Source organism: Polaribacter sp. IC073 (assembly GCF_007997075.1).
Lineage (GTDB): Bacteria > Bacteroidota > Bacteroidia > Flavobacteriales > Flavobacteriaceae > Polaribacter.
In genome coordinates this window covers 403,700-461,370 of the sequence record NZ_VORS01000002.1, presented here as the reverse complement: position 1 = coordinate 461,370, position 57,671 = coordinate 403,700, and the positions used below count along the sequence as shown (strand labels likewise).

Annotated in this window: 51 protein-coding genes and 1 pseudogene (2 of these 52 running past the window's edge); 19 read left to right on the top strand and 33 right to left on the bottom strand. The window is 30.8% G+C overall.

Going from position 1 to position 57,671, the window contains the following annotated elements; translation table 11 throughout:
* The 5 genes in view from ES045_RS04885 to tpx are tightly spaced (at most 60 nt apart) and all read right to left on the bottom strand, a layout consistent with a single transcriptional unit that may run on beyond the window.
* Nucleotides 1-1,426, bottom strand: the 5' portion of a protein-coding gene (locus ES045_RS04885; protein ID WP_147113252.1) for an LptF/LptG family permease. 23 nt of this gene lie to the left of the window's left edge; 1,426 of the gene's 1,449 nt are visible here — the first part of the coding sequence; its start codon is at nucleotides 1,424-1,426; its stop codon lies beyond the left edge, outside the window.
* A gap of 60 nt (nucleotides 1,427-1,486) precedes the next feature.
* A complete protein-coding gene (locus ES045_RS04880) occupies nucleotides 1,487-2,143 on the bottom strand; it encodes a LolA family protein (RefSeq protein WP_147113249.1) in 657 nt (218 codons plus the stop codon).
* A 34-nt stretch (nucleotides 2,144-2,177) separates the two neighbouring features.
* Complete coding sequence (locus tag ES045_RS04875) at nucleotides 2,178-4,652, bottom strand: DNA translocase FtsK (protein ID WP_147113245.1); 2,475 nt, start codon at nucleotides 4,650-4,652, stop codon at nucleotides 2,178-2,180.
* 34 nt (nucleotides 4,653-4,686) lie between these two features.
* A complete protein-coding gene (locus ES045_RS04870; RefSeq protein ID WP_147113242.1) occupies nucleotides 4,687-5,067 on the bottom strand; it encodes a diacylglycerol kinase family protein in 381 nt (126 codons plus the stop codon).
* A gap of 4 nt (nucleotides 5,068-5,071) precedes the next feature.
* Entirely contained in the window at nucleotides 5,072-5,569 is a 498-nt protein-coding gene (gene tpx / locus ES045_RS04865) for a thiol peroxidase (RefSeq protein WP_147113240.1), read from the bottom strand.
* 127 nt (nucleotides 5,570-5,696) lie between these two features.
* Between tpx and ES045_RS04860 the strand changes: the two genes are divergently transcribed.
* Both ES045_RS04860 and ES045_RS04855 read left to right on the top strand, forming a co-directional pair.
* Nucleotides 5,697-7,100, top strand: a complete 1,404-nt coding sequence (locus tag ES045_RS04860; RefSeq protein ID WP_147113237.1) for an MATE family efflux transporter — start codon at nucleotides 5,697-5,699, stop codon at nucleotides 7,098-7,100.
* Nucleotides 7,101-7,142: 42 nt separating this feature from the next.
* The gene (locus ES045_RS04855) at nucleotides 7,143-7,367 is read left to right on the top strand and encodes a hypothetical protein (protein WP_147113234.1); all 225 of its coding nucleotides are present in this window, start codon (nucleotides 7,143-7,145) and stop codon (nucleotides 7,365-7,367) included.
* A gap of 77 nt (nucleotides 7,368-7,444) precedes the next feature.
* Here the strand turns inward: ES045_RS04855 and ES045_RS04850 are convergent, their stop codons facing one another.
* The 4 genes from ES045_RS04850 to ES045_RS04835 all read right to left on the bottom strand — a co-directional run bounded on the left by ES045_RS04850 (nucleotide 7,445) and on the right by ES045_RS04835 (nucleotide 11,062).
* Nucleotides 7,445-7,963, bottom strand: a complete 519-nt coding sequence (locus tag ES045_RS04850; RefSeq protein WP_147113231.1) for an OmpH family outer membrane protein — start codon at nucleotides 7,961-7,963, stop codon at nucleotides 7,445-7,447.
* An 83-nt stretch (nucleotides 7,964-8,046) separates the two neighbouring features.
* Complete coding sequence (locus ES045_RS04845; protein ID WP_147113228.1) at nucleotides 8,047-9,321, bottom strand: DUF2254 domain-containing protein; 1,275 nt, start codon at nucleotides 9,319-9,321, stop codon at nucleotides 8,047-8,049.
* Between the two features lies 1 nt (nucleotide 9,322).
* A complete protein-coding gene (gene miaA, locus ES045_RS04840; protein ID WP_147113226.1) occupies nucleotides 9,323-10,237 on the bottom strand; it encodes a tRNA (adenosine(37)-N6)-dimethylallyltransferase MiaA in 915 nt (304 codons plus the stop codon).
* The gene (locus ES045_RS04835; RefSeq protein WP_147113224.1) at nucleotides 10,238-11,062 is read right to left on the bottom strand and encodes an ion transporter; all 825 of its coding nucleotides are present in this window, start codon (nucleotides 11,060-11,062) and stop codon (nucleotides 10,238-10,240) included.
* A 190-nt stretch (nucleotides 11,063-11,252) separates the two neighbouring features.
* Between ES045_RS04835 and ES045_RS16720 the strand changes: the two genes are divergently transcribed.
* The 4 genes and pseudogenes from ES045_RS16720 to ES045_RS04815 all read left to right on the top strand — a co-directional run bounded on the left by ES045_RS16720 (nucleotide 11,253) and on the right by ES045_RS04815 (nucleotide 16,177).
* Nucleotides 11,253-11,909 (top strand): DUF4331 family protein, encoded by a 657-nt coding sequence (locus ES045_RS16720; protein ID WP_147113222.1) that lies wholly within the window; start codon nucleotides 11,253-11,255, stop codon nucleotides 11,907-11,909.
* 26 nt (nucleotides 11,910-11,935) lie between these two features.
* A complete protein-coding gene (locus tag ES045_RS16715; protein ID WP_147113221.1) occupies nucleotides 11,936-12,493 on the top strand; it encodes a DUF4331 family protein in 558 nt (185 codons plus the stop codon).
* A gap of 133 nt (nucleotides 12,494-12,626) precedes the next feature.
* Nucleotides 12,627-13,922, top strand: a complete 1,296-nt coding sequence (locus tag ES045_RS04820; RefSeq protein WP_147113219.1) for a tetratricopeptide repeat protein — start codon at nucleotides 12,627-12,629, stop codon at nucleotides 13,920-13,922.
* Between the two features lie 29 nt (nucleotides 13,923-13,951).
* Nucleotides 13,952-16,177 (top strand): annotated as a pseudogene (locus ES045_RS04815) (TonB-dependent receptor plug domain-containing protein).
* Nucleotides 16,178-16,417: 240 nt separating this feature from the next.
* Here ES045_RS04815 and ES045_RS16780 read toward each other — a convergent pair.
* The 3 genes from ES045_RS16780 to meaB all read right to left on the bottom strand — a co-directional run bounded on the left by ES045_RS16780 (nucleotide 16,418) and on the right by meaB (nucleotide 18,615).
* A complete protein-coding gene (locus ES045_RS16780) occupies nucleotides 16,418-16,675 on the bottom strand; it encodes a hypothetical protein (protein ID WP_317131297.1) in 258 nt (85 codons plus the stop codon).
* 250 nt (nucleotides 16,676-16,925) lie between these two features.
* On the bottom strand, nucleotides 16,926-17,435 hold the full coding sequence (locus ES045_RS04805) for a DUF3124 domain-containing protein (protein WP_147113216.1): 510 nt from the start codon (nucleotides 17,433-17,435) through the stop codon (nucleotides 16,926-16,928).
* Nucleotides 17,436-17,547: 112 nt separating this feature from the next.
* The gene (gene meaB / locus ES045_RS04800) at nucleotides 17,548-18,615 is read right to left on the bottom strand and encodes a methylmalonyl Co-A mutase-associated GTPase MeaB (RefSeq protein WP_147113214.1); all 1,068 of its coding nucleotides are present in this window, start codon (nucleotides 18,613-18,615) and stop codon (nucleotides 17,548-17,550) included.
* A gap of 185 nt (nucleotides 18,616-18,800) precedes the next feature.
* Between meaB and ES045_RS16575 the strand changes: the two genes are divergently transcribed.
* The 8 genes from ES045_RS16575 (at nucleotide 18,801) to ES045_RS04765 (ending at nucleotide 24,303) form a co-directional block, all read left to right on the top strand.
* Nucleotides 18,801-18,926 carry a sigma factor gene (locus tag ES045_RS16575; protein ID WP_223267184.1) on the top strand — a complete coding sequence of 42 codons (126 nt, stop codon included), beginning with the start codon at nucleotides 18,801-18,803 and terminating at the stop codon, nucleotides 18,924-18,926.
* A 630-nt stretch (nucleotides 18,927-19,556) separates the two neighbouring features.
* Nucleotides 19,557-19,862 carry a hypothetical protein gene (locus ES045_RS04790; RefSeq protein ID WP_147113212.1) on the top strand — a complete coding sequence of 102 codons (306 nt, stop codon included), beginning with the start codon at nucleotides 19,557-19,559 and terminating at the stop codon, nucleotides 19,860-19,862.
* A 100-nt stretch (nucleotides 19,863-19,962) separates the two neighbouring features.
* Nucleotides 19,963-20,139 (top strand): hypothetical protein, encoded by a 177-nt coding sequence (locus ES045_RS16330; RefSeq protein WP_189663032.1) that lies wholly within the window; start codon nucleotides 19,963-19,965, stop codon nucleotides 20,137-20,139.
* A 253-nt stretch (nucleotides 20,140-20,392) separates the two neighbouring features.
* The gene (locus tag ES045_RS04785) at nucleotides 20,393-20,665 is read left to right on the top strand and encodes a hypothetical protein (RefSeq protein ID WP_147113210.1); all 273 of its coding nucleotides are present in this window, start codon (nucleotides 20,393-20,395) and stop codon (nucleotides 20,663-20,665) included.
* Between the two features lie 427 nt (nucleotides 20,666-21,092).
* Nucleotides 21,093-22,571, top strand: a complete 1,479-nt coding sequence (gene cysS, locus ES045_RS04780; protein WP_147113208.1) for a cysteine--tRNA ligase — start codon at nucleotides 21,093-21,095, stop codon at nucleotides 22,569-22,571.
* 111 nt (nucleotides 22,572-22,682) lie between these two features.
* Nucleotides 22,683-22,916 (top strand): membrane protein insertion efficiency factor YidD, encoded by a 234-nt coding sequence (gene yidD / locus ES045_RS04775; RefSeq protein WP_147113203.1) that lies wholly within the window; start codon nucleotides 22,683-22,685, stop codon nucleotides 22,914-22,916.
* Nucleotides 22,917-23,151: 235 nt separating this feature from the next.
* Nucleotides 23,152-23,985 (top strand): prolipoprotein diacylglyceryl transferase, encoded by an 834-nt coding sequence (gene lgt / locus ES045_RS04770; RefSeq protein ID WP_147113198.1) that lies wholly within the window; start codon nucleotides 23,152-23,154, stop codon nucleotides 23,983-23,985.
* Nucleotides 23,986-23,991: 6 nt separating this feature from the next.
* Nucleotides 23,992-24,303 carry a DUF6787 family protein gene (locus tag ES045_RS04765; RefSeq protein ID WP_147113193.1) on the top strand — a complete coding sequence of 104 codons (312 nt, stop codon included), beginning with the start codon at nucleotides 23,992-23,994 and terminating at the stop codon, nucleotides 24,301-24,303.
* On the opposite strand, the gene ES045_RS04760 is transcribed toward ES045_RS04765, so the two are convergent.
* Nucleotides 24,300-24,566, bottom strand: coding sequence for a hypothetical protein (locus ES045_RS04760; protein ID WP_147113188.1), 267 nt, complete (start codon nucleotides 24,564-24,566; stop codon nucleotides 24,300-24,302). The genes ES045_RS04765 and ES045_RS04760 overlap by 4 nt on opposite strands.
* A gap of 82 nt (nucleotides 24,567-24,648) precedes the next feature.
* On the opposite strand from ES045_RS04760, the gene ES045_RS04755 reads away from it, so the two are divergent.
* Nucleotides 24,649-25,278, top strand: a complete 630-nt coding sequence (locus ES045_RS04755; protein WP_147113183.1) for an NUDIX hydrolase — start codon at nucleotides 24,649-24,651, stop codon at nucleotides 25,276-25,278.
* A gap of 57 nt (nucleotides 25,279-25,335) precedes the next feature.
* Entirely contained in the window at nucleotides 25,336-26,154 is an 819-nt protein-coding gene (locus tag ES045_RS04750; protein ID WP_147113180.1) for a lysophospholipid acyltransferase family protein, read from the top strand.
* Here the strand turns inward: ES045_RS04750 and ES045_RS04745 are convergent.
* The 3 genes from ES045_RS04745 to ES045_RS04735 all read right to left on the bottom strand — a co-directional run bounded on the left by ES045_RS04745 (nucleotide 26,151) and on the right by ES045_RS04735 (nucleotide 30,794).
* A complete protein-coding gene (locus ES045_RS04745; protein ID WP_223267183.1) occupies nucleotides 26,151-26,693 on the bottom strand; it encodes a hypothetical protein in 543 nt (180 codons plus the stop codon). The genes ES045_RS04750 and ES045_RS04745 overlap by 4 nt on opposite strands.
* Before the next feature lie 76 nt (nucleotides 26,694-26,769).
* Nucleotides 26,770-27,759, bottom strand: a complete 990-nt coding sequence (locus ES045_RS04740; RefSeq protein WP_147113174.1) for an aldo/keto reductase — start codon at nucleotides 27,757-27,759, stop codon at nucleotides 26,770-26,772.
* 137 nt (nucleotides 27,760-27,896) lie between these two features.
* Nucleotides 27,897-30,794, bottom strand: coding sequence for an FAD-binding and (Fe-S)-binding domain-containing protein (locus ES045_RS04735; RefSeq protein ID WP_147113171.1), 2,898 nt, complete (start codon nucleotides 30,792-30,794; stop codon nucleotides 27,897-27,899).
* Nucleotides 30,795-31,101: 307 nt separating this feature from the next.
* On the opposite strand from ES045_RS04735, the gene ES045_RS04730 reads away from it, so the two are divergent.
* The gene (locus ES045_RS04730; protein ID WP_147113168.1) at nucleotides 31,102-32,169 is read left to right on the top strand and encodes a methyltransferase; all 1,068 of its coding nucleotides are present in this window, start codon (nucleotides 31,102-31,104) and stop codon (nucleotides 32,167-32,169) included.
* A gap of 123 nt (nucleotides 32,170-32,292) precedes the next feature.
* Here the strand turns inward: ES045_RS04730 and ES045_RS04725 are convergent, their stop codons facing one another.
* The 8 genes from ES045_RS04725 to ES045_RS04690 form a co-directional block, all read right to left on the bottom strand.
* Nucleotides 32,293-35,946, bottom strand: a complete 3,654-nt coding sequence (locus tag ES045_RS04725) for an AAA family ATPase (protein ID WP_147113165.1) — start codon at nucleotides 35,944-35,946, stop codon at nucleotides 32,293-32,295.
* Nucleotides 35,947-35,958: 12 nt separating this feature from the next.
* Nucleotides 35,959-37,161, bottom strand: a complete 1,203-nt coding sequence (gene sbcD, locus ES045_RS04720; protein ID WP_147113163.1) for an exonuclease subunit SbcD — start codon at nucleotides 37,159-37,161, stop codon at nucleotides 35,959-35,961.
* A 188-nt stretch (nucleotides 37,162-37,349) separates the two neighbouring features.
* Nucleotides 37,350-39,557 carry an endonuclease MutS2 gene (locus ES045_RS04715; protein ID WP_147113160.1) on the bottom strand — a complete coding sequence of 736 codons (2,208 nt, stop codon included), beginning with the start codon at nucleotides 39,555-39,557 and terminating at the stop codon, nucleotides 37,350-37,352.
* Between the two features lie 269 nt (nucleotides 39,558-39,826).
* The gene (locus ES045_RS04710) at nucleotides 39,827-44,890 is read right to left on the bottom strand and encodes a thrombospondin type 3 repeat-containing protein (RefSeq protein ID WP_147113155.1); all 5,064 of its coding nucleotides are present in this window, start codon (nucleotides 44,888-44,890) and stop codon (nucleotides 39,827-39,829) included.
* Between the two features lie 232 nt (nucleotides 44,891-45,122).
* Nucleotides 45,123-45,761: a type II CAAX prenyl endopeptidase Rce1 family protein gene (locus ES045_RS04705; RefSeq protein WP_189663031.1), complete on the bottom strand. Its 639-nt coding sequence runs from the start codon at nucleotides 45,759-45,761 to the stop codon at nucleotides 45,123-45,125.
* A gap of 350 nt (nucleotides 45,762-46,111) precedes the next feature.
* Nucleotides 46,112-46,702 (bottom strand): hypothetical protein, encoded by a 591-nt coding sequence (locus ES045_RS04700; RefSeq protein ID WP_147113149.1) that lies wholly within the window; start codon nucleotides 46,700-46,702, stop codon nucleotides 46,112-46,114.
* Nucleotides 46,703-47,455: 753 nt separating this feature from the next.
* Nucleotides 47,456-48,127, bottom strand: coding sequence for a putative metal-binding motif-containing protein (locus ES045_RS04695; protein WP_147113146.1), 672 nt, complete (start codon nucleotides 48,125-48,127; stop codon nucleotides 47,456-47,458).
* 9 nt (nucleotides 48,128-48,136) lie between these two features.
* Nucleotides 48,137-48,886, bottom strand: a complete 750-nt coding sequence (locus ES045_RS04690; protein WP_147113143.1) for a prolipoprotein diacylglyceryl transferase — start codon at nucleotides 48,884-48,886, stop codon at nucleotides 48,137-48,139.
* A 395-nt stretch (nucleotides 48,887-49,281) separates the two neighbouring features.
* Here ES045_RS04690 and ES045_RS04685 point away from each other — a divergent pair, with 395 nt between their 5' ends.
* The gene (locus ES045_RS04685) at nucleotides 49,282-49,944 is read left to right on the top strand and encodes a uracil-DNA glycosylase (RefSeq protein ID WP_147113140.1); all 663 of its coding nucleotides are present in this window, start codon (nucleotides 49,282-49,284) and stop codon (nucleotides 49,942-49,944) included.
* A 140-nt stretch (nucleotides 49,945-50,084) separates the two neighbouring features.
* Here the strand turns inward: ES045_RS04685 and ES045_RS16325 are convergent, their stop codons facing one another.
* The 9 genes from ES045_RS16325 to rlmD all read right to left on the bottom strand — a co-directional run bounded on the left by ES045_RS16325 (nucleotide 50,085) and on the right by rlmD (nucleotide 56,561).
* Nucleotides 50,085-50,225: a hypothetical protein gene (locus ES045_RS16325; protein WP_189663030.1), complete on the bottom strand. Its 141-nt coding sequence runs from the start codon at nucleotides 50,223-50,225 to the stop codon at nucleotides 50,085-50,087.
* A gap of 19 nt (nucleotides 50,226-50,244) precedes the next feature.
* Nucleotides 50,245-51,105, bottom strand: a complete 861-nt coding sequence (locus tag ES045_RS04680) for a substrate-binding domain-containing protein (protein WP_147113137.1) — start codon at nucleotides 51,103-51,105, stop codon at nucleotides 50,245-50,247.
* Nucleotides 51,106-51,975, bottom strand: a complete 870-nt coding sequence (locus ES045_RS04675) for a nucleoside phosphorylase (RefSeq protein WP_147113134.1) — start codon at nucleotides 51,973-51,975, stop codon at nucleotides 51,106-51,108.
* Nucleotides 51,976-51,984: 9 nt separating this feature from the next.
* Nucleotides 51,985-52,308, bottom strand: coding sequence for a translation initiation factor (locus ES045_RS04670; RefSeq protein ID WP_147113131.1), 324 nt, complete (start codon nucleotides 52,306-52,308; stop codon nucleotides 51,985-51,987).
* Between the two features lie 71 nt (nucleotides 52,309-52,379).
* Nucleotides 52,380-53,327: an isopenicillin N synthase family dioxygenase gene (locus tag ES045_RS04665; protein WP_147113128.1), complete on the bottom strand. Its 948-nt coding sequence runs from the start codon at nucleotides 53,325-53,327 to the stop codon at nucleotides 52,380-52,382.
* Between the two features lie 67 nt (nucleotides 53,328-53,394).
* Nucleotides 53,395-54,114 (bottom strand): DUF6048 family protein, encoded by a 720-nt coding sequence (locus tag ES045_RS04660; RefSeq protein ID WP_147113125.1) that lies wholly within the window; start codon nucleotides 54,112-54,114, stop codon nucleotides 53,395-53,397.
* Nucleotides 54,095-54,583 (bottom strand): DUF6452 family protein, encoded by a 489-nt coding sequence (locus tag ES045_RS04655; RefSeq protein WP_147113122.1) that lies wholly within the window; start codon nucleotides 54,581-54,583, stop codon nucleotides 54,095-54,097. The genes ES045_RS04660 and ES045_RS04655 overlap by 20 nt, the downstream gene beginning before the upstream one ends.
* 35 nt (nucleotides 54,584-54,618) lie before the next feature.
* Nucleotides 54,619-54,924, bottom strand: coding sequence for a 4a-hydroxytetrahydrobiopterin dehydratase (locus ES045_RS04650; RefSeq protein WP_147113119.1), 306 nt, complete (start codon nucleotides 54,922-54,924; stop codon nucleotides 54,619-54,621).
* A gap of 182 nt (nucleotides 54,925-55,106) precedes the next feature.
* Entirely contained in the window at nucleotides 55,107-56,561 is a 1,455-nt protein-coding gene (rlmD, locus tag ES045_RS04645) for a 23S rRNA (uracil(1939)-C(5))-methyltransferase RlmD (RefSeq protein WP_147113116.1), read from the bottom strand.
* Between the two features lie 333 nt (nucleotides 56,562-56,894).
* On the opposite strand from rlmD, the gene rocD reads away from it, so the two are divergent.
* Nucleotides 56,895-57,671: the 5' portion of an ornithine--oxo-acid transaminase gene (gene rocD, locus ES045_RS04640; RefSeq protein ID WP_147113114.1), read on the top strand. 498 nt of this gene lie beyond the right edge of the window; the window shows 777 of its 1,275 coding nt (coding positions 1-777); the start codon lies at nucleotides 56,895-56,897; the stop codon falls past the right edge of the window.

Below are 57,671 nucleotides of genomic sequence, written 5' to 3'. Positions count from 1 at the left end.
ATTTTAGAAATAAATTTTTAATTGGATTTAAAATCACGTCAATGTTAAAGAGTCCTTTGTCTTTGGTTGCTCTTCTTGTTAAGAAAATTCCGAAAGGAATCATAACAAGAGCAGAGATCCAAGAACCCAATAAAGAAGAAATTGAACTTTCTTCAGCTAAATTTTTACCCATAGTATTTCCGAAGAAATACAGCACGTAAATAGCTATTGCCATGATCATTGGCAAGCCAAAACCACCTTTTCTAATTATTGAACCCAACGGAGCACCAATAAAAAATAAAATTAGGCAAGAGAATGATAGGGCAATTCTACCATAATATTCAGAATCGAAAAAGTTTAAGGTCTTTCTTTTCCATTTAATATTTTTTATGTTGTTTTTTATATTTGTAAGCGCACTATTCATCTTGGTCTTAGAACCGTTTAAAATACTGATTTTATCTTTTAGAGTAAAATTTTCAAGAATACTCGTTGAATCTATATTTTGTGCTTTTATAGAATCCGCGTATTTGTATAATTGTTTCGATTTAGAGATCGACGAAATACTATTGGCTCGAGATAGCAACAAATCGTTATAAGATGTCTTTAAAAGGGGTATGGTGTCATTTAGTTGCTCTAATTGAAGCATCTTATAATTATTCTTAAAGTTTTCGTTGTCTAGAGACCCATCACCAACAATATCAGAAATATCAATATTAAACTCATATTCTTTAAACTTTGCCTGTGAAGCGGGCATTTTGGCTTTCTTAGAAATCGATTTTGAAGACTTTGTATGATCTTCATAATAATAACCATCGTATAAAATAAAGGTCATATATCTACTCCCTTCTTCAGAGATAATTTTACCTCTTTCTGCAGTAATTACTTTCTGGTTTCCTTGTCTAGAGCTTAAATCGTAAATTAATACATTTTTTAATAAATTTTTTTCTTCACCATATTTTTCATCAAATTTAATTTGATAATTAGGTAAATCACTATTAAAACTACCAGGAACCAATGCTAGAGCTGGTTTTTTCTTTTTTATATTATAGTATAAATTCTGCTGTTTAAAGATGGCATACGGAAAGATGTTGTTCAGGAATAAAAAATTGATTCCGCTTAAAAGAAGTGTTAAAAAGACAAGAGGTCTTACCAAGCGTTGTAACGAAATTCCGGCAGATTTTGCTGCAGCAAACTCATAATTTTCTCCTAAACTACCCAAGGCCATAATAGAAGAGAGCAGTACTGCAATAGGTAATGCTTGTGGTACAATACTAAGCGATGTGTAGTATAAAAATTTTAAAATAAACAATACGCTAATACCTTTACCCGCGATGTTTTCAAAAGTTTGCCATAGTAATTGCATTACCAAGACAAATAAAACAATTAAAAAGGTCGCTGCAAAAGGTACTAGAAATGTTTTTAAGATGTATTTATCTAAAATTTTCATTGTAGCAAAAGTAGTTTCTTATATATAAATATGCTACTAATTTTCTGTTAATTGAAAGAATTAATCTATTGTGTATTTTTGAGTCAAAAATTTAGCTTTATTAAACGTAAAAAAGTTAGCAGATAAATCTTCATTCTTTCTAAACTTAATAATAGTAAAGGTTGTTTTTGAAGTATTTGCTCCGGTTTGAATTAATTTATAAATATGTTTTGTTTTTGCATCTATACCTAACTCTACCTTTACAATTTCTGAATTGCTATCTATAGGATTTAAAGTTACAAATTGAATATTTCTACCTTTAATGTTTTCTAATGTTCCCATTTCTAAGTTGTAGCCTTCTTTATAAAACGTTAATAGTTTAGAAGGATAAATAAAACCATCATCTCCACTTAAATCGTTGTCTGAAACAGAAATCTCTTTTTCATCATGATTAATTACATACAGTTTTTTACCATCGTAAATAAACTGATTTCCTAAATAATTTAAACTGTATTTTTCTCCTTGTAAGTTAATTTCTCCTCTAATAGGTGGTTCATCACCTTCTTTTATACCTGCATCTTCATTACTTAAAGTCTGACTAAAACCAATGTACATGTTTTTGTAAGCACCCATTTTGGCTGAAACTTCATCTAATAAAGATTTTGCGTTTTCATCATTTTGTGAAAATGCCACTGTAGTTATAAAAAGACTTAAAAATAAGATTCCTATTTTTTTCATAATTTAACACGTATCAACTCTTATTTAAAAGAGGTTATATTTTTTTTTCGTTTTCTAATAATGCATCTAAAGCTACAAAATCTGGCACTAAAACTTGTCTTGCTTTACTCCCTTCAAAACCACCAACAATACCTGCAGCTTCTAACTGATCTATTAATCTACCAGCTCTATTGTACCCTAACTTTAATTTTCTTTGTAAAAGAGAGGCAGAACCTTGTTGTGCTGTTACTATTATTTCTGCGGCGTCTCTAAATAGTTTGTCTCTATCGGCAATATCTATATCAATACTTGTGCCACTTTCATCATCTACATACTCGGGTAATAGATACGCATCTGCATACGCTTTTTGAGAACCAATAAAGTCTGTTATTTTCTCTACTTCTGGTGTGTCTACAAAGGCACATTGTATTCTACTAAGATTATTACCTGCGGTATATAATAAATCTCCTCTACCAATTAATTGATCTGCGCCACCCGCATCTAAAATGGTTCTAGAATCTATTTTAGAAGTAACTCTAAATGCAATTCTTGCAGGGAAATTTGCCTTAATAATACCTGTAATTACGTTTACAGAAGGTCTTTGTGTGGCTACAATTAAATGAATACCAATTGCTCTGGCAAGTTGCGCCAAACGTGCAATAGGTGTTTCTACTTCTTTACCAGCCGTCATAATTAAATCTGCAAATTCATCAATAACTAATACAATATAAGGTAAGAATTGATGCCCGTCATTCGGGTTTAATTTACGTGCTTTAAACTTTGTATTGTACTCTTTTATATTACGAACCATTGCTGCTTTTAGCAAATCATACCGATTGTCCATTTCTATACAAAGCGAATTTAAGGTATGCACAACTTTGGTGGTATCTGTAATAATTGCTTCTTCTACGTCTGGTAATTTTGCTAAATAATGACGTTCAATTTTATTAAATAATGTAAGTTCTACTTTCTTTGGATCTATCAAGATAAACTTAACTTCTGCAGGATGTTTTTTATACAAAAGGGATGTTAAAACGGCGTTTAAACCAACCGATTTACCTTGCCCAGTAGCACCTGCCATTAATAAGTGTGGCATTTTTGCAAGATCCACCACAAAAGTTTCATTAGAAATTGTTTTTCCTAAAGCAATTGGTAATTCCATTGTAGATTCTTGAAATTTCTTAGAAGAAATAACAGAATGCATCGATACAATGGTCGATTTTTTATTAGGAACTTCAATACCAATGGTTCCTTTTCCCGGAATTGGTGCAATAATTCTAATTCCTAAAGCAGATAAAGAAAGTGCAATATCATCTTCTAAATTCTTAATTTTCGAAATTCTAATTCCTGCTTCTGGTACAATCTCATACAAGGTAATTGTTGGACCAACAGTTGCTTTAATTTCTGCAATACCAATTTTATAATTCTTTAAAGTATCTACAATTCTATCTTTATTTGCTTCTAACTCTTCGGGGTCGATAGAAATTGTTTCGTTGTATTGTTTTAGTAGGTTGAAGGTAGGGAACTTAAAGTTAGCCAATTCTAATGTAGGATCAAATTCACCAAAATCTTTCACCAATTTATCTGATAAATTTTCTGCTACACTTTTTTCTTCTCTACTAATAGCAACATCAATTTCTACTGCTGGCTCGTTTTCTGTTGAACTTTCAACACTTATAGTAGGTTCCTTAATTTCTTCTACCGTTAATTTAAGACCTTCTTTTTTCGTAGGAACATCTGAGTGTTTAGAAATGGTAGGTTTTAAATCGATAACAGATTTTTCAAATTCAGATTTCTCTTCTTTATCCGAATTCAAAGAAATAGGTTCTGTTTTTTTTTCTGAAACTGATTTTGGAGCAACAATTTCTTCCGCTGTATTTTCTTCTGGTTCTAGTAAATCTTCTGCAGCTTGTCTTTCTGCTCTTTCAACTCTTTTTTGCTTTATTTGATCAATATAATGATCGAAAGTAACCTTATATCGCAAAATAATGTAGGCTAAAAGTAAAAATATCAAGGCGATTACTAAGCCTGTTTTACCTATGAAATCTTGAAGATACCCATTAATTTCAAAACCAATAGTACCAGATAATAATGCAAATTTATCATGCAAAAAACCTAAGGTTACAGAAATTAAAACCATGGCAACTAAACCCCAGTTCCAAGAAATAATTATTTTAGATAATTTACTTCGAAACAAGATGTTTAGTCCTGTTAAAAAAAGTTGAAATGATAGTGTAAATGCTGCAATACCAAAACCTTTATAGATGAAAAAGTGACTTAAATTTGCTCCAATTTTACCTAATAAATTATTGCTTTTTACAGCTCTATCTGTTAAATGATGGATAGTACTTTGGTCTTCTTGCCAATTAAAAAAGAAAGAAATAAAAGCGATGCATAAAAAAAGAGAGAACAACATTAGAAAAATACCAAAAATTGTTTGTGCTTGTTTTGTTCTTAAAAAAGCAAAAATATTCGGTTTCTTTTTAGAGGTTTCTGTGGTCTTTTTTGTGCTAGGTTTTCTTTTAGCCATTAAATATATGTCGTATTTTTTAAAGCAAGTTACGTTAAAATAGTAAATTGATTTTTGGAATGTAAATGAAGCCCGCTATAATCAAAGATATAATTGCTGCAAATGTAGGTGCACCTGCGGCAATATCTTTTATCAAACCAATTTTAATATGAAAGTCTGGATGAATGAAATCAGCAATTTCTTCAATAGCAGTATTTACAGATTCTGCGACCAAAACCATTCCAATTGCCAAGAACTGAAGCATCCATTCTGTATTAGAAATATCAAAATAAAAACCCAGAATAGTTGCAATAATTCCGATAAAAACCTGTGCTTTTATACTGTCTTCTGTAGTTAAAAGTAACCAAGTTCCTTTAAACGCAAATTTTAAACTGCGTATTCTACCTCTTATAAAACTATCATTTGGGTTTTTCATGCAACTAGATTGCTTTTAATGCAGCTTCGTAATTTGGTTCATCAACAATATCAGACACTTGTTCTGTGTACACTACTTTTCCTTTTTCATCCAAAACAATAACAGCTCTAGAGTGCAAGTGGGCTAGTGGTCCGTTTGTAATTTCTAATGCATAATCTTTACCAAAACTTCCAGTAGCAAAATCAGATAACATGATTACATTTTCAATACCTTCTGCACCACAAAAACGAGCTTGAGCAAATGGTAAATCTTTAGAGACACATAAAACGACTGTATTTTCTAATTCAGATGCTTTTTTATTAAACGCTCTTACCGAAGTAGCACAAGTTCCTGTATCTACCGATGGAAAAATGTTTAAAATTACTTTTTTACCAGCAAAGTCAGCCAAAGACTTGTCACTTAATTCTACAGTTTTTAATGAAAAATCAGCCGCTTTAGTACCAATTTCTGGTAAATTACCAAGTGTATTTATTGCGTTTCCTTTTAAAGTTATATTTGCCATTTTTTATAAATTTTAGTTTTTCAAAAGTAATTATTTTTATTGAAAAAGTTTACCGAAAAACGGAGAACTTCTAACTTATGTTTCTGACTTTAATAGTTATCTTTGCGGTCGTAAAAAAATAAATAAATTGAATATCTCTCAATACACATCTGAGTTTAAATATAATTGGAAATTAGCAGCACCAGTAATGCTAGGAATGTTAGGCCACACTTTTGTGAGTTTTATAGATAACATTATGGTTGGTCAATTAGGTACTGCAGAATTAGCAGCAGTTTCTTTAGGAAACAGTTTTATGTTTATAGCAATGTCTATTGGTATAGGTTTTTCTACGGCAATAACACCGTTAATTGCAGAGGCAGATTCTTCTAATAATTTCGAACAAGCAAAATCTACGTATAAACATGGTTTGTTTTTATGTACAACTTTAGGAGTTTTACTTTTCTTACTTGTTTTCTTCTCTAAACCTTTAATGTATTTAATGCAACAACCACCAGAAGTTGTAGAATTAGCAATTCCTTATTTAGACATCGTTGCTTTTTCTTTGATACCACTGATAATTTTTCAAGCAATTAAGCAGTTTAGCGACGGAATGTCCATGACAAAATACCCAATGTATGCTACCCTAATAGCGAATATTATAAATGTAATTTTAAACTACCTCTTAATTTTTGGAAAGTTTGGTTTTCCAGAGATGGGAATGGTTGGTGCAGCACTGGGTACGTTAATTTCTAGAGTTGTTATGGTGATTTATCTATGGGCTCTATTGCGATATAAAGAACATTCTAGTGCAATTGTAAGAAATATAAAATTATTTGTATTAGACATCGTAATGATCAAAAAAATTGTAAATATTGGTTCTTTAAGTGCCATGCAAATGTTTTTTGAAGTTGCTATTTTCACCTCTGCAGTATGGCTTAGTGGTTTGTTAGGAAGAAATCCTCAGGCAGCAAATCAAATTGCTTTAAACTTGTCTTCTATGACCTTTATGGTTGCCACGGGTTTAAGTGTAGCCGCTATGATTAGAGTAGGAAACCAGAAAGGGTTGCGAAACTTTGTAGAATTGCGTAGAATAGCCTTTTCTATCTTTTTATTAGGTGTTCTATTGGCTGTTTTCTTTGCTTTATTATTCTTTATTTTCCGTAAAAGTTTACCTAATATCTACGTAGATTTAGATGACGTTGCAAATTATAAAGATAATATGGAAGTGTTAAGTATCGCAGGGAACTTATTATTAGCTGCTGCTTTCTTTCAGATTTCAGACAGTATTCAAGTTGTTTTTTTAGGAGCTTTAAGAGGTTTGCAGGATGTGAAAATTCCAACAATTTTAACCTTTATTTCTTATTGGATTATTGGGTTTCCGGTTTCTTATTATTTCGGAAAAGAAGAAATGTATGGTAGCTTTGGCATTTGGCTTGGTTTATTAGCAGGTTTAACAACTGCCTCTGTTTTATTATTCATTCGATTTAATTCCTTAACTTTAAAGTTGATAAAAGATAAAGAACAATATAACACTACTGCTAGCATTGTCTAGTAATTTTATACATAGAATACAGATTTAAATACGATAATTACAATGAACTTACCAAAATTTTTATTAGCAGATAATAGCAAATCACCCGAAGATATTTTTGTTTTACATACAGAATTTCCTCGTTTTATGATTAATTTAAAAGATGATGAAATAGAGTGGTTTGAAGATTTAACAGGAGAAAATGAAGAAGATATTGCCACAGAATTAGCCGATCTAATGGATAAAGCTGGTGTGTTTTATGATGATGAAATGAAAGAATTTGAATAAAACCTAAGTTCATAAGCATAAAAAAATCCTCAAACTATGTATAGTTTGAGGATTTTTAATATGTAGTTGTTACTAATTTATTGTTTTACTTCAGGAATTTTGATGCCTAATTTTTTAATAACTAAGTCTGTAATATCAAACTTATCATCTAAATAAGCAAACTGATTGCCTGTTGTAGTTAAGATTTGAGTGTAACTATTTTCTTTTGAAACTTCTGCAATAGCATCACCTAATCTTTTATACAAAGGACGCATTAACTCGTCTCTTTTTAAACTCATTAAAGTGTTTCCGTTTTTTTGATACTTATTAATGTCTTGTTCTAAAGCGCCCAATTCTTGTTGAATTGTTTTCTTCTCTAAAACCCCCATTTCTTTTTCCTTCTTTTTATAGTCTTCTACTTTTATTTTAAAGTCTTCTAACTTTAAGTTGAAAGACGAATCTAATTTAGCGCCATAATCTTGCGTCATTTTTATAACGATTTTTGTTTCTGGCATAAAATTAACAATGTAATCACTATCTACAGTGCCTACTTTACTTTGTGCTGTAGAAAATGTGCTTATAAAAGCAATAAATAATACGGTAATTTTTAGTTTCATGATTTAATTTTAGTTTAACAAATATATAAAAGTGAAGTATTTAGCCAAATTTCTAATGTATAAAAAAAGTTAAATTTTTACTTTTAGAAACTTGAAGCATAGTTTTCTAGTTTATTTAAATCGTCTTTATTAGAAATATTGGTGTTTGCATCTGCGAGTAAAAAACGGATTTCATTATCTATGATTGCGTTGTATTTTTCAAATTCAGATTTCTTTTTCACATTATTTAAAGCGGTAAGTAATTTTGTAACAATAACAACATCATGAGAACAATACGTTCGTATAGCTGCCATTATATTATATAGTAAGTCTTCAAAATTTAAAGAATTTACAAAAACAAAAGCTTCATTCTCTTTTTGTTTGATATCTATATTTCTTTTTTGCACTCTTAGAATTAACAATTCAGAAAGATAATCGATGGCGTTTATTGCCGTTCCAGGATCATTAATTCCTGGCGACATCGATTTTACAGCAACTTCTGTAATTTGTTTAAAAGCTAATAAATAATTGTCATCAATTAATTCTCCTTTAGAAAAAGTAAAATTACCATGTATGCTTTCTAAAATATCATTATTGACAGCAATATTGGTTTTAAACAACACTTCATCTTCACTACAATAAGAACCTTTATTTGAAAGTATTTCCAACTTAAAATTATTCTCGTGAGCTAAATCTACTAAAATATCTATAGACAATATTTTAAAATATCCGGTATATTTTGTTTTATGAGCAATCCAATTTTCTGTATTTACTACTTTATTTTTAACACTTTTTTCATCTTCAATTAAATGAAGTAATTTTTTTTCTGCTGAAACGTATATTTTTAAAAGGATATTATTTATTTGAATTTCTTGAGATATAGAGTGTATAAAGTAGATAAATGCAGCTAATGAATGAATCATAAATACAATAGATAGTAATACAGAAAAACCAGGAAGTTGGTATTTTTCTCCATTTGGTTCTATAAATACTAAAATAAAAATACAATAGATTATGGTAAATAAATATATTCCCAAAACTATTTGATGCCTTCTGTTAGAGATTAAACCGGGTAATAATCTAGGAGAAAAATTGCTAGAAGCTTGGTTTAATAAAATCATTACCATTGAAAAACTGAAAACCATAATAGAGGTTAATCCGGCGATGAAAGTAGATAAAATGGTTCTAGCTGTTTCTTTGTCATTGATAACCAATTCTGGTAAAAAATCTTGAAGGTAAGCAGAGATGCCTTCATTCTCTAAGTACATCATTATATAAGCAAAAATAACTCCAGCCAAAGCTATAATCGATGGAAAGAAAGCAATCTTATTTTTTAGATTATAAACCTTACTTAGTAATGTAGATATTTTATCTTTCATATTAATCTAATTTTTTACTAATTGTATTTTTAATCGTTTCAAAAGAAGTTAAGTAATCAAACCATAAAGTACTTTTATCTCTTTTAAACCAAGTTAATTGTCTTTTAGCGAAACGTCTGGTGTTTTTCTTAATTTCAGAAACAGCAAATTCTTTGGTAAATGTTCCGTCTAGAAAAGAAAAAAGCTCTCTATAACCCACGGTTTGTAGTGCATTTAGTGCTTTATTAGGATATAGTTTTTCTGTTTCTTCTAACAAACCATTGGCAATCATTATATCTACACGTTTGTTAATTCTACTATAAATAATTTCTCTATCTGCATTTAAACCTACTTTTATAACATTAAAATCTCTAGGTTTTTTAGGTTTGTTTTTAAAGGTTGAATATGGAGTACCAGAACCGAGGCAAACTTCTAAAGCCCTCATAACTCTATGCGGATTATCTAAAGCAATTGTATGATAGGTTTCTTCATCTAATTCTTTTAATTGTTGCTGTAAAACTTCTATTCCGTCTTTTTCTAGTTTTAGTGTTAATTCCTCACGTATTTTAGCATCAACCTCTGGGAAATAATCCAACCCTTTTAAAACGGCATCTACATACAAACCACTACCACCAACCATTATTTGAACAGAATTCTCTCGAAAGAGTTCCTCTAATTTTTCTAACGCATCTCTTTCATATTCGCCTACATTATAAGTTTCAAAAATACTTCTATTCTGTATAAAGTAATGCTTTGCTGCCGCTAATTCTTCTGGTTCTGGCACAGCGGTACCAATTGTCATTTCTTTAAAAAACTGTCTAGAATCACAAGAAATAATACTTGCATTATAAGCATTTGCAAGCTGTATACTTAAGGCTGTTTTACCAATAGCGGTAGGGCCCACAATTGTTATTAAGGTGTTTTTTGTAGGATTCATTTAATTTAAGATACTTCCGCAGTTATAACAAAAAGTTGCATTTTTTTTATGAGTTCCCTTTAGACAGGTTGGGCACGCTTGTGTATTTGTATCTATTTCAGAATCAGTTTTTGTCATTTCAGAACTTACAATTCCTGTAGGGATGGCAATGATAGAGTACCCCATAATCATAATAGCACTTGCAATTAATTGACCTAAAGGAGTTTGAGGTGCAATGTCACCAAAACCAACGGTGGTTAATGTTACAATTGCCCAGTAAATACTCTTAGGAATGTTTGTAAATCCGTTTTCTGCACCTTCTATCATATACATTACTGTTCCTAAAATAATACAAACAATTAAAACAAAAAACAGGAATACAGCTATTTTTGCTCTACTAGATCTTAATGCTAATAATAGTTTGTTAGACGCACCTATATATCTAGCCAATTTTAAAATTCTAAAAACACGCAATAAACGTAAAGCTCTTAAGGCCACTAAACCTTGAGAACCGACAAAAATAAGAGATAAATACATGGGTATTGTCGATAGTAAATCTATAATACCATAGAAGCTAAAAATATATTTATAAGGTTTTCTTATCGATATAATACGAAGGATGTATTCTATCGAAAAGAGAATAGTAATAATCCATTCACCAATATTTAAATAGTAGTGATAATCATTGTCAAAACTCTCTATACTTTCTAGCATTACTAACAGTATGCTTGCTAGAATGGCTATTAATAAAATTACATCAAATACTTTACCTTCTTTTGTATCTGCTTCATAGATAATTTCATGAAGTCTTACTTTCCAAGAAGATTTTTTTATAGAATTACTCAAAATTTAGCTTTTTTTCTAATACAATACTACAAATATTAACTGAGTTTAAAAATTTTTATATCAATTTTATCAGTATTTATAGGGGTTTTAAAAAAAGATTAAAAAAAAACAACCTTTTTTAAAACCGTACTTTAAATCTTCTCGTAAGTATGAGTGAGATTCAATTAAATATAAACTAAAAACTCACACAATGAAAAAAAGTAAAATTTTATTAGGAACTGTAATTCTTGGAATTATCGGTTTAATTACAGTAGCAGCAGATCACATCGATGCGCCTGCAGCACAAGGAACTTCTGCAGACATTACAGATTTCTATGCATTTCAAGCAGAAAACACCAGCAATTTGGTTTTTGTAGCGAACGTACAAGGTTTATTAAGTCCTTCTGCAACAAACACAACTAATTTTGATGAAAACGTATTAGTAGAGTTTAATATTGATACAAATGGAGACAATGTAGAAGACTTAGTAATACAAGCAATACCAAGAGATGGTAAAATGTATTTTTTCGGACCAGTTGCACCATCTGTTACAGGTTTAAATAGTACAATTTCGGAAATGTCTTCTATCAAAGGAGAAGTAGCTATTTCAGCAAAAGGTTCTAATGCAGTAATTGCAACAAATGCTGCAGGAATGAAAATGTTTGCAGGACCAAGAGATGATCCTTTTTTCTTTGACTTTGCTAAATATAGTGAAATCATAGGAGGTACAGCATCAGCATTTAGCACACCTGGTGCAGATACATTTGCGGGTACTAATGTATTATCTATAGTCGTAGAAGTTCCTAAGAGTATGATTGGTACTTCTGGTACAATTAACACTTGGGTAGAAGCAAAAGTAAAACAATAATAATCAAACTTTAAAAACAGAATATCATGAAAATTAATTTTATAAAATATACGGCAGCTTTATTAATGTCTTCAATAGTATTAGTTAGTTGTAACAATAATGATGATGAGCCAGTTATCATAAAAACAGATTTCTCTGGAACTTTTGCACAGAAAGATCAAATGGGTAGACCAGCAGTAAACACAGTGTTTACATCTTCTGCAAGTAAAGATGAATTTAATGTAACCATACCTTCTGAGCAAAACGCAAGTTTTCAGGCAATGTTTGAAGCAAATTTAAAAGGATTGAGTCCTGCTTTTGCAAACATGGGAGATAAAAATGCGCTAGGACAAGATGCAGCTGCCTTTACAGGTTTATTAGCTACAGATGTTTTAAACGTTTCTTTAGATGGTACAACAACTTTTTATGACGGTACAAATGTACTTACAGGAAGAGCTTTAGCAGATGATGTTATTACTGTAGAGTTGTTATTAATTTTTGGTGGAGAAGATTTTACTGAAAACCCAACACTTTCAGATGATAACGTAAATGCAAATGACAAAGACTTCTTAACAAGTTTTCCATACTTGGCTTCACCTTGGTAGAAGCTTCTTAAACCAGATACCAATTTATTAAAAAAAATGGGTATTGGTTTATCATAACTACAGTACTATTAATAATCTGGTGTACTAATTCTTATAAAGTGCACCAGTTATTTAACCATTAAAAATACAAAAAATGAAATATTTCCAACTAATTTTATTGTTTGTAACTTTTTCTATCGCAACAAGTTGCAACACATCAACCGACAAACAAATAACAAATACTAAAGATTACAATGAGTTTTTAGAAGTTTCTGAAAATGCATCTTTAGAAAATATACAATTAGATTATAATTTTTGGGAACAAAAATTAGAAAAAACACCAGACCAACATCCATATTATGCTAAGTTAGCAGCTGCAAACAATACTATTTTTAAATTAACAGGAGAAATAGCATCGTTAAAAAAAGCAGAAAAAAACTTGGTTTTAGTAAATGAAAAAACCAATTACAATAGTGCTAGTTATTTAAGAAGTTTGGCTAGAAACTATATTTCTCAGCATAGATTCAAACAAGCTTTAGCATTACTTAAAAAAGCAGAGATAAATGGAGAAAACTTACAGCAAACACAGTTTATGCTGATTGATGTAAATTTAGAACTAGGCAATTTAGAAGAAACAGAAAAATATTTATCTAAAGTTAAAAATTTTAAAAGTTTCGATTATTTAATAAGAGTATCTAAATACAATGATCATATTGGTAATTTAGACAAGGCTATTCAATATTTAGAGGCTTCATTAAAAATAGCAAAATCTTCTAACAACAAAGTTTTAGAGCAATGGAATTATACCAATCTTGCAGATTATTATGGCCATGCGGGGAGAATTAAAGATTCTTACAGCGCTTATTTAAAAGCATTAAAACTGAATCCTAATGATAGTTATGCTAAAAAAGGAATTGCTTGGATAGTATACTCATACGAAAGAAACCCAACTGAAGCCTTACGAATATTAGAAACAGTAACAAAAGAAAATAAAGCACCAGATTATCATTTATTAAAAGCAGATATTTTAGACTTTATGGGAAATTCTCAAGAAAAAGAGAGAGAAATAGAAAAGTATTTAGCAAAAGCATCTGATACAAATTACGGAGTAATGTATCATAAATACGACGTTTTATTATATGCAGATATAGCAGACAAGAAAACAAAAGCATTAGAAATAGCTATGCAAGAAGTTTCAGAAAGACCTACAGCACAATCGTATGATTTATTAGCTTGGTCGTATTTTAAAAACGGACAAAATAAAAAGGCATTAGAGATTGCTGAGAGCCATGTGATTAATAAAACTTTTGAGCCAGAAGCTTTGTTACATACGGCTTATATTTTAAAAGCAAATGACAAGAAAGATGCTGCAATTTTACTGAAAAAAGAATTGACTGAAAGTGTATATGAATTAGGTCCTTTAGTTGAAGATTACATTAAAAAGATTTAGATTTGTAGGTCAAATAAAAATATAAAATAATGAAAAGTAAAATTATTGTATTTATTCTTTTGGCAAATTGTGGACACATATTTGGTCAGGAATTAAAAGGGCGTGTGGTAGATGTTTTTAATGCCCCAATAGAAAATGCGTATGTTTTTAATGTTACTTCAAATGCACATACGCACTCAGATTTAAATGGAAATTTTAAAGTAACGAACTCTAAAACTGGAGATACAGTTCAAATAGGTATTTTAGGTTTTTAAAAACAAGAAATGATCCTTTCTAAAGATAATTTTAAAAATTTTATCGTTATTTTAGAAACTAAAATTTTTCAATTAGAAGAATTGGTTTTACGTGAAGAGATCAACGCTTTACAAACTATTTCTATGATAGATTTACATGTGAATCCTGTAAATAGTTCTCAAGAAATTTTAAGAAAAGTTCCTGGTTTAATTATTGGCCAACATGCCGGCGGTGGAAAAGCAGAACAGATTTTTTTAAGAGGTTTTGATATAGATCATGGTACAGATATTACACTTTCTGTAGACGGAATGCCAATCAATATGGTTTCTCATGCACACGGACAAGGGTACAGCGATTTACACTTTATGATTCCAGAAACCATTAAAAAAATAGATTTTGGTAAAGGTCCATATTACGCAAGCCAAGGTGATTTTAATACAGCAGGTTACGTTAATTTTTCAACAAAAAACAGCATTCAAAAAAACACAATCTCATTAGAGGTGGGGCAATTTAATTCTAAGAGAACTCTAGGGATGTTTAATATTTTAGAAAACAAAAAGAATGAAGATGCTTTTGTAGCCATTGAATATATTGAAAATGATGGCCCTTTTGAGTCGCCACAAAACTTTAACAGGTTAAATCTTTTCGGAAAATACAATACGTATTTAAACGGAAAAGGTAGAGTTACATTAACAGCATCGCACTTTACAAGTAGTTGGGATGCTTCTGGTCAAATACCAGAAAGAGAAGTCAAAAACGGAAATATTACACGTTTTGGTGCTATTGATGACACAGAAGGAGGAACTACTTCTAGAACTAATTTTAATGTTCAGTTACAAAAAGCATTGTCTGAGGAATCTATTTTAAAAACAAATGTTTTTTATTCTAAATACAATTTTCAATTATTTTCTAATTTCACCTTCTTTTTAGAAGATCCTATAAACGGAGATCAAATAAGACAATTTGAAGATAGAGATATTTTTGGAGCAAATGCAAAAATAATTTCTAATAAAGAATTTGGCGATGTGGAAGCAAAATTCACAAAAGGTATTGGTTTACGTTATGATTTAATTAATGACATAGAACTTTCACATACTAAAAATAGAAAAGAAATTATAGATAGAATTCAATTAGGGGATGTAAAACAAACAAATATGTATGCCTTTTTTAACTCTGAATTTCAGTTAGGTAAATTTAAAGTTTCACCGGCAGTTCGTTTAGATTATTTTAAATTTATTTACAATGATGCTCTGCAAACAGATTATGAAACATTAACTAAGAGTAAAGCAATTGTAACTCCTAAATTAAACTTTTTATATTCTCAGAATGATAATTTACAATGGTTTCTAAAATCTGGAATCGGGTTTCACTCTAACGATACAAGAGTTGTTTTACAACAAAATGCTGATAAAATTTTACCAAAAGCGTATGGCTTAGACTTTGGTAACATTTGGAAACCGACTAAGAATATGGTCTTAAATACAGCCGTTTGGTATCTATTATCTGAAGAAGAATTTGTTTATGTTGGTGATGCTGGTATTGTAGAGCCATCTGGAGAGTCTGAGCGTTTTGGTGTTGATTTTGGAGTAACGTATCAATTTACAGATTGGTTATTTTTTAATACAGATTTAACGTACACAAAAGCAAGAAGTTTAGAAAATATTAGCGGAGAAGATTACATTCCTTTAGCACCCGATTTTACAATAGTTGGTGGTTTGTCTGTTTCTAAATTAGGAAATTTTTCTGGTGGCCTACAATACAGGTTTGTTGATGATAGACCTGCAAACGAAGACAACTCTATCGTAGCAGAAGGTTATTTCATAGCAGATTTTAATATCAATTATAAAATGAAAGACATTACTTTAGGTGTCACTTTAGAAAATATTTTTGATGTTGCTTGGAATGAAACTCAGTTTGCAACGGAAACAAGATTACAAAATGAACCAAACTCGGTAGAAGAAATTCACTTTATACCAGGAACACCTTTTTTTGCAAAAGCAAGTATTACGTATACATTTTAGAAAAATATATAGACTTTAACCATGTTTGTTTTGGTTGATTTAGTTGGATGAAATGCCTGTTGCAATTTGTAACAGGCATTTTTATTTTGAAGTATTTTTAGTGCTCATATAAGGTTGAATATAAAGAGAGATAATTTTTACACACTAGCAAAATAATGTCTAATTCCTGTTAATATACTTTGTATTGTATATACAGGAAGTGTTAGCCCCATAGTTTTACTAATTACTGTAATTATATTATTACCAATTCTTTTTTACAAATGGTTTGCTGTTAGCAGAATTATACAAGTTATTACCATTACAAATAATACGAATACGGTAGTAACTGCTTGCGGTTCTATAGTGTATAAGTGATTGTCTGTCCATTAAAACAACTTCCATAATTGCACCAGGAGAAGCAATAGAAGGTATTACAATAGGAAATATAGTGACGTTTTTATAATCTGTAATTCCCTTTTTTTCTTCTTCGGGTTTACGATCTCCAAAAATTATAGTCAAAGCAAAAAGAAAAAAAATAAACCTCCAGAAATTTGGAAAGTAGCTAGAGAAACAGTCATTCTAAAATTAATTGTCCGATTATAATAAAAAATAAAAGAATACCAAAAGCAATAAAAGGCGCACGAATTGCAACTTTTTTCTTCTGTAAAAGATCTAAGTCTCTGGTAGCTTTAAGAGGGATACAGTTACGTTACCAATAGGGACTATTACAGTAAAAACAAAAAAGATAGTTGAAAAATAGCGATGGCACCTATTTAATTCTTTTTGCTTGTGTTATAAAAGACAAACCTTGCTGACCAATTGTAGAAGTCATTACACCTTCAAACAAAGGTTCAGAAGAATTTTTAGGTATCTTCCATTCAAAGATAAAGTTAGAACCTGTTCCGCCAGAAACATCAATTTCATCAATAATTATTTCTGTAGTTTCCATTGGAGCTAAAAAGATAGGGTAATCGAAATATTTTTGAATAGAGGTCCCATGAGTCCCATAATATTCTGCCCTTAAAATATAAATAGAATCAACATCACTTGTGTTTCTTAAACTGATCATTGCAGTAAGGTTATGCTTTCTGTGTTCTGACATGCTATAAATTTGAGAATAAATAGAAAGGTAAGATTTCCCGAACTCCAGCGAATCTTTTGTGCTGATATCTATGGCTCTTTTCTTCCAGTTTTCTGGGTTTACAGGACTAATTTCTTTCTTTTCCTTACAACTGAAGAGTGTAAAAATAAAGGCAATGATTAAATATTTTAGTTTCATTCTAAAGTGATTTTTCTAGTGTAAATAGGGTAATTCTTACAAATTGATTTCAATAGTGCTAAAAACCTTTGACGAAATTATATGTTTAAAGGTTTTGTGGCTAACCAAATTCTTATAAATCTAATAAGCGTTTTGCTGCATTAAAAGGAGTTGTTTTTCCGTTTTCTAAATTTAAAATCTCATTTTCTAACGCACTTTTAACTTTTATATTCTGATAAAAATTTGCTTTTAATTGTTGTTCAATAGTTGATAATAACCAGAATTTATTTTGATCGTTTCTTTTTTTATAGAAATACTTATTGTCTTTTGTTAGCGCAATATATTCAGTAATCATCGTATCAATCTTCTCAATTCCAGAATTATGCAAAGCACTTGCAGTAAGCACTTTTGGCTGCCATTTGCTTTCTTTTAAAGGATATAAGTGCAATGCTCTGTTAAATTCAACTTTCGCAATTTTTGCATTTTGTTTATTTTCTCCATCCGCTTTATTAATTACAATAGCATCTGCCATTTCTATAATTCCGCGTTTTATGCCTTGCAATTCATCGCCGGCACCAAATAACTTCAATAATAAAAAGAAATCTACCATAGAGTGGACAACTGTTTCAGACTGACCAACACCAACCGTTTCAATGATAATAGTATCAAAACCAGCAGCTTCACATAAAATAATACTCTCACGAGTTTTTTGAGCAACACCACCTAAAGAAGTCCCAGAAGGCGAAGGTCTTATAAATGCATTTTTATCGGTTACTAAAACTTCCATTCTGGTTTTATCCCCTAAAATAGATCCGTTGTTTACAGAACTACTTGGGTCAACCGCCAAAACAGCCACTTTTTTACCTTGTGAAGTTAAATGTTTTCCAAAAGTTTCTATAAAAGTGCTTTTTCCAACTCCAGGAACTCCCGTAATTCCTATTCTTACAGAGTTATTAGCATACGGCAAACAGCGTTCTAAAATTTCATTTGCTTTTTGTTGATGTTTCGCATTTGTACTTTCTACCAATGTAATTGCTTTGCTTAAAAAAGTAATATTACCTTCTAAAATTTTGGTAACATATTCATTCACAGAGTTTTGTTTAGCTCTATGTAATTTTATTTTTTCCGCAGAAGATTTACTGGTTGTTTCTGGTGATGAAACGCCGTCTTTTTCGTGCAGTGCAGAAGATTTTTTATCCATTGTAAAAGTTAATATGTAAATTTAAAGATAAATAATCACAAATTTTGCAACACTTCGAAAAATGTATCGTCTTTAGTATAACAAAGAAGTAATGAAACCAACCTAACAATTGCAGCAACCTATAATTAATCTTTGAAAAAAAAATATTGCGAAGTCACAAATGCAATTGTGTAATTTGTATTGTAATGTTACTTGTTGCAAATAGATATGTAAAAGACCGTTTTATAGCAGAAGATGTTATGCAAGGTGCATTTATTAAAGTCTTTAAAAATATTGAAAATGATAAGAGTCAAGTTGCTTTTGGTTCTTAGTTAAAAAGAATAGTAATTAACCAACGTATAAACTAATTAAAAAAAAATAAGTTAGAATTAGTTGCTATAAATGAGGATGTAATTACTGCGATAATAGATGATGATTGGTTATTAGAAAACACTATTTCTGTCGATGAAATTGTTAAGGATATTGAAAATTTAAAGGAAAAATAAAGACTGGTTTTAACCTTGTATTTATTAGAAGGCTAAGACCCTCAAGAAATTTCTAAAAATCTAAATATTACAGAAAACACCTCTAGAACGCAATTATTAAGAGAAAAAAACACCAGCTATACAGCAAGATATTAGAAAATATTTAAAGAACTATAAAGAAAATAAAATTATCTGCAAATCATTCAAATAAATTGAAGTTTTGTTGCAGCAAGAAATACATCAGCAAAAACCAAAAAAAAATAATTTTAAATGGCTTTCTACTGCAGCCTCTATTATTTTTTGTTCAGTTTGGCAATCAAATTTTATCCTACAGAAAACAAAGAAACACCTATAATAACAACAAAATAGATTCGTTTAGGAAGAATTTCTCCAGAATTTGACACTATTGAAAAGTATTATAAAAATAGTCTCAATCTAGAGATTAGTCAATTAAAAAGGACCGATGAAAATAAAATAATGATTGATGGATGCTTGGTGAAAATTGTAGAATTAACAAAAGAATACAAGTCGTTAACTCTAGAGCTCAATAAAAACCGAGTTAATGATGCAACTATAGCTGCATTGATATGTAATTTACAATTACGATTACAGCTTTTAAAACGTTTAAAAAAGCAATTAAAACAACTTAAAAACTTAAACGAAACACAATATGACACACAAGTATATAAGAAGGGACTCTTACTTTTAGCAATCTGTTTTTTAGGAAATATTTCTGCGCAAAAGTTCGATAAAAAAATTCACAGAAAATTTTACGACAAATAAAAATGTAGAAATTGTTATAAATGCATTTAATTCGGATATAAATGTAACGACCTGGTGAAAAAACGAAGTATAAGTAGCTGCTTTTATAGAAATAGAAGGATTGTCTAAAAAGGAAGCTAAAGCATATTTTGATAAATTGAATTTCGAAGCTTTAGAAAACAAGAAAAAAGTAAGTGTTGCTTCTAAAGGAAATAATGTTGCCGGACTAAATTTTTTGAGCATTATAATAATGACGAGCATATTGTACCAAAATCGAAAAAGAATGGGCGGAATTTAAAGAAAGCAAGAAGTACGAAGAATTAAAATAAGAACTTATAAATGTACGTTCTAGGATGAAAAATACTTTCATGAACGCTAAAAGTCAAATTAAAACAGAGACAAAAAGCAGATAAAAAAAGCGTTGGAAGAGGCAAGACTTCAAATAAAAAACATTGACAAAGAACAAATTAGAATAGGTTTACTAAGGGCTAAAGAAGCAGTAAAGAACATGAATTTTAATTTCAATACAAATTCGAATGATTTAACTATAAATGGTAAAAAGGTTAAAAATAAAAAAGAGAATAGAAATTAAAGTGTCTAAAGCAGCTACTTTTACTTTAAATACATGCCATTGTAAACTAACATTACCAAATACTGTTGCCTCTGGTAATCTTAAATATGACACTTTTAATACAAATAATTTGTTAGGAGGAAAGCTTACTGTAGCATATTCTCTGGTTACTATTAATAGTTTAAATGCGTGTACTTTATTTTTAAATAATGTAACGGATGCCAAAATGCATCTGTTACAACTACAACCTTAAGTGCTAATTCTTCTAATTTTAAAATTAGTAATGTAAATGAAAATGTTGCGTTATCAAATAAATTTGGTCAATTAATTATTAGTATTATCACATCTAATTATCAGTCTTTTAAATTATTGTTAGATTAAATAGAATCGGCAGTAAACATAGCTGAAACAACAAATTCACTTTATATTAGCGGAGATAAATCACCTTCATTTCCAAAAAAAAAATTCAATGAAACTGCTTCTTTCAGATTTAAAAGCAAAGGATATTAATGGTAATTTCATCATAAATACAGCTGATAATAAGTTTATGAATCAGGGAAAATATAGTCAGATTACTGTAAAAAAGTAACTTACAAATTTACAAAATTTCTAACAAATTCCATTTCTCTGTTCTTAATAAAGTGCCTATCTTTATCGGCTGTAATAAGTCACTTTTTTTAATGGAACGCTACAAAGAAAATCAATTAAAAGTATACAACTCTCTATCTAAAAAGAAAGAGGATTTTAAACCCATAACAGCAGGTTACGTAGGCATGTATGTTTGTGGCCCAACTGTATATAGTAATGCACATTTAGGAAACGTAAGAACTTTTATGTTTTTTGATATTGTGTACAGATATTTACTACACTTAGGATATAAAGTACGTTATGTTCGTAACATTACAGATGCAGGTCATTTAGAAAATGATGCAGAAGAAGGTGAAGATAAGATTGCTAAAAAAGCACGTTTAGAACAAATTGAACCGATGGAAGTTGTACAGCGCTACACGGTAGATTTTCATAATGTGCTTAAAAATTACAATTTTTTACCACCAAGTATAGAACCTACAGCAACAGGTCATATTGTAGAGCAAATTGAAATGATTAAAGAAATCATTGAAAAAGGTTTTGCGTATGAAGTAAACGGTTCTGTGTATTTTGATGTTTTTGAATATAATAAAAAAGAAAATTACGGCATTCTTTCTGGAAGAAAAGTAGAAGATTTATTACATAATACTAGAACTTTAGACGGACAATCAGACAAGAAAAATCCGCAAGATTTTGCACTTTGGAAAAAAGCAGACGAGCGTCATATTATGCGTTGGCCTTCGCCTTGGAGCGATGGTTTTCCTGGTTGGCATTTAGAATGTTCTGTAATGAGCACAAAATATCTAGGTGAAAGCTTTGATATTCATGGTGGTGGAATGGATTTGAAATTCCCACACCACGAATGTGAAATTGCACAGTCTAAGACATGCAGTGGTGTAACTCCTGTTAACTATTGGATGCATACAAATATGCTTTCTTTAAATGGTCAGAGAATGGCAAAATCTACAGGAAACTTCATTTTACCTAATGAAATTTTATCTGGAGAGAATGATATTTTACCAAAAGCATTTTCTGCAAGTGTAGTTCGTTTCTTTAACTTACAAGCCAATTATAGAAGTATTTTAGATTTTTCTGGTGAAGCTTTAGAGGCTTCAGAAAAAGGACATTCTAAATTAATGGAAGCGGTTCGTTTTTTAGATAAAATTGAAGCGAGTAAGACATCTACTTTTAATGTTAAAGATTGGGTAGCTACTTGTTATGTAGCTATGAATGATGATTTTAACACACCAATTTTAATTTCCCATTTATTTGAAGCTGTAAAAGTAATCAATCAAATAAAAGAACAAAAAGCAAGTTTAACTGCAGAAGATTTATTAGAATTTAAAGAAACTTTAAACGCGTTTGTTTTTGATATTTTAGGTTTGATGAATGAAAAGTTACAAGACAATTCAGGAAAAATAAACGGAGTAGTAGAATTGTTGATTAAATTAAGGAAAGAAGCAAGAGAAAATAAAGATTGGGCATTGTCAGATCAAATTAGAGATGAGTTAATTGAATTAGGAATTCAATTAAAAGATGGTAAAGAAGGCACAACTTTTTCAGTAAATTAGGTAGATAATTACGAATCATACATTATGAATTTTAAATTTTCGAGTAAGATTGTCATTTCGAAAGAGGAGCGGTTGAGCTTTCTCTTTTTAGAATTCTTAAATTTATAATTTTTGAAAAAAATACTTTCATTTCCATTTATATTGTTAGTTCGTTTTTACCAAAGCGCAATTTCACCATTTACACCTGCAACCTGTAGATACAGCCCTACTTGTTCACATTATACCATAGAAGCATTGCAAAAACACGGTTTGTTTTCTGGTGGTTGGTTGGCGTTAAAAAGAATATTTAGTTGTCATCCTTGGGGCGGAAGTGGTTATGATCCTGTGCCAGAGCGTAAAGAGTAATATAAAATGTCATTGCGAGCAAGAATGACGAAGCAATCTGTTTTTTAATTAGAAAATGCTTTATTACATTCGCTAAAAAAAAAGTAGATAGTATAAAGAATGTCTCCCTCAGGCATTGCTTAAATCAAAATATATTTTGATTGATTTTAGAAAATGCAGTTTTTCTAGAGGTTTATTAAAAATACATGAATACAAAATAGGTCTCGACTGCGCCCGACCGGACATAAAAGAATATATGAGTTTTTTAGCAATAGAGTGGAATCCTTCCTTGGGAATTGATTTAGGTTTTTTTGTAATTCGTTGGTACAGTTTAATGTTTGTAGCCGCTTTTTTATTAGGCTTAAGATTCATGAAGAAAATCTACATAGAAGATAAAATTCCTGTAGAAAAAATGGATCCATTATTTATGTACGTTTTTCTTTCGATGTTGATAGGAATGCGTTTAGGTGATGTTTTCTTTTACAGCTGGGACTATTATCAAAATAACTTATTAGAAATATTTTTACCCTTTAAAAATTCTGCAGAAGGTTGGAAATTTACAGGTTTTACTGGTTTTGCAAGTCATGGTGCGGCAATCGGTATTCCTATTGCCATGTATTTCTACGCTAAAAAACATTTAAACAAACCTTGGTTATTTATTTTAGATAGATTGGCAATTATGGTTGCTTTGGCAGGATTTTTTATCCGCTTTGGTAATTTTTTTAATTCAGAAATTTACGGAAAAGAAACAGGTTCTAGTTTTGGAGTAATCTTTAAAGCAGCAGGTGAAACAGCAGCAAGACATCCAACGCAATTATATGAAGCTTTTAGTTATTTAGCATTGTTTTTTGTAATGTGGCATTTGTATTGGAAAACAAATAAAAAACAACAAGTTGGTTTCCTTTTCGGGTTATTCATGGTTGTTTTATGGTCTTTACGTTTTGTAATTGAATTTTTAAAAGAGCCACAAGTGCAAGAAAGAGGAGAAGAATGGATTTTTAGTCCATTAAATACAGGCCAAGTTTTAAGCATTCCTTTGGCGTTAATTGGAGTTTGGCTAATGTTGAGAAAATCAAAAAAGGTAGCTTAGGTTTTTATGGAAAAATTAAAAAAACGTTGGGGAATAAAAAATAATTGGTCTATTGTAGCCATATTTATTGTTTTTGCAATTAATGGTTCTTTTGCTACATGGGTGGCAAAACCAATTACCAGTTTTTTAGGATTGAATCCTGAAACTATTTCTGGCTTTATTTATTGGCCGCTAAGAATCTTACTTATATTTCCTATTTATCAATTAACCCTACCCATTACGGGTTGGTTTTTTGGTCAATTTAAGTTTTTCTGGGCTTTTGAAAAAAAGTTTTTAAGCAGGTTAGGTTTAGGTTTTTTATTTAAAACTGAAGATTAATTTTCTATTAATTCTTCGTTTTTTCTTTTATTTATAACATAGCTATAGACCCACATAATTGTAAAGGTTGGTATAATATCTATAGGAAGAATTTCTTCTAAAAAGGATAGAATACCAGCAACTTTACCTTCTTTACCTTTGTACATTTTAACCATAATATAACCAGATAACGGAGCCCAAAGAAAATCTAGAAAAGGAATTGGAATCATTCCAATAAGATCTAAAATAATACTTGCCATCAATTTTTTATACTTTTTATTCATATAGTATCTTATTCAAAATTCTTGCCAAAAAAGATTGCTTATGCATAAAATTGAATAATTTAGCTAAAAATAGTCTTTTCAGGTGAAATTTAATCAGTTTAAAAATAAAATAACATCACTTAAATCTAAAAATTTAGGAGGTTTAGAAGCACAATTCAAACTAGCACCAGAACTTCGTTTAAGATACGATGCTGATAAAATCATAGCTAATAACCCAAGAAAAGCGGCTGTTTTAGCTCTATTTTATCCGAATGAAAAAGAAGAAACCACCTTTATATTAACAGAAAGAGCCAGTTATAAAGGCACACATTCTGCACAAATAAGTTTCCCTGGAGGTAAAAATGATCACATAGATATTAATTTGCAAGAAACCGCTTTACGAGAAGCTTTTGAAGAAGTTGGTGTGCTGCCAAAATCGGTTCAAATTATTAGAGAATTGACTGATGTTTACATTCCGCCAAGCAATTTTTTAGCAACACCATTTATGGGCTTTGTAACAGAAAAGCCAGTATTTACTGCTAATTATGAAGTAGAAACTACCATCGAGGTCTTATTAGAAGATTTATTAAATGAAACTTCACTAACAACTGTAAATTTAACAACTTCTTACATGGCTAATATAGATGTACCTTGCTTTAAGTTAAATGGTTACGTTGTTTGGGGAGCAACTGCAATGATGCTTTCAGAAATTAAAGAACTTTTAAAGTCTTAAATTTTGTGATTTGTTTTGTAGATTTGTTTTTAACAAAATATTTAAACATAATTAATAATGCCCTTATTTAAAAGAAATCCTTTTGGTCATATCTTGTTTTTAAAAAAGATGATTATTAGAATCTTTGGATTGATTTCTCATGGGAGATATCGTAAATTTAATAATTTACAGATAGAAGGTTCAGAAATATTGAGAAATTTACCAGATAATAACGTTTTATTTATCTCGAATCACCAAACTTATTTTGCAGATGTTGCAGCGATGTTTCATGTATTTAATGCTTCATTAAGTGGTAGAGACGATTCTATAAAGAATATTGGTTATATCTGGCATCCAAAATTAAATATTTATTTTGTGGCTGCAGGTGAAACGATGAAATCTGGTTTGTTACCAAAAATATTTGCCTATGCAGGTTCTGTTTCTATAGACAGAACATGGCGAAGTGCAGGTAAGAATGTAAACAGACAAGTTAAAAATTCTGATATATCTAATATTCAAAAAGCGATAAAAGATGGTTGGGTTATTACATTTCCTCAAGGAACAACTACCCCTTTTAAACCAATTAGAAGAGGAACTGCTCATATTATAAAAACATGTAAGCCTGTTGTTGTACCAATTGTAATCGATGGGTTTAGACGTTCTTTTGATAAGAAAGGCTTGAGTATAAAAAAGCGAAACGTGTTGCAATCTATGGTTATTAAAGAACCATTGGAAATAGATTATGAAAATGAAAGTGTTGCAGATATTGTTACAAAAATTGAATTTGCAATTGAACAGCACCCTTCTTTCTTAAAAGTATTATCTGTCAAAGAATTAGAAGAACTTACAGAAGAAGAAGAAGAATTAAATAAAAAACGTGAGTTTTGGAGTTCTTAATTTTTGTTTAGCCCAAACAATCTAATTTCTAGTCCAACAAATAAGCTGTATCTATATTTTAAATCTCCGTAAAGTACTTTTAAATCTGTTCTCTCTGTAAGTTGATTTAAAACACTTATTTTTAAACTACTAGTGATAAAATAATCTAGTTGTATAGAAGCAGACCAACTAAAAAGAGTATGTTCTTTTCGGTTGATAAACCCAGCTCCCAAAGAAGAAGTTGCATGGAAATTATAATCATTAAAAATATCCATAAAAGTAAAACCTGCAAAGCTCCCCAGTCTAGTATAAGGATCTGCTAATAATGCTTTTTCATATTCTAAACCATAAATCACAAAGCCTAACGGACGGTCTTTAGCTTCATATTTAACACGAGCAATAAGATCTAAAGTACCTGCTCTATTTCCTAACTGATCTCCAAAAACTAACAATTTAAAATCTTGATGTAAAGAAAAATTTATAGAATTTTGAGCACAAGTAATAGCACTACTCATTATAAATAGTAAGAAAAAGAGAGGGAATTTTTTCTTTATGATCATTAAATAATACATTAAGTGATGATAATTATTTAAAGATAGTTTTTATTTTTGAAGGTTTTTAGGGTATAATCTCCCTTTATTTTAAAATTGCATCAATAGCAATTATTTCTTTTTCAGAAAAAAGGGTGTTTTCAATGGCTTTTACACTGTCTAAAATTTGCTCGGTTTTACTTGCACCAATTAAAACAGAAGTAATCCGATCATCTTTTAAAATCCAAGAAATAGCCATTTGTGCTAAATTTTGCTTTCTACTTTCTGCAATTTCGTTCAATGCTTTAATTTTAGGAAGCATTTCCATCACTTTATCTGTTTTTAGATAACGCCCATCTTTAACAGCTCTCGAATCTTTTGGCAATCCGTTAATGTATTTATCTGTAAGCATTCCTTGTGCTAAAGGTGAGAAACAAATGGCTCCAACACCAGATTTTCCTAATAAATCTAACAAACCATCTTCTATCCAACGATCAAATAAACTATATCTTGGTTGGTGAATTAAACAAGGCGTTCCTAAATCTTTCAATATTTTAAATGCTTTTTCTGCTTCTTTTGGTTGATAATTAGACAAACCAATATAAAGCGCTTTTCCTTGTCTCACCATTAAATCTAGAGTACCCATGGTTTCTTCTAAAGGCGTATCATAATCTGGTCTGTGATGATAAAAAATATCTACATAGTCTAAACCCATCCGTTTTAAACTTTGATCTAAACTAGCAACCAAATACTTTTTAGAACCAAAATCTCCATAAGGACCTTCCCACATATCATATCCTGCTTTCGAGGAAATAATCAATTGATCTCTATATTTTTTAAAGTCTTTTTTTAATATTTTCCCAAATGTTTTTTCTGCAGAACCATAAGGAGGACCATAATTATTGGCTAGATCAAAATGCGTAATTCCGTTATCGAAAGCACACTTTAATAGATTTCTAGCATTATCAAAATCGTCATTTTTACCAAAATTATGCCACAAACCTAAAGAAATTTCGGGTAAAAGCAAACCGCTATTTCCTGTTCTTCTATAGTTCATTTTATTATATCTATCTGAATCTGCTTTGTATTTTGCCATAATTAGAGAATTACTTCTTTTAAAATAGTTATTGTTATAATATGCTGGTATTGTTGTCAATTTAAAGAAAATCAAAGGAACGAAAAAGCAATGATTTTACAATCTGTAGACTTCTTTTATTTATCTAAATTTAAGTATTAAACCAACGCTTCTTTTAAAATTGTGATTGGGTGTTTTGCAACACGTTTTGTACCATCAAAAATTTGATGCCTGCAACTTGTTCCTGCAGCAACAATTTCTGTTTCTATTGGCGTATTTCTTACTTTTGGAAACAAGGTGTCTTCACCAACTTGCATTGAAAGTTCGTAATGTTCTTTTTCATACCCGAAAGAACCTGCCATTCCGCAACAACCAGAATTAATAATGGTTACTTTATAGTTTGCTGGAATATTTAAAATCTGAAAACTTGCATGCGTTCCAGACAATGCTTTTTGATGACAATGTCCGTGTATTTTAAGTGTCTTCGCTTCTGCGGTAAACAGCGAAGTATCTAAATCACCTTTTTCAACCTCTTTCGCAAGAAACTCTTCAAAAGTAAATATATTTTCCGCTATTTTTTCTGCCGATGCTTTATCGTCTGCTAACCGAATATATTCATCTCTAAAGGTTAGAATTGCAGAAGGTTCTATTCCTATTAAAGGTGTTTCTGCTGTAATAATATCTTTAAAAGTTGCTACATTTAGGTTACAAACTGCTTTTGCTTGTTTTAAAAATCCTTTAGAAATAAAGCTTCTTCCAGATTCTTCATGAGCTATAATTTGTAAGTTATACCCTAATTTTTCAAAAAGAGAAAAGGCATCTTTTCCTATTGCTACATCGTAAAAGTTGGTAAATTCATCACAAAATAAATAAACAATTTTTTTATGGGTAGATTTTGGCTGTTTTTTATACCAGCTCTTTAAAGTTTTCGAAGCCAACTTAGGCACACTTCTTTTCTGTGCAACGCCCATGGCTGCTTTTGCAAAAGGAGTATTTAAAATAGCATTTGTTAGGGCAGGAGCAATGCTACCTAATTTGTTGTATTTTACATTGTTGGCAAACAATTTACTTCTAAAAGAATAGCCGTTTGTTTCTTGATATTGATATAAAAACTCTGCTTTCATCGTGGCAATGTCTACGTTACTTGGGCATTCAGATGCACAGGCTTTACAACTTAAACACAAATCGAAAACATCTTTTAATTCTTTGTGATTAAATTTATTTACTTCGTCTGAATTTGTTAAAAATTCACGTAAAGTATTTGCTCTTGCTCTTGTAGTATCTTTCTCGTTTTTGGTCGCTCTGTAACTTGGGCACATCGTTCCGCCAGCTTCTACAGGTTTTCTACAATCGCCAGAACCGTTGCATTTTTCTGCCAACTTTAAAATTCCTTCACTGTCAGAAAAATCTTGAATGGTTGCTATTTCTGGTTCAATTCTATCAATTTCATAACGCAGACTTTCATCCATCGCAAAAGCATCAGTAATTTTGCCTTGATTGAACACATTGTTTGGGTCAAAGGCTTTTTTAATACGTCTTAATAATTGATAATTCTGTTCTCCAATCATTAAAGGAATAAACTCTGCACGTACAATTCCGTCTCCATGTTCTCCTGAAAAAGAACCTTTGTATTTTTTAACCAACAGCGCCGTTTCAGTCGTGATTTTTCGAAATAACACAACATCTTCTTTCTTTTTTAAGTTCAAAATCGGACGTAAATGTAATTCGCCAGCACCTGCATGTGCATAATACACTGCATTTTGTTTGTAATTAGACATTATTTGAGTAAACTCTGTAATATAGTTTGGTAAATCTTCTAAAGCCACCGCCGTATCTTCAATACATGCCACCGCCTTTTTATCCCCAATCATATTTCCCAAAGCACCTAAACCTGCCTTTCTTAAATAATGAACTTTTGCAATGTCTTTTCCGTATACTTTTGGATGGTAGTACCCGAAGTTATTTTTATCTAAATCTGCAATTAAATTATTTGCTAAAACTTCTGCTTCTGCAAGTGTGTTTGCAGAAACTTCTAACATTAAAATAGCTTCTGGATCTCCTTGTAAAAAGAAACGATTTTTAGCCAAATCTCTGTTGTTCTTTGTACAATCTAAAATGGTTTTATCCATTAATTCGCAATTGTACAAATTATGATTCATGGCAGTTACCGTAGCTAATAAGCTTTCATTAATACTTGTAAAATGCGTACACACCATAATACTTTCAGCTGGAGGTAAAGCATCTAATTGTAATGTAATTGCTGTTGAAAAAGCCAAAGTACCTTCACTACCAGCTAATAATTTCGCAACATTTATGGTTGGTGAAGTTCCGCCAAATAAATCGGAGATTAACAATTCATCTACCGCATAACCTGTACATCTTCTATGAATGGTTTCTTTCGGAAACTCATTTTTTATTTCTTGCTGATTTTTTTCGTTAGAAAGTTCGTCAAAAATACTTTTATAAATTTGTCCCTCTTGGGTATTTTCTTTGGTTTTATTGATGAATGCTGCCGACGTAATTTCTTTAAAAACAACCGAACTTCCGTCACTTAAAATCGCATCAATTTCTAACACTTTATCACGGGTAACGCCGTATTTTATAGACGTACTTCCAGAAGAATTATTACCAACCATTCCGCCCATCATACAACGGTTAGATGTAGAAGTATTCGGGCCAAAAAACAAGCCGAAAGGTTTTAAATACACATTTAGAGAATCTCTTACAATTCCTGGCTCTAATTTGATGGTTTTTGCGGCTTCATCAAAAGAGATCATGTTCGTAAAATGTTTAGAAACATCTACCACAATTCCGTCTCCAACACATTGGCCAGCCAAGGAAGTTCCAGCGGTTCTTGGTATCAGCGTAATTTTGTTTTTTGTAGCAAAATAAATTAATGTTTTTAAGTCTTTTGCATCTTTTGGAAACGCAACAGCTAACGGAATTTTTCGATATACAGAAGCGTCTGTAGCGTATAAAGTTTTGTGTAAACTATCGAAAAGGACATCACCAGAAAGTGATTGATGAAGTTGTTCTAAAACTGTATTTTGAATCATTTGAGTTGTGTAAATAAGAATTCTTTACACAAATATCTGAATAATAAAATAAAATTAAACCCTTAATAAACTTCTTTCGTTATTTTTATGGATTCTTTAAAAAATGCTTTCAAAAATTGATGATTTAAGAGGTAGAAAAAAGGATGCTTATAAATCGATGCTATTTATATTATTATCCCTTTTCCTAGGTTTTAAAAAGTATCTTTGCCAAATAATATGAGGTTTTAAAATACCTTTTATAAGTCAATTTTTAAACGCACGATTTGCAAATTTTATTTATCTGCAATTCGTTATAATGCCACAATACATGAATTCTGATATCCAAATAAACAAACCAACACCAATTGTTCCTGGAGACGATTTAATAAAATTTGAAAGTACAACAGACGTAAGAGAAACCATTTACGCAATGAAAGAAGGGAAATCGGTTTTGATTACTGAATTTTATAGCAACGGAATGTTACTTTTAAAAGAGTTGCACAAACATTTAAAAAATAGGATGCCAAATAAGACGTTTTCAGAACAACGTGCCTATCGTGCAGCATATCATCAGCTTTCGAACCAGGTTTTAGTGAAAATTAAGAAACACGAAGTTGTTTTAAAAAAAGCGCCTAGTATTGGTTGGTTAGAAAAATTGTATCCAGATAATAACAGTTTTTTCTTAACGTTTCCGCAAGTTCAAGGTCTAAACAGTGCTTGGCAATGGTTTACAAACGGAATTAAAGTACCTGTTTTAAGAAATAAAATTCATCCTTTTTATGGTACGTATTTTCCAACGCGTTTCGATCATTTAATCTTGTTCGATAATTGGTTAAAGCGTTATGAAGGGCCTAAAAAATCTGCGATAGATATTGGTATTGGTAGTGGTGTGCTTTCTTTTCAATTGGTACAACATGGTTTTCAGAAAGTATTTGGTACAGACACCAATCCGAATGCAATTGTTGGTTTACAAGAGTTTATGGGCGATACCAAATTGTCTCGTAAAATTGAATTGTTTTACGGAAACCTTTTTGCTACGATAGAAAAAGAAGCAGAACTAATTGTTTTTAATCCGCCTTGGTTGCCAGCATCATCTCCAATAGAAAATATAGACGAAGCTATTTATTACAATAAAAACTTGTTTCCAAAGTTTTTTGCTGAAGCGAATAACCGCTTATCGAAAGATGGAAAATTAGTGGTGTTGTTTTCTAATTTGGCAGAAATAACGAACGTTTCTAAAGAACACCCAATAGAAAAAGAATTGGCAAAAGGTGTCCGTTTTAAATTAGAAAAATGTTTAAAGAAAACTGTAAAAACCGCTTCTGATAAAACAAAACGAAATCAGACTTGGCGTGCTGCCGAAGAAGTGCAACTTTGGGTTTTAACTAAGGTATAGTTTTTAATATATAAGATATAAAAAATAGGGAAGTGGAAACTTCCCTATTTTTTTTGTGAGTAATTAAAGTTGAATTAATTATATGTATTCACTTTCTCAGATGGTTCTTCCTTAATAGAGGCCTTAAATTATATCCACCACACTAACGCCATTGCTTTTTTTAGTAATTTGTATTTGCGTAGGAATGCGTTCTTTTAAATTTTCTACGTGAGAGATAATACCAATTATTTTGCCTTGAGATTGTAAAGTTTCTAAAGTAGAAATTACCGTTTCTAGTGTGTTTTTATCTAAAGTACCAAAACCTTCATCAATAAATAAAGAGTCAATTTTTACGTTTTTACTCGCTAAATCAGAAAGACCTAAGGCCAAAGCCAAACTAATAATAAACTTTTCACCACCACTAGACGTGTCTACCAATCTTGCTTGATCTGTTTGATAATGGTCTATTAAATTAAAATTAAGTTCTTCTTTTGGCTTGTATTCATCTTCCATTTTTAAAGAATAGCGCTTATTTAACTTGTACAAATGCACATTTGCTAAATCTAATAATTGTGTTAAGGTTAAACGCTGTACATAGACATTAAAGGCATCTTTCGAGTTTCCAATAATCTTAAATAATTCTCGCCAAATGGTGCAAATTTGTTCTTGTGCCTCAATTCTTTTGTAAACTTCTAAATTTCTGTTTTTAATTTCTTGATCTTTTCTAAAAGCTTCTACTATTTTTCCTTTTTCGGTAGATAATTGATCTCTTTTTAGTTTTAAATAATTCGAAGCCAATTTACTTTCGGCCTCCGAAGTTTCAAAGTTATTAGTTTTGTTTAAAGCTGCTTTTGCTTTTATATTTTCGTCTTTCAAGGTTTTTAACTTGAGTTGATTCTCTTTGATACGCTCTTTATTCTCTGCATATTTTAATGCAAGTTCTTTGGGTAATAAGGCTTTTCCAATGCTTTCTATAGTTTCAAAATTACTATTTTTCATTTCAGAAAATAATGCTGCTTTTAAAGTCGCTATTTCCTGAATTAAAACCTTTTGTTCTTTGTTATTTTGAATTTTTAAAACCTCTCTTTCTTTTTGAGAATCGAGTAATTTTTGGATGGCTACTTTACTATTTTCTAACTTCTTATTTGCTTTCTTGTCGATTAATTGTAGCTGCTCTCTTTTTTGTGCTACCGAAACCTCAATAGGCAAAATAGCAATTCGTTTTGTTTTTAACGCAATAGATTTTAGATTCGCATCGGTGATGGTTTTACGGCATTCTGCTTCCGTTTTAGCATGTGTTGCAAGTTGTTTGGTAATATTACCCGATTTTGTATGAATAACCGTCAACGTTGCTTTTAATGCATTTACCTCTTGCTGTTTTTTATGAAAATTAGCAATTAGGTTTTCTATTTCTTTTATGAATACAGTGGTGTTGTCAACTGCTGGTACTTCATAATTAAATTTCGATAATTTTGTTGTTAAGTCGCTTTCTAAATCTGTACAAATTTTAGTTAACTCAACCATCGACTTCTCATTCATTTCAATTTCTGCAGTTGTGTTTTTAATCTTTTCTAAAAGCGTAGCAACCGTTTTTTCTAGCTCACCAAAAGACTCATTTTGTTCTTTAAAAGTAGCCGCTAAAGCATCTTTTTTAGCAAGTAAATTTTGAGTCACTTTTATCTTTTCAGCAATCAATTTTAAGTGCTCAGAAACGGTTTGTAATTCAAGAACTATCTTCGTGGTATTTCTTAGTTCGCAATCTATAGGTAGTTGCGTTGCTTTTTGTTGAAGTGCTTTTAATTCCTCAGAAATAGAAGTAGTTTGTTGTGTGAAATTATGAATGCTTGTGGTTAATTTGACTTCCGTTTTCTCTAATTCAGCTTTTGAATCTGTCAGTATTTTTAAGGCGTTTTTTCGTATTTGTAATTCTAGTTCAGATTTAGAAACACCAATAACGTTTAAATGTTCTGCAAACGGATGTTCTTCAGAACCACACAAACTACACGCTTCACCTTCTACTAAATGCTTCCGGTCGTCTTCATATTTAGAAATACTTCTTTCTAAAGTTAGAATTTTATCTGCATCTAAAACCGATTTCTCTTGTGTTGCTATTTCTTTTTTTAAGTCTTCAAGTTGTTTTTTAGTCCTTTTTAAATCCGAAGAAAACAACTTCTTTTGTACTGCTATTTTTTGAAGTTCTTTCTCTTCTTTAATGGTGAGTTCAGAAAGGCCTTGAAGTTGTTTCCAGTTCGTTTCTGTTGCAGATAGTTTCTTTTCTTCCGCTAAAATTGTGGTTAGTGTATTTTTAGATAGTTGTGTTGTAATAGTTGAAATTGCTTTCTCTATTATTTTTTTTTCTCCTATTTTATGATCTAAATTCTTCTTATTTTCTTGTAAACGGGCAGTAATATCTAGAACTTCTTTCTTTTTTTGAACACTAAATTCTGACGCTGTTTTTAGTGTTTCCTTATTCGCTTTTAAAGAAGTTAAAGTACTTGCCCAATTAGATATTTCTGTTGCAACTTCTTTTAAGAAACTATTTTTTGCAATAAAAATTTCTTCGTTTTTAATTTTTGAAGTGGTTTCTGTAAGTTCTCTTGCTAAGTTTTTTTCTTCAACTTTTAACAAGGAAATTTCACGCGTTAGCGTTTCTAAGCTTTTGGTTGCTTTTTGGGTATGCTGAATTTCATTTTTTAATTCGCTATCTAAGTTGGTTATTAAATCAAATTTTGGCAACCAAGCATCAAATTCTTTACCTGAATTAATTAATGTCGTTGCTTCCTGTTTTATGTTAATTTCTATACGCTCAATTGCAGGTTTCAGTTGTGCTAATTGTTTTTCTAATGTTTTTAATTCAACGGATTTTTCAGTGGTTTCTTTTTCTGTTCGATTTAAATTCTGAATTAATTCTTTAAACGGAGTCGCATTTTCATTTGCAGCTAACAGGTCTAGTTCTTGTTTATGATTCTCAATAAAAGTACTTAAAGATTTTGCGTTCTGATCTAAGGTTTCAGATTTCGCATTCAAATCTTGATATTTCAAATACCAATCTAACACAAACTGAACCGATTTGATGTCCTTTTCAGTTTGGATGATATTCGCATCTAAAACTTTGTCTTTTTGAGACAGTTCAATTTTATTTTCTTCTGTTAAAATATCATCAGAGTTAATTCTCGCCTGAATTTCTTTTAGCTTTTTTTCTTCCTCAGATTTTCTATCTAAAATACCCTGTCCGATTTTTTTATAAATCTGCTCGCCTGTAATTTGTTCTAATAACTTCCCTTTTTCTGGCCCTTTGGCAGTTAAAAAAGAGGCAAATTCACCTTGTGCAAGCATTACAGATCTTAAAAATTGATTGTAATCTAACTGTGTAACATTAATAATTTCAGTAATTAAAATCCTTTTTTGAGTCGCTAAAATAGTGTTGGTCGTCAGGTTTTTTAAACTTACTTCCTCTTTCGCATTTTTATATTTTTTTCCTGACTTGTCTGCAACTCTTATACCCCAGAAAGCTTCATATAAAACGCTGTTATTTTCGAAAGTAATGCGACTAAAAGCATCGTTTGCACCGTGACTTACCACGTCCAACAAAGTCCCTTTTGTATTGTTAAAACGAGGTACATTATGATACAATGCAATGGTTATGGCGTCTAAAACAGTGGTTTTACCAGCACCAGTTGGCCCTGTAATTGCGTACAAACCAACATCTTTAAAGTGTTCATTTTCAAAATTGATTACAATAGGGAAATCAGATTTTAATGAATTTATATTTTGGAGTTCTATTTTTAAAATTTTCATAGCGACCTACTTTTATTGATTTTTAACGGATTGTAAAATTTCATTAAAAGCATCCCACACTTCCGGACTCTTTTTTAAATCATATCCCATTTCCTCACATTTTAGCTGAAAAACCTCTGTGGGCAACAATTCTTTAATCGATTTTGTGTTTTCTAATAATTCTTCAATTCCTTTATTTTTACGTCGATTTTTTAAGGATGTTTTTAAAATTTCAAAGGAATATTTTTCTGCTTCTTTTTTTAATTCATCAGTATTAATCGTGTTGTTTTCATTTAATACAATTTCTACCCAAGGTGTTAATTCAAAAGAATTTGAAATGATATTCGGGAATTGCTGAATGCATTCAGGCATTGTACCTGTAAGTTTTTGAAACTCTCTAAACCTAGGAATAACAACGTCATCAATTTTAGTAATTGCATTGTTTTCTAGTGTTAAAACAACAATTTTCTTATCGTAATTAATTTCACTAAAACTTAAAATGTGTGGAGAACCAGAATATTTTACGCGTTCGTTTCCTCCAATTATCTGAGGTCTGTGTAAATGTCCTAATGCAATATAATCGAAATAAGAAGGAAAATCATTCGCACCAATATGCCCTAAAGTACCGACGTAAATATTTTGCTCACTATCTGAAACCGAACCACCGGTTGCAAATAAATGGCCCATAGCAATTACCGGTGCATCTGAGGTATTTATAAGTTGAGATTGTGCTGCGGCAGCGTTGTAATGGTTAATTAATGCCGTTTTGTATTTGTCTGTTAATTCATCAAAAGATTCTCCTGCAACTGCGCGTCTAATATCGCCGTCACGCAAATAAGGGATTGCAGCAATAATTACTTTTTCGTTGTTTATATCGATTTCAAAAACTTCATCTTCCATATTTTCAGTTGCTTTTCCTACAACTTTTATAGAAAGTGCGTTTAAAATATGTTTTGGCGCATTTAAAGTACCTGCAGAATCGTGATTTCCACCAGTAATAATAATCGATTTACAAGTAGTGCCTTTTAACTTGATTAAAAAGCTATAGTACATTTCTAAGCTTTGGTTAGACGGAGAACCGGTGTCAAATACATCACCAGAAATTAATAATACATCAATTTGTTGGGTAATAATATAATTTTCTATCCAACTTAAAAACAAGGTTTGTTCTTCAAATTGAGAATTTTCATGCAAGCGATGGCCTAAATGCCAATCTGCAGTGTGAAGTACTTTCATTTCTTTTAGCTTTTTTTAGAACGACATATGCATCTCTTTTTTTCAAATAAATAGTTCTTTCAAATGAACTTTCCCTTTGGGCAATTTATTGGTTTTAAATTGGAACTTGCCAGATTAAAAACCAAAATTATTTATTTAGATTGCCATTTTTCATGGGAATGAAACTTTTAACGAAACCGAGGCAAAAGCTATTTTTTTACTTTTTCTACCAGTTCTAAATTAGTAAATGCTGTTTTCGTCGTAAAAACACCATAGTTAATTGTTACGGTTTTCTTGTCAATTCTATCAATAGTACCCACAGAATTAGAATCTTTAATACGCACTCTGTCGTTAATTTGATAATCGTATGCTGCTTTTTCTTGAGCTATTTTTACTTCTTCAATCTTTTTTTCCTTTCGAACTTCAACTACTTTTTGTAAAACTTCTTTTTCTACTTTTTGAATGACCTCTTGCATTTGTTTTTCAACAACTTTTGCTTTCTGTTTCTGAGATTTTGTTTTTGGCTCTAGCGGATTTTTCTTAGCATACTTCACCTTTTCATCCACCACCCATTTGTTAAAATTGGTATTTAATTCTTTCTTATTATTATTCTGAAAATACTTATTTAGAAATTCATTAATTTTTCTTCCTAAAGAAAGCATTCGTTGGTTGTTGTCATACAATTCTTGAAAACCAGCCAATTTAGACTGAATTTTATCTTCTTTTTCTTGTAAACTCTCTAAATGTTCTTGTCCTTTAGATTTTTGTTTTTCAAGATTATCAGAATTTCTTTGCAGTTTGGTTCTTTCTTTTTGCAGTTTAGAAATGGTTTTATCTAAACGAACTTTTTCTGTATCAACACGTTTTTTTGCTTTGTTAATTAGGCTAAACGGAATTCCGTTTTTTTGCGCCACTTCAAACGTGAAAGAACTACCTGCTTGTCCAATAAATAATTTGTACAAAGGTTCTAAAGAACGCTCATCGAACTGCATATTTGCATTGGTTACATTTTCTAATTCGTTTGCCAACACTTTTAAGTTAGAGTAGTGGGTTGTAATAATTCCGAAGGCTTTTTTCTCATAAAACTCTTCTAAGAAAATTTCTGCCAAGGCGCCACCTAATTCAGGATCTGAACCCGTACCAAATTCATCAATTAAAAACAAGGTCTTTTCATTACATCTTCGTAAAAAATTACGCATATTTTTTAGACGATAACTATACGTACTTAATTGATTTTCTATAGATTGATTGTCTCCAATGTCTGTTAAAATTGCATCGAAAATATAGGTTTGACTGCGTTCATCCACAGGAATTAAAACACCACTTTGCAACATTAATTGCAACAAACCTATGGTTTTTAAGGTGATACTTTTTCCACCCGCATTCGGACCAGAAATAACAATTATCTGTTGTTTCTCATTCAGTTCTATAGATTGAGAAATGGTTTTTATTTGCTGTGCATTATTTTTGCGCCATAAAATAGGATGTACCGCATTCTTAAAATAGATTCTTTTTTCTTTGGTTATCTTTGGTAAAATAGCGTTCATTTCTTTCGCATATTTCGCTTTTGCACCCACAACATCTGTATGTACTAAAAAGTCTAAATATTCTTCTAAAAGAGGAGTGAAAGGACGAATGGTTTCTGCCAATTTCCGTAAAATTTTAATAACTTCTTGCTTCTCTTCATATACTAAATTCTGAAATTCTCTGCTGTATGCCAACGTTGCTTGTGGTGCAATATAAACGATGTTTCCAGATCTAGAAGAGCCTAACAAACTACCTGCAACTTTTCTTCTGTGCATTGCAGTAACTGCCAAAACACGCTGATTGTCTACAACCGTTTCTTTAATATCATCTAAATAACCAGCACCAATAGAAGAGGAAAGTGCACTAGAAAAACTTGCACCAATTTTACCTCGGATGTTATTAATCTCTCTTCTAATTTGTTTTAAAGTAGTAGAAGCGTTGTTTTTTACTTCACCAGAAATATCGATAATTTTTTTAATTTCATCATCAACAAAAGTGGTAAATTCTATTTGTTGAGAAAGTTCGAAAAACGTAGGAAATTGCACTTTAAATTTCTTAAAAAACTTAATGAGTTCGTTTACTGTTAAAGAAGTAGTCGCAATTTTTAGAAAAGCAGCTGTTTCTATAAAACTATTTTCTATGGCCAAACGCTTTATGCTTTCTGTTACATTGTCGAACCCATGATTAGGAACTCTGTTCTCACTTTGAAAAGAAGACAAGTATTCATTTACCAAATGCAACTCTATAAAAAGTTGTTTTCTGCTAGGTATTGGCTGAATTTCTCGAACGGCTTCTTTACCTAAACCAGAAATACAATGTTCTGAAACATGTTGTAATACGGTGGCAAATTCTAAATCTTGTAATGTTTTTTCTGAAATATTTGTGCTCAATTTTTTAATTTTGATGTGTTACAAAAATAAGAAACAATAGAGCTAAAAATAGAGAATCGATAAAAAAATATTTATTGAAAGAAATTGTAAAAAATAGCTATAAAATTCTTGTTGATTAAGCTTGGGTAATTATTTAGAAATGAAAAATAATTGAAGTTATTTGGTTTCTAATATATTGTAAATGTTTCTTTTTAGAAGTAAAAGAAAACCCCATATCTCTTTAATATATAAAGTGATACGGAGTTTTAAAAAGGTACTGTTGTAAATTGTTATTCTACAATAATTTTAGAGGTCTTCTTAAAGTTATTTCCAACTGTTTTTATAATATAAAAACCTTTAGATAAATTACTTAAGTCAACTTTATTTTCTCCCTTTTGAATAACAAAACTTCTAATTTGTTTGCCATTAATGTCATATAAAATACTATTTGCTTTTTGTTGTGAAAATATATTTATATGCTCTTTTGCAGGATTTGGGTATACTAAAAATGATAGTTTCTGGCTTTCATTAGTAGTTGATAACACTTGTTTTCCTTTCACTTCTACTTCTCTAAGAACAAGTTCTTCTTTGTAATTACCGTATCTATCTAACATAGAAACTTTAAAGTATAAGGTTGCTATATAATTACAGTCTATACAATCTTTTGTAAAAGGTAAAGAAATTGCTAATTTTAAATTTCCAGTTTCTTTAAAACTAATGCCTTCTATATTCGAATAAGAAATCTCATTAAAAATGGTGTTTCCTTTATCATCATTTCCGTATACAGGCTGTTTTAGTTCCATCTCTTTATGAGAGATACTACTTTTTAAAGGGAGTATCGAAACTTTAGAATCAGTTTTTCCAACGCCATCAACAGCGTACTTAATATTAGAATATACTAAGTTTACTTTAAAGTCTGTAACAAAATCAGAATCTATTGTAAAAGTATAGTCATCTTCAACAATTATTACACCGGTATCTTCATATACTTGATATACAAAATCATTTAATACAAAAGGTCCAATACAACATGGTGGAGCTACAAGTTCACATACATCACCAATTCCGTTTCCATTTGCATCTTCTTGATTTGGGTTTGCAATGGTAGGGCAGTTGTCGCACATGTTTGGTATTCCATCATTATCTGCGTCTTCGCCAGTACAATCAGGTTCTGTTACACAGGGTTCACAAGCATCTCCAATACCATCTCCATCTGCATCTTCTTGATTAGGATTCGATTTGTCACAATTGTCACAAGCATCACCAACTCCATCTCCATCGGTATCTATATCTCCACAGGGTGCAGTATCACAAACGTCACCAATTCCATCTCCATCTGTATCCAATTGATCTTCGTTTTTAATTTTCGGACAATTATCACAATCATCAAAAACACCATCTTCGTCAGAATCTACAGTACCACATGGGTAAATTTCTTCACAAATGTCACCAATTCCATTTCCATCAGCATCTAATTGATCTGGGTTGACTATCTCTGGGCAATTATCACATAAATCGAAAATACCATCTCCGTCTGTATCTTTATCACCACAATTATTGATAGGATCACAAACATCACCAACACCATCTTGATCTGTGTCTAACTGATCTGGGTTTGCAATTTCTTTACAATTATCACAAGCATCACCCACACCATCGCCATCTGTATCTGTTTGCTCTGGGTTGTAGGTATTCGGACAATTGTCACAATTATCAGGAATTCCATCTTTATCAGAATCTTCACCTTCACATCTAGGATCACATACATCACCAATACCATCTCCATCTGTATCTAATTGATCTGGATTGAATTTATCTGGACAATTATCACATGCATCAGGAATTCCATCTTTATCAGAATCTTCACCTACACAATCAGGGTCACATACATCGCCAATACCATCACCATCAGTATCTAATTGATCTGGATTGTATCTTGTTGGGCAATTGTCACATTCATCTGGTATGCCATCCTTATCTCTATCCTCACCACCTTCACATTTAGGATCACAAACATCACCAATACCATTCCCATTAATATCTACTTGGTCTGGGTTGTATTCTTTAGGACAATTATCGCATTCATCAGCAATACCATCATTATCAAAATCTTCACCTTCACATTCAATTTTACAATCTGCAGCACAGAAATTATCTAAACTAATTACCTCTGAATTAGAACCATCATATTCAGATTCAAATAAGATCCCCGTAACACCAATAATTAATTGATTCCAAGCATTTACAGCAGCTGTTCCTGTTAATTGTGTAGTACTATTTGCTGCGTACAATTGCCAATTACCATAACTGTTAGTAGGAACTGTATTATTTGTGGCTTCATGAACGGGCAAGCAATAATTTTTCCACACATTATTTGGGAGTATAGCGTTTGCTGTATTGCCAACAAATACCGCTCTTAATCTTGTTGTTATTTGTGTGATAGAAGTAATCTGTAGACCAGTATAAATTGCTAGTTTAGGTGCGGTACCAATGGTATTACTTGTTGGGTCTTTATACTGAATTTTAAAATCGAAACACATACAGTTTCCTGGGTACTTATCAGTCCAATCTCCAGAAAAATCGTTATTATTTATAAGACTCGATTCTTTTTCGTTGTTTTTAAATGTTATATAATTTTGATGCACAGTATCGTTTTCAAAATCAAGACCTCCTAAATTATCGTTTATCCAATTTTCCTTTCTGAAATCATCATCGAAAGTAAAACAGTCATCTTCAGTTTCACAAGCGTCGCCAATACCATTTCCGTTTGTATCTATTTGATTTGGGTTGTTAGTGGTTAAACAATTATCACAAGCATCACCAACACCATCACCATCTGTATCTACTTGATCTGCATTATCAATACCAGGACAGTTGTCTCTAATTGTAACACAAACTGGGGCAGGGTTTAAAGAAATAGGAGCAATTCTATCGTACAAGTCTACACCCGTTAAAGTAAAGTTATTACAAATGTCACTATTATTTTGTGCATCTGTAGCTATTGTTACGGGGATGTCTATGTTGAATTCATCTCCATTTAAAAATATAAAACCAGTAGGTGATGTAAATGTTATTGTATTCGGTGTCGTATAATTTTCTGTAAAACCAGTAGGGAAACCTGCCAGTAAACTAGCAGAACCTGGTGTGTACGTTACATTTGGTAATGCGTCTGTTAATACCAAGTCTTTAAACTCTAAATTACCCACATTTTTCACATTTAACCTGTATAAAATATTTTGACCAGGTAATACATTAGGTGTGGTAGATGAGTTTGTCCAGGTAGTTCCATTGTCTATACTTTGTAACTTTATCACAGAAATACCTGCCAATGCTTTTACATTTACAACCGTATTATTAGAAGTGGTTGCATTTGTTAATTCATCTCCATTAACTGTAAAACTATTGTTGTAAACTCCTGGAGGAGCATTGTTATTAATTTTAACATCAAATTCTATATAGTTTTTTTCATAACCACTATTATTATTTGCATACGCAGGATTAAACCAAGAAAGGACACCACAATTTGGTCCAACCGAAGGAATTGTCCATGCTAGATTATTTCCAGACCCCGTATTTGTTACAGGCCAATTACTTAAATTACCAGAAATAGATGGGCTGCAACCTAAATTATTTGTTGGTGCAGTGCTCGAGTAATAACTTGCGTTACCTACATACGTAAAGTTAGGATCTAATACGTCGGATATTGTTACATTATTTAAAGCAGATGATCCATAATTGATAACGGCTAATTTATATCTTACAATATCTCCTGGGTTATAAAATTGATTATTTCCTAAGCAAACCTCTTTTTTAACGTAAATTTTAGGTCTAGATTCTTCTACTACAAAAGATCTATTTGTTGTTTTTTCAAAAAGAGTAGCGTTGTTTGCAAATACATAATCTACATCAGCAATATTATTAATTGTGGTAGTAGGAACTACATTGTTATTTATTTGAAAACCTACTTTTATTTGAAAATACTTCGATTGCCAAAGTACCGAGTTCATGGTAAACTTAATAGAAGTTGAAGGATTTGCATTTGGGACTCCACCAACAGAACTTATCGTTCCGTTTTGTAAAGAAGAAAAAGAAGTGGGTACCGCTCCGTCTAAAGAATAGCTACCAGATTGTGGTTGATTAGCAATCCATTTTACATAAGTTACTGTAATATTAGGTGGTAATTGATCTATAATTTCGTAATTCTGTATATTCTGACTTGTTGTAGAAGTATTTACAAAAGTAACTTGATATTCACCTGTACAACCAACACTTTTATTTGGCATGTTTAAGTTTTTATAAAAAGAAACCGTTGGAGGATTACAATTATTTGTTTGACAATATGTACTCGCTGTTACACAAGGTAAACTTGTGCCGGTTGGCGAGCTATCTGTATATGTATTGTTATTAATATCTAATGAAGGAAAGTTTGCAGTAACTTCTGCTACATTACCAAAACAAGTACCTAATGTTAAATTTGTAGGGTAGGTAACATCGATATCTACCGCTATATAACTATTACTTATACAAGCATCTAAAGATTTATTAGCATTTAAACTAATTGTATTACCTGTTAATGTTAAATCATTTACAGTAATGTTATTATTTCCAAATGTAGAAACAATATTTAAAGTAACATTTGAAGGTTGTGGAATATCTAAGATTTGAACATTGGTTAAATTTAAAATACCAGTATTCTTGTTTGGTGATTTTTCTATGATATAGACTCTAAATCTAGCTGTTCCACCAGGTGCAACAATCCAATTACCAGCAGCATCTTTTGAAGTTGGTGCAATAATTTGTTTTTTCACTTCCCAATTTAATTCAGCAATGGCCTCTACGTTTATAGAGTTTGTAGTTGCAGATTGTCCGTTAGATGCAATTGTAGCAGTATTATTAACAATTGTGCCATCTGGTGTTACACCACATTTAAAACGCACAGGTATTAAAACCTCTATGTATGTACTATTACCGTTAGAAGGAGACTGCAAACTAACTGTTACTAGATTTGTGTTACTAATACTAGGGCTAAGATTAGGTGCAATAAATGCTGGTATAGAAATATCTATATCTGTAGCATTACCAACTAAATCTAGTTCTGGTGGTAACTGGTCTGTTAGCGTAACAAGAGTTCCATCTCCATAGAGTGTTACATGAAGTTTGTAGTTAAATATAGCCCCTGTTTCTATAGAATCTATAGAAGCAGATTTATACATTGAGTTATTACCAACTATAACAGTATTAGATATATTGGTTTGTGCATTTGTGCTAAAAATAGCCATAAAAAGTAAGGCTAAAAAAGTACCTTTACATTGGCATAATTTTTTAATTCGATAATATAGGTAGTTGTCTATCATAATAATTATTTAAAGTTCGATCAAAGTTAGTTGTACCTTTTAAAAAAAAGCAGAGGATAAACACTGTTATTTCAGAAGAAAAACACAGATAGTTTTATTTTTTATTATATTTAAGGATAAAAAAAAAATAGATACTCGTTTAATTTTAAGAAACTTAAGGTTGATGTAAGAAGTATAATTAATATGAGGTTTTCTATGAAAGCATTATCATTTTCATTGGCGGAATAGTCTTTTAAAAATAACTATCAAATTTTTGAATAATTGCTATGGCATCCATTAAAAAAGCAACACCCATGTGAATAATTATTCCGCCAATAATTGAACGACTGTATAAAGAGACAACTCCCAAGATATACCCACCAAAAGCAGAACCTATAATTTCTCCAGTAGGTTTTCCAATATGGAAAAAGACATACAAAGCCACCATTGGTAGAATTGCTTTTGAGCCCAAAGTTTTTACCATTCCAAGAATAAGAAAACCTCTAAAAAACCATTCAATAGAAATAAAATCAAATAAGTAAATGGGTTCATAAATTACCAAAGCAAGCCATTTATTTATAAAGGAACCTGTGCTGCCAATTGAAGGGTATTGTTTTAAAAAACTGGGTTGAAATGAGGCAATAATAATGAACGGAAATACAATTAACAGTAATAGAAGGTATGGTTTCCATTGGGTGTTTTTAATTGAAAATCCATAAAAGTTTTTATTAACCTTCTCAAATAGAGCATAAAACAATAGAATTCCGAAAGAAAATATGATAAATCGAATACTTCTTGAAATAACTTTTATATAAAAAAATATTTTTTGAGGTGCTATGTTTTCTTTTACCCAACCATAATGATCTAAAAAACTAAATCGAATGCTAACCAATATAATTGCAAATATACTTGTAAACCAAAAAGAGAAAGATCTTAAAAAAAGATAATCAGATTTTGTGATTGCAATTATTAAAATTGATGAGTAGTAAGCAAAACCAAAAAACAAAAAATAGTACCCATAAAGGAATGGAGAGTTTAGATGGTTCTTTAGGAAAACTTCAGGAATATGTGTTGTATGATTTACATAGATAAGAATTCCTAAATATAAAATAAATAAAAAATAGGTAGTTGTTTTGTAGTCTTGCGAAAAATGTTTTTTTAGATAAGATAGAATGGTTACCATTTAGAACAGAAGGCTAAAACGAGTGTTAGTAGTAACACTCGTTTATTTATTTATTAGAATTAATTCGTAGCAGAAAAATTAAAATAGATCTTAGGGATACCGTTATTAGCAACAGGACCGCCACCAGAACTTGAACTATCTACAAAATTAGAACTCAAGAATGTAATATTCCCGCTAGTATACGGAAATGTAGCAGAAGCTGTATGTCCCAAAGAATTATTTAAACCATCTCCACCAGTTCTTCTTATGGTGTAATTTACCCCTGGTACTATTGCATAAGGAGCGCCAAGAGTTATATACTCTATAGTGGAATTAGAAAATGTACTGTTAACAGAAGGACCGCTCACAATTTCTATTTTATAACTTACAGCACTATTATCTACCGAATAAGGTGTGGTTTGTGCAAAACTCTGATATCCCATTGCACAAATATTTCCAGCTACATTGGTGGTAAATACATACTCATGCACTTGTAAGTCCATAGATTTGTTGCTTAAACTAGAAAGCGCATCTTCTATTGTAGTATTTGCATCATCGCAAGCACCTGCTTGAGGTGTAGGTGATAAGCCATCTCCACAGCTAGAACCTATAATAAATATAGCTCCAATTAATAATAAAAATGGTACAGTTTTTTTTAAAAAAGTTTTCATAGATTTAGATTTAAATAGTTATTATTTTTGAATTTGATTGTCTATTAGGTGTATTATGATTTGTTGATGCCTACTTTATCTTCAAAATTTCGCTTATACAGTTTTAAGGTATTTAAGTTTAATATTGAATAATATTTATTTGCTGCCTAATAAAACAAACTGACTGTTATTTGATCTCTATAATGCATGGTGCTTAGAATATTTTTATGATTGGGCATCTTTTTTGTTTCCTCATTTTTATAGATTAATTTTATAGTATCTAAATTAGTCCTTGTCACTTAAGAAGTAATAGTTGGGTGTTTAATATATACTGGTGTTCCCTTTCTCAAAAAAGTATTTTTTGATACTAATTCCATTTATCATTGATTAATTCATGCGCTCTAGGATTACTTGTTAGTATAATTTGTTGCCTATTAGACTAGTGCAATTGGGAGTAAATATTTCATTTATAACCTCACTTGCAAAAGCATAAACACTATCGTTTTTGATATAACCTAATTTAGATATTTTGGATAAATATCTGATAGGTAAGCCATCCTTTACCGTAATATTTGTGTATTGTTGAGAATATGAAAAGCTCCATAACATAATTATAAATAAAGTGATATGAAGCTTTAACATTGGTTGTTTTAATTTCTTTTTAATATGCTTTTGGGTTACCAATTTACATTAACTTTTTTTAGAAGATGGTTTGTACTATTTTTAACATCCTCAATTTGTAAAAGTGTAAAGAGCTTCCATTATCTTAGTCTATTACGTGTTATCTTTCCCATCACAATTACTATCTATTTTATCATCTAAAAACTCTCTGGTATAAGGATGAATTTTTTCATCAGTATCATCACAATCTAAATTATTGGTAACACCTTCTGCAGGAGTAGCTTTTTGTGAGCCATATCCATCGCCATCTTCATCTATATAATATTCAACAATATCTATAATTCCGTCGCAATTATCATCTATTCCGTTTTTTTCTATTTCTACAGCTTTTGGATGTATTTCGGCATTATCATCGTTACAATCTCCGGCAAACCAAGAAAAATTATCTGGAGCAGTAGTATTGTTGTCAATTTCAATAATAATCGGAGTTTCGCTACCAAAACCATCTCCATCTTTATCCGAATAAAACGTGTAAGCAAATTTTCCGTTACAATCTTCATCTATATCATTATCGGGTATTTCTGTTGCACCAGGATAGACGTCAGCATTTGTATCATCGCAATCAGTATCATTTTCTACATATCCTTCTGGTTGTTCTTGTTCCATTACAGCAGTACCTGCCAAACCATATCCATCACCATCTGCATCTTTATGCCATACATATTCTTTTAAATCAGGAATTCCAGAACAACCTGCTCCAATAATAAAAATAGCAGTTATTAAAAGTGCTATTGGTATAAATGTGTTTACAATTAATTTTTTCATAATTTTTGTTTAAATGGTTATTGTTTTTGAATTTAATTTGAGATATAAATAAGCTGTTATGCTTATTAAGATAAATGCTATAAATTGAGAGTGAGATATATAGTCTTGCATAATAAAACCTCTATTATCACCTCTAAAAATCTCTAATACACTTCTAGCTATTGCATATAATATTACGTAAGAAAGAAATATTTGTCCATTAAATTGTTTGTTTCTTTTAATGACAAAAAGTAAACTCATAATAAATAGAATAGAAAAGACTTCATATAATTGAGTAGGATGTACGGTAATAGAGTTTGTGGTTGGAAAACTAATTCCAAAATAAGAGCTTGTAGGCTTGCCGTAACAACATCCTGCAAAAAAGCAACCGATTCTACCTATGACGTGAACGATGGTAGTGGTGATAGCTAAAATATCGAGTAAAGGTAAAATGGCAATTTTATGTTTTTTTAAGTACCAAATAATTACGGCTATTGTACAAATAAATGAACCATAAAAAACAAATCCACCAGAAAAAATGTCTAATATACTTTTAGGATTTTGTGTATAATAAGCGGGTTTCTCAAAAAATAAAAATAGTTTTCCACCAATAAAACCAGCAATAAAAATTAGGTAGAAGAAGTAATTTGGTAAAACTATTTTCAATGTTTTTTTAGCCTGCCATTTCGTATATAAAACGGCTATTAAAGTACCGAAAGTAATACAAAAGGCATAGGTGTAAATTGTTATATTTTGAAATTCTAATAGTTTTGGATACATTTTTTTATTTATTAAGACTCTTTCTTCTCTAATATCAAACCTCCTGTAATTGGTTTTGTTGATGCTATGGATACCTTATTTATAATAATCTGTTTTTATCTTAGCAGAATAATTTAATAATTTTTTTTTAAATTAAGTATAAGTCATGTTTACAAATTTGAATACAACTAAACTTTATAAAAAAATGCCATTGAATTCATCATAGCTTAATCAGTTCCATCTTATAAGGTTTTATTCAAAGTTAGTTGTATAATTCAAAATAAAAAAGAGGTAAAACACTGTTTTATTTGAAGTTTAAGTAAAATTAAAGCCCTTTTTTATAAAGATAACTCAGGTTTTATGTTTAACATTTAATTATTGCTATTTAAAAAGTATTTTTGCAATCAGAATAAAAGATAAAAATGACCTTAAATAATAGCTGGAAAGAGATTTTACAACCAGAGTTTGATAAAACTTATTTTAAAGAATTAACAAGCTTTGTAATATCAGAATATGAAAATCACCAATGCTTTCCTAAAAAAGAAGCTATTTTTGCTGCATTTAATTGCTGTTCTTTTGAAGATCTAAAAGTGGTCATTATTGGTCAAGATCCTTATCATGATCAAGATCAAGCAAACGGTTTGTGTTTTTCTGTTAAAGACGGAATGAAGCATCCGCCGTCTTTAAAGAATATTTTTAAAGAAATTGCTGCGGATTTAGGTATAGAAATTCCGCAAAGCGGGAATTTAAAAACATGGGCAAAACAAGGCGTTTTATTATTAAATGCGACCTTAACGGTAAGAGCTCATGAAGCAGGAAGTCATCAGAAAAAAGGGTGGGAAATATTTACCGATGAAGTTATTAAAAAGGTTTCGGACGAAAAAGAAAATGTTGTCTTTTTACTTTGGGGAAAATTTGCAGAAAGTAAAACTAAACTTATAAATACGGATAAACACACTCTTTTTATAGCTCCGCATCCATCTCCGTTAGGTGCTTGGAGAGGATGGTTTGAAAGTAAACATTTTTCTAAAACGAATACTTTTTTAGAAGGAATAGGAGAGAAGCCGATTGAATGGTAAGATTTGTCATTTCGACGATAGGAGTAATCTAATTTATGTCATTAATTATTTTAATGAGATTGCTACGTTCCTCAAAATAACGCCTAAAAAAATCCGCTTAAAAGCGGATTCACTGAATTTGAAATTAAGAAACAGAGAGATTATAACACATCTATCTGTTTTAATGTTGTTTGATTGGTTGTTGATGCATCTGCTAAACCACAAGATTTAGAAGAGCTTCTACAAGAAGAGAAACAAATGCTTCCTACGATACAAATTACAACAAATACTGCTTTTTTCATTGATAAAGGATTTTAAGGTTTAAATGTACATGTTTTTTATGAACTCACCTGAATTTTTCTTCTCTTCTATAACGTTAAAACGAACCATTTTATTTTGAATTTGTGTAATTAAATTTTCAGTAATTGGTTGTCCATCATTCCATTCGGTGATTTTTAACCATTTCTGAATGTCTTCTAACTTTTGCTCGTATCTTTTTGCTAGAATTTTATCAATATTTTTTATGTTTTTAAAGTCTGTAGTTTGTTCATTTATAATGTCTAAGACTTTTTTTACTTCATTATAATTATTTTCTAGCACCTCATTTCTTACAGCAACTACAAAACATGGCCAAGGTGTAGGGCAATCTCCAATTCTTCTAAAAGTACCGTTATCTACCAAAGGTTTTGTGGTAAAATGTTCCCACATAAAATAATCTGCCTCTCCGTTTGTTAACGCATCAATTCCTCCTTGTAAATTACCAATTACTTTAAATTTGAGGTTTTCTACATTCCAACCTTGGTTAAAAGCGTTTACAATTGCCATTAAATGAGACCCAGAACCAAATCTACTAATTGCAATTGTAGCGTGTTCTAAATTATCAATAGTTTTAAATTTTGATTTTTCACCTACATGAATTCCCCAAATTAAAGGGGTTTCAACAAAAGTTTGTACAATTTTAGACGGGTTTCCATCCGCAATATCTTTAATGATTCCTTCTGTTAAAACAATCGCAATATCAACTTCTCCAGAACGCAGCGATTTACACATTTCACCCGTTCCGCCAGGGTAATCTTGCCATCTAAGATTGATGTTTTCTTTTGTATAATCCTTATTTTTTAGGGTTAAATACCACGGATAATTAAAATGTTCTGGTACGCCACCAACTTTTAAGCTCGTCATCTATTCTATTAATTTATTCAACGAATATTCAATTAAATCTTCTACAACTTTCTTGTAATCTTTGCTAAAAGTACCATTTGCTCTGTTTGCAATAATGGCATTCATAGAAACTGCATTGTGGCCTAATAGTTTAGATAAACCATAAATTGCCGATGTTTCCATTTCTAAATTGGTAATTCTATTTCCGTTAAAATTAAAAGAATCTATTTTATTATTTATATGAGCATCTTGCAAAGACAAGCGTAAAACTCTTCCTTGTGGTCCGTAAAAACCACCTGCAGTCGCTGTAATTCCTTTTACAATTTTTTCTGAATCTAGTTTTTCTGCTAATTCACTACTACTTTCAATCAAAATAGGGGCAGATTTTTTAGCACTCCAATTGGTGTGTTTTACAAAAGCATTTTCAATTTCAGTATTTGAAATATTTTCAATTTGATAGGAGTGTAGCATGCCATTTAAATCTAAAGCATGAGAACTCATTAAAAAAGAATCTACCGGAATGTCTTTTTGTAAAGAACCAGAAGTACCAATTCTTACAATATTTAAAGCTGTTAATTTTGTTTTTGGTTGTCTTGTCTCTAAATCGATATTCACAAGCGCATCTAATTCATTTAAAACAATATCGATATTATCTGGCCCAATACCTGTAGAAATTACAGACAATCTTTTACCTTTATAGATACCAGTAGACGTTTTAAACTCTCTTTTTTGAGTTGTAAATTCTACAGAATCAAACCTATCTGTAATTTTATCTACTCTATCCTGGTCGCCAACAAAAATAATATCATTCGCTATATTTTTTGGTTTTAAATTCAGGTGATAAATGCTACCATCGGGATTTAAAATTAATTCAGATTGTTGTATGTTCATAATTATTTTTTATCCTCCAACTCTTTTTACCTTAAAACCTTTATCTGTAAGCATTTTCATGATTTTATCTCTAAAATCTCCTTGAATAATAATTTTATCATCTTTAAAACTACCACCAACAGAAAGTTTGGTTTTAATTTCTTTTGCTAAAATTTTAAAATCGGAAGTTGCACCAGTATATCCTTCTAAAATAGTAATTGGTTTTCCTTTTCGTTTTTCATATTTACAGAGAATAGGATCTTCTTGTAACCAAATATTAGATTTCTCTTTTACCGGTTCAATTTTTTCCTCATGTTCTGGAAATAAATTTTTTAATTGATCTTTAAAATCCATTTTTCAATTGTCAATTATCATTAAATAATTATCAGTAACTGATTAATAATAACTATTTATTGATCATTATATTATTTTTTCAATCCTAATTCCTTCAAACGTTCGTCTAAAAATTCGCCCGCAGTAATATCTTCAAATTGCTTCGGATTTTCTGCATCTATACAATTTTCTAAAACATCTAATTTCATTTCTGATATTGGGTGCATAAAAAACGGAATCGAATAACGAGAAGTTCCCCACATTTCTTTTGGCGGATTTACAACTCTATGAATAGTCGATTTCAATTTGTTATTACTATGTCTAGATAACATATCGCCAACATTTATCATAATTTCATCTGGTGCTGCCATAGCATCTATCCAATCTCCATTGTTATTCTGAACTTGCAAACCTTTTCCTTGTGCGCCCATTAATAAAGTAATTAAATTAATGTCTCCATGCGCCGCAGCTCTTTCTGCTCCTTTTGGTTCTGTTTTAATTGGCGGATAGTGAATAGGACGTAAAATACTATTTCCATTTTTAATATAATTGTCGAAATAAGTTTCTTCTAAATCTAAGTGCAATGCTAAAGAGCGCAACACATATTTAGCTGTTTTTTCTAACATTTTATAGGTTTGTTTTCCAACTTCGTTAAACTTCGGAAGTTCCTCTACAAGTACATTATCTGGATATTCTTTGGCTCTTTCTGCATCATCTTCTACATATTGGCCAAAGTGCCAAAACTCCTTTAAGTCTGCTTCTTTTTTACCCTTAGCAGCTTCTTTACCAAAAGAAACATAGCCTCTTTGGCCACCAATTCCTGGTATTTCATATTTCTCTTTTGTTTCAACTGGTAAGTCAAAAAAGTTTTTTATTTCGCTATATAAATCCGTGACTAATGTATCGTCTAAAAAATGACCTTTTAAAGCCACAAAACCTATGTTTTCATAAGCGTGACCAATTTCATCTATAAATTTTTGCTTTCTACTTTTATCTTCAGATAAAAAATCTGCTAAGTTTACACTTGGTATTTTATTCATTTTTGTAGTTTTTTATTAAAAACAATGCTTAAAGTTACTAAAAAAAACAGCAACTACTGTAGTGTTTTTATTTTTTTGAAAACGGAATTAAGTAGCTTAAGGTATAATTAAAGCCAAAACCGGTATTGCTTTCAAAAATTCTATTAAATCCTGGAGAAAATAAAGTTTTAAAATCTTCTTGGTCTTTTACGCTCATTAAAACTTTGTAAGAAACACTAAAGCTAACATATAAATTCTTAAAAGTTTCTGCTTTTACGCCTAACATTAATTCAGACCAGTGTGCATTTAAATTAGTTGCAGTGCTAGATGTTGTATTCATATCTGCAAGAAAATAATTCCCATTTTCTGCGTCTGAAACATTGGGTGTATAACTGTTTAAAGTTTGATCAAAAAGACTAAAACCATATCTATATCCTACAAAAACCTCGTTATTCATGTCTAACCAGTTTTTGTAAGCATTATAATTTACGCCCAAACGAATGTAACTTCCTTTAGCGGTAGAATTGGTATAATCTTCTGCACTTGTTTCTTCTTCATACCCAACTTCTGCTGCAATGTAAAAGTTCTTCTTAATTCTATAGTCACCAACAATTTCAAAACCACTGTAAGCACCATCAATAAGAGATTTTATAGGCTTACTAATATCTACTCCTAAACGAAAACCGTAATTGGTTTTATAGACAATACTGTCTTTTTCTGTGTTTAATATGGTGTCTCTTTTTTGTTCTTGAGAAAAACTTTCAGCAAAAACAAAAAGAAAACAGATGCTAATGAAATATTTGTACATGTGCTGTGGTTTGATCATCAAGATTCGTAATCGTTGTTGGTGTAAAATCTGTTATCCAAGAACTTGTGCTTGAAGAAAATGCTACATTTTTAAAAATAATTTTGAAACCACAAGAACGAGAAACATATTCTTCTTCTGTATCATATTTAATCGTAAACGTTGCAATTTCATTAGTTGAAGTTGCGCCATCCGTATCATTTTTCTTTAAGGTATAAACCGTCTCTGTTGTTAAAGAATTTAATGGAATTGAAATACTATTTTTACCACTTTGATTTGTAAATAGGCTATCTGTTTTACCTTCAGCTATTATAGAGAAACGTTGTACTTTTTTTAAAGTTTCTCTATTGGTATCATCGTAAAAATCTATTTTTAATTTTGATGTAACAGGGTTCTTTACACAGAAATCGTCTTTTTCACAAGCGGTAAAAAAGGCAAGTAAAAGCAGTAAAAATGGAATTATTTTCTTCACAAGTTAAATATAATAATTAGATAGTTTTTATTGAATTAATCTTCTTCTTCTTCAACTTCTACAATTTTGTTAATTGCAGCCGCTAATTTAAAATCTAATTCTGTAACACCATCTGCATCATGCGTTGTTAACGTGATATCTAATGTATTGTAAACGTTTGTCCATTCTGGGTGATGATTTAAGGCTTCACATTCGAAGGCAATTCTATTCATTGCAGACATACAATCTTTAAAATTATCGAACTCAAAATCTGTATGTAAAGCGTTGTCATAATATTCCCAATCTACAAGGTTTTCTAATTTTTTTTCGATTGCTGATTCTGTAAGTTTTATCTTATTCATAGTATTTACTTTTAGTGTTTATTTGTTGAGATGTTTATCTCTTTATCACGAACTTCTCTACGAGTTTAATTAAGAATCTCATAAGGAATTCAACATATGTGTAATTTTTTCTATTCTCTGTCTTGCTAAAATAGTTTCATTTTCAGAAATAAAGCCCAATTCTTTAGAAATTATGAGTTGATTTAACACTTCTCAAACAAAACAACCGTCTCAATATGACTTGTATGCGGAAATTGATCTACCAAACTAATCTTTTTAATTTGATAACCAGCCTCAGCTAACAATTCTGTGTCTCTAGCTTGTGTTGCGGGGTTACAAGAAACATACACCATTCTATCTGCTTTAAGATTAATGATCTTTTGCAAGGTTTTAGGTGCAATTCCTGCTCTTGAAGGATCTAAAATAATGGTTTTAATTTTGTTTTCATATTCTGGATGTGCCGTTAAAAACTTACCAACATCTGCAGCATAAAACTGTAAGCCATCGATCTTATTTCTTTTGGCATTTTTTTCTGCATCTTCAATTGCAGATGCAACGATGTCTACACCTACAATTTTTGCGTTTTCACTTTTAGAAGCTACAATTTGTCCGATGGTTCCTGTTCCACAGAATAAATCCATTACAACCGTATTGTCTACTTTAGACTTATCTTCTAAAACGTATGCTACAACTTTATCGTATAATTTCTCCGCACATTTTGGGTTTGTTTGAAAAAAGCTTTTCATGCTAATTTCAAAATCTAAACCTAATAATTCTTCTACAATTTTATCTTTTCCGTAGACTAAATCTACACTTCCTGAAGTTGCAATGGTTCTGTCGCCAGTTTCATCATTAATAGTGTGTAATAAACCAGCTAAACGGTCTCCGAAAATATCTTTTAAGAAGTTTGCGAATTTGTTTAAATCGAACTTATCTAATTCTGGTGATGTAGTTACCAAATTACATAACAACTCGTCTGTTTTAAAAGATTTTCTAACTACAAAGTATCTAAAGAACCCTTCTCTTTTTGGACCGTGCCAAGGAGCTAACCCTGTTTCGATACAATATTGACGAATATTTTTTAGATTGTCTTCCATTTGTTTGTCAAACAAACCAGAATCTTTGTCTAAATTATCTCCCATCCACCAAACGCCACGCCTTTTAAAACCTAAGGTAAATTCATCTTTGTCTCTTTTTGTAACTCTGTCATACCCAATGGCAGAAAAACCATATTCCATTTTATTACGATAATGAAATACGTTTGGCGAGGTTATAAACTCATCAAATAAATCGGCTATATTTTCTACTTTCCCTATTTTTTTGAATAATGAAAGGGTACTTTCTTTTTTGTATTTGTGTTGTAATTCTATGGGTAATTGAATGTAAGGTGCACCAGGAATGTCTTGATACGGAACTTCAATTTCATCTTCAGAGGGTTCTAAAACATCAATTAACTTTGCTTCTGCATAGTTCTTACTCGATTTGCTAATTTGTGCTTTTACCAATTGACCAGGCAGCGTATTAGGTATAAAAACAACAAAACTTCCTTCTTCTGAATGAATTCTTGCAATTCCTTTTCCTCCAAAAGCGTAATCTTCAATTTTTAATTCTAAAACTTGATTCTTCTTTACAAATTTGTTGCGTTCTCTTCGTGGCATTTCTTATGATTTTGATTTGCAAAATTAGGAAAAAGATATTGATAGATTTGCTGATATTCAATTTAAGTTTACGGTCTTTCTAGTTTGCCATTTGCGTTAGCGATTGCAGCGGCATCCTTTTTGTTTTTTCTACAAAAAGATATAGCGGAAAGCGCGACCTTTAGGGAACGCCCACACTTCTACAAACTCTGTGTTCAAATAGTTAATTATTTTATTTACTTTTGTAAAACTTCGGGGATGATTTCTTTCCCACGCTGAATTTTCAGTTTTTGCTGAAAGGATAAAGGTAGAACAGGAATGGTTATTTAATTATAAACATTTAAAACGAATAAAATGGCTGTTTTAGACAAACTTACATCGCAACAAGCGATAGAATTAGAGAGCAAACATGGTGCACACAATTATCATCCACTTCCTGTGGTTTTGAGTAAAGGTGATGGCGTTTATGTTTGGGATGTTGAAGGTAAAAAATATTACGATTTCTTGTCTGCTTATTCCGCAGTAAATCAAGGGCATTGTCATCCGAAAATTGTAGATGCAATGGTAAATCAGGCAAAAACTTTAACGCTTACTTCGCGTGCATTTTATAATGACATGTTAGGGCAGTATGAAAAATATGCTACAGAGCTTTTTGGTTTTGACAAACTTTTACCAATGAATACTGGTGCAGAGGCTGTAGAAACTGCTTTAAAAATCGCTAGAAAATGGGCGTATGAAGTGAAAGGAATTAATGAAAATAAGGCAGAAATAATTGTTTGTGAAAATAATTTTCACGGTAGAACAACGACTATTATTTCGTTTTCTAATGATCCTGTAGCTAGAAAGAATTTTGGACCTTATACAAAAGGATTTATTAAAATTGAATATGATAATTTACAGCAATTACAAGAAACGTTAGAAAGTAGTAATAATATTGCTGCATTTTTAGTGGAACCAATACAAGGTGAAGCGGGTGTTTTTGTGCCTTCTGATGGGTATTTAGCAGCTGCAAAGAAAATGTGTGCAGATCATAATGTATTATTTATTGCAGATGAAGTACAAACGGGTATTGCAAGAACGGGTCGTTTATTAGCAACTTGTGGAAATTGTGCATGTCCAGAGAAAAATTGT

Bases quoted from the DNA above. Each gene is read 5' to 3' on its own strand.
- ES045_RS16575 (WP_223267184.1), top strand. From the start codon at position 18,801: ATGTTACTTGTTGCAAATAGATATGTAAAAGACCGTTTTATAGCAGAA.
- ES045_RS04765 (WP_147113193.1), top strand. From the start codon at position 23,992: ATGGAAAAATTAAAAAAACGTTGGGGAATAAAAAATAATTGGTCTATT.
- ES045_RS16720 (WP_147113222.1), top strand. From the start codon at position 11,253: ATGAAAAAAAGTAAAATTTTATTAGGAACTGTAATTCTTGGAATTATC.
- ES045_RS04730 (WP_147113168.1), top strand. From the start codon at position 31,102: ATGAATTCTGATATCCAAATAAACAAACCAACACCAATTGTTCCTGGA.
- meaB (WP_147113214.1), bottom strand. From the start codon at position 18,615: ATGGATAAAAAATCTTCTGCACTGCACGAAAAAGACGGCGTTTCATCA.
- ES045_RS04790 (WP_147113212.1), top strand. From the start codon at position 19,557: ATGATTGATGGATGCTTGGTGAAAATTGTAGAATTAACAAAAGAATAC.
- sbcD (WP_147113163.1), bottom strand. From the start codon at position 37,161: ATGAAAGTACTTCACACTGCAGATTGGCATTTAGGCCATCGCTTGCAT.
- ES045_RS04745 (WP_223267183.1), bottom strand. From the start codon at position 26,693: ATGATCATAAAGAAAAAATTCCCTCTCTTTTTCTTACTATTTATAATG.
- ES045_RS16325 (WP_189663030.1), bottom strand. From the start codon at position 50,225: ATGAAAAAAGCAGTATTTGTTGTAATTTGTATCGTAGGAAGCATTTGT.
- cysS (WP_147113208.1), top strand. From the start codon at position 21,093: ATGGAACGCTACAAAGAAAATCAATTAAAAGTATACAACTCTCTATCT.
- tpx (WP_147113240.1), bottom strand. From the start codon at position 5,569: ATGGCAAATATAACTTTAAAAGGAAACGCAATAAATACACTTGGTAAT.
- ES045_RS04680 (WP_147113137.1), bottom strand. From the start codon at position 51,105: ATGACGAGCTTAAAAGTTGGTGGCGTACCAGAACATTTTAATTATCCG.
- ES045_RS04820 (WP_147113219.1), top strand. From the start codon at position 12,627: ATGAAATATTTCCAACTAATTTTATTGTTTGTAACTTTTTCTATCGCA.
- ES045_RS04670 (WP_147113131.1), bottom strand. From the start codon at position 52,308: ATGGATTTTAAAGATCAATTAAAAAATTTATTTCCAGAACATGAGGAA.
- ES045_RS04855 (WP_147113234.1), top strand. From the start codon at position 7,143: ATGAACTTACCAAAATTTTTATTAGCAGATAATAGCAAATCACCCGAA.
- ES045_RS04845 (WP_147113228.1), bottom strand. From the start codon at position 9,321: ATGAAAGATAAAATATCTACATTACTAAGTAAGGTTTATAATCTAAAA.
- ES045_RS04690 (WP_147113143.1), bottom strand. From the start codon at position 48,886: ATGTATCCAAAACTATTAGAATTTCAAAATATAACAATTTACACCTAT.
- ES045_RS04660 (WP_147113125.1), bottom strand. From the start codon at position 54,114: ATGTACAAATATTTCATTAGCATCTGTTTTCTTTTTGTTTTTGCTGAA.
- ES045_RS04695 (WP_147113146.1), bottom strand. From the start codon at position 48,127: ATGAAAAAATTAATTGTAAACACATTTATACCAATAGCACTTTTAATA.
- lgt (WP_147113198.1), top strand. From the start codon at position 23,152: ATGAGTTTTTTAGCAATAGAGTGGAATCCTTCCTTGGGAATTGATTTA.
- ES045_RS04675 (WP_147113134.1), bottom strand. From the start codon at position 51,975: ATGAACATACAACAATCTGAATTAATTTTAAATCCCGATGGTAGCATT.
- ES045_RS04740 (WP_147113174.1), bottom strand. From the start codon at position 27,759: ATGGCAAAATACAAAGCAGATTCAGATAGATATAATAAAATGAACTAT.
- ES045_RS04725 (WP_147113165.1), bottom strand. From the start codon at position 35,946: ATGAAAATTTTAAAAATAGAACTCCAAAATATAAATTCATTAAAATCT.
- ES045_RS04750 (WP_147113180.1), top strand. From the start codon at position 25,336: ATGCCCTTATTTAAAAGAAATCCTTTTGGTCATATCTTGTTTTTAAAA.
- ES045_RS04665 (WP_147113128.1), bottom strand. From the start codon at position 53,327: ATGAATAAAATACCAAGTGTAAACTTAGCAGATTTTTTATCTGAAGAT.
- ES045_RS04710 (WP_147113155.1), bottom strand. From the start codon at position 44,890: ATGATAGACAACTACCTATATTATCGAATTAAAAAATTATGCCAATGT.
- rlmD (WP_147113116.1), bottom strand. From the start codon at position 56,561: ATGCCACGAAGAGAACGCAACAAATTTGTAAAGAAGAATCAAGTTTTA.
- ES045_RS04650 (WP_147113119.1), bottom strand. From the start codon at position 54,924: ATGAATAAGATAAAACTTACAGAATCAGCAATCGAAAAAAAATTAGAA.
- ES045_RS04700 (WP_147113149.1), bottom strand. From the start codon at position 46,702: ATGAAAACTTTTTTAAAAAAAACTGTACCATTTTTATTATTAATTGGA.
- ES045_RS04805 (WP_147113216.1), bottom strand. From the start codon at position 17,435: ATGAAACTAAAATATTTAATCATTGCCTTTATTTTTACACTCTTCAGT.
- ES045_RS04875 (WP_147113245.1), bottom strand. From the start codon at position 4,652: ATGGCTAAAAGAAAACCTAGCACAAAAAAGACCACAGAAACCTCTAAA.
- ES045_RS04870 (WP_147113242.1), bottom strand. From the start codon at position 5,067: ATGAAAAACCCAAATGATAGTTTTATAAGAGGTAGAATACGCAGTTTA.
- ES045_RS16715 (WP_147113221.1), top strand. From the start codon at position 11,936: ATGAAAATTAATTTTATAAAATATACGGCAGCTTTATTAATGTCTTCA.
- ES045_RS04880 (WP_147113249.1), bottom strand. From the start codon at position 2,143: ATGAAAAAAATAGGAATCTTATTTTTAAGTCTTTTTATAACTACAGTG.
- ES045_RS04760 (WP_147113188.1), bottom strand. From the start codon at position 24,566: ATGAATAAAAAGTATAAAAAATTGATGGCAAGTATTATTTTAGATCTT.
- ES045_RS04735 (WP_147113171.1), bottom strand. From the start codon at position 30,794: ATGATTCAAAATACAGTTTTAGAACAACTTCATCAATCACTTTCTGGT.
- ES045_RS04850 (WP_147113231.1), bottom strand. From the start codon at position 7,963: ATGAAACTAAAAATTACCGTATTATTTATTGCTTTTATAAGCACATTT.
- ES045_RS04785 (WP_147113210.1), top strand. From the start codon at position 20,393: ATGGTAAAAAGGTTAAAAATAAAAAAGAGAATAGAAATTAAAGTGTCT.
- miaA (WP_147113226.1), bottom strand. From the start codon at position 10,237: ATGAATCCTACAAAAAACACCTTAATAACAATTGTGGGCCCTACCGCT.